General features: G+C 39.1%; 60 protein-coding genes, 1 tRNA gene, 1 other RNA gene and 4 pseudogenes (2 of these 66 cut by a window edge). 45 read left to right on the top strand and 21 right to left on the bottom strand.

The window, feature by feature from the left end:
• Positions 1-835, bottom strand: partial view of a phage portal protein gene (locus AT683_RS06520; protein ID WP_050845914.1) — the 5' portion only. 176 nt of this gene lie to the left of the window's left edge; 835 of the gene's 1,011 nt are visible here — the first part of the coding sequence; its start codon is at positions 833-835; its stop codon lies off the left edge, out of view.
• 9 nt (positions 836-844) lie between these two features.
• On the bottom strand, positions 845-2,626 hold the full coding sequence (locus AT683_RS06525) for a terminase large subunit domain-containing protein (RefSeq protein WP_058222211.1): 1,782 nt from the start codon (positions 2,624-2,626) through the stop codon (positions 845-847).
• Between the two features lie 164 nt (positions 2,627-2,790).
• Here AT683_RS06525 and AT683_RS06530 point away from each other — a divergent pair, with 164 nt between their 5' ends.
• From AT683_RS06530 to AT683_RS06585, 13 genes are all read left to right on the top strand, one after another.
• Entirely contained in the window at positions 2,791-3,606 is an 816-nt protein-coding gene (locus AT683_RS06530; protein ID WP_058222212.1) for a GPO family capsid scaffolding protein, read from the top strand.
• A gap of 21 nt (positions 3,607-3,627) precedes the next feature.
• Positions 3,628-4,677: a phage major capsid protein, P2 family gene (locus tag AT683_RS06535; protein WP_058222213.1), complete on the top strand. Its 1,050-nt coding sequence runs from the start codon at positions 3,628-3,630 to the stop codon at positions 4,675-4,677.
• An 11-nt stretch (positions 4,678-4,688) separates the two neighbouring features.
• Positions 4,689-5,339, top strand: coding sequence for a phage terminase small subunit (gene gpM, locus AT683_RS06540; RefSeq protein ID WP_011272685.1), 651 nt, complete (start codon positions 4,689-4,691; stop codon positions 5,337-5,339).
• Between the two features lie 293 nt (positions 5,340-5,632).
• Positions 5,633-6,139 carry a head completion/stabilization protein gene (locus AT683_RS06545; protein ID WP_005668469.1) on the top strand — a complete coding sequence of 169 codons (507 nt, stop codon included), beginning with the start codon at positions 5,633-5,635 and terminating at the stop codon, positions 6,137-6,139.
• The gene (locus AT683_RS06550) at positions 6,139-6,348 is read left to right on the top strand and encodes a tail protein X (RefSeq protein ID WP_005668467.1); all 210 of its coding nucleotides are present in this window, start codon (positions 6,139-6,141) and stop codon (positions 6,346-6,348) included. Before AT683_RS06545 ends, AT683_RS06550 begins: the two co-directional genes overlap by 1 nt.
• 1 nt (position 6,349) lies before the next feature.
• On the top strand, positions 6,350-6,571 hold the full coding sequence (locus AT683_RS06555) for a phage holin (RefSeq protein ID WP_005668464.1): 222 nt from the start codon (positions 6,350-6,352) through the stop codon (positions 6,569-6,571).
• Positions 6,564-7,082 carry a lysozyme gene (locus AT683_RS06560; protein WP_005668462.1) on the top strand — a complete coding sequence of 173 codons (519 nt, stop codon included), beginning with the start codon at positions 6,564-6,566 and terminating at the stop codon, positions 7,080-7,082. Before AT683_RS06555 ends, AT683_RS06560 begins: the two co-directional genes overlap by 8 nt.
• Entirely contained in the window at positions 7,067-7,417 is a 351-nt protein-coding gene (locus AT683_RS06565) for a chemotaxis protein (RefSeq protein ID WP_011272684.1), read from the top strand. Before AT683_RS06560 ends, AT683_RS06565 begins: the two co-directional genes overlap by 16 nt.
• Positions 7,332-7,595, top strand: coding sequence for an Rz1-like lysis system protein LysC (gene lysC / locus AT683_RS09790; protein WP_075913141.1), 264 nt, complete (start codon positions 7,332-7,334; stop codon positions 7,593-7,595). Before AT683_RS06565 ends, lysC begins: the two co-directional genes overlap by 86 nt.
• Positions 7,592-7,807 (top strand): TraR/DksA family transcriptional regulator, encoded by a 216-nt coding sequence (locus tag AT683_RS06570; protein ID WP_005672208.1) that lies wholly within the window; start codon positions 7,592-7,594, stop codon positions 7,805-7,807. The genes lysC and AT683_RS06570 overlap by 4 nt, the downstream gene beginning before the upstream one ends.
• Positions 7,804-8,067, top strand: a complete 264-nt coding sequence (locus AT683_RS06575) for a hypothetical protein (RefSeq protein WP_038441087.1) — start codon at positions 7,804-7,806, stop codon at positions 8,065-8,067. Before AT683_RS06570 ends, AT683_RS06575 begins: the two co-directional genes overlap by 4 nt.
• A complete protein-coding gene (locus tag AT683_RS06580) occupies positions 8,033-8,503 on the top strand; it encodes a phage tail protein (RefSeq protein ID WP_038441089.1) in 471 nt (156 codons plus the stop codon). Before AT683_RS06575 ends, AT683_RS06580 begins: the two co-directional genes overlap by 35 nt.
• Positions 8,503-8,964 carry a phage virion morphogenesis protein gene (locus tag AT683_RS06585; protein WP_011272680.1) on the top strand — a complete coding sequence of 154 codons (462 nt, stop codon included), beginning with the start codon at positions 8,503-8,505 and terminating at the stop codon, positions 8,962-8,964. Before AT683_RS06580 ends, AT683_RS06585 begins: the two co-directional genes overlap by 1 nt.
• On the opposite strand, the gene AT683_RS06590 is transcribed toward AT683_RS06585, so the two are convergent.
• Complete coding sequence (locus tag AT683_RS06590; protein WP_005653079.1) at positions 8,965-9,312, bottom strand: hypothetical protein; 348 nt, start codon at positions 9,310-9,312, stop codon at positions 8,965-8,967.
• A gap of 133 nt (positions 9,313-9,445) precedes the next feature.
• Here AT683_RS06590 and AT683_RS06595 point away from each other — a divergent pair.
• A pseudogene (locus tag AT683_RS06595) lies at positions 9,446-9,598 on the top strand (phage virion morphogenesis family protein); the annotation flags it as partial.
• 10 nt (positions 9,599-9,608) lie between these two features.
• Here AT683_RS06595 and AT683_RS06600 read toward each other — a convergent pair.
• Positions 9,609-9,947 carry a hypothetical protein gene (locus tag AT683_RS06600; protein WP_011272678.1) on the bottom strand — a complete coding sequence of 113 codons (339 nt, stop codon included), beginning with the start codon at positions 9,945-9,947 and terminating at the stop codon, positions 9,609-9,611.
• Positions 9,948-10,052: 105 nt separating this feature from the next.
• On the opposite strand from AT683_RS06600, the pseudogene AT683_RS09445 reads away from it, so the two are divergent.
• Positions 10,053-10,196, top strand: a pseudogene (locus tag AT683_RS09445) (phage virion morphogenesis family protein); the annotation flags it as partial.
• Here AT683_RS09445 and AT683_RS06605 read toward each other — a convergent pair.
• On the bottom strand, positions 10,174-10,434 hold the full coding sequence (locus AT683_RS06605) for a hypothetical protein (protein ID WP_042593957.1): 261 nt from the start codon (positions 10,432-10,434) through the stop codon (positions 10,174-10,176). The pseudogene AT683_RS09445 and the gene AT683_RS06605 sit on opposite strands and share 23 nt — an antisense overlap.
• Before the next feature lie 68 nt (positions 10,435-10,502).
• Between AT683_RS06605 and AT683_RS06610 the strand changes: the two are divergent.
• From AT683_RS06610 to AT683_RS06685, 17 genes and pseudogenes are all read left to right on the top strand, one after another.
• Positions 10,503-13,310 (top strand): annotated as a pseudogene (locus AT683_RS06610) (phage tail tape measure protein).
• A 76-nt stretch (positions 13,311-13,386) separates the two neighbouring features.
• Positions 13,387-13,554, top strand: a complete 168-nt coding sequence (locus tag AT683_RS09695) for a hypothetical protein (RefSeq protein ID WP_162836930.1) — start codon at positions 13,387-13,389, stop codon at positions 13,552-13,554.
• Entirely contained in the window at positions 13,532-13,984 is a 453-nt protein-coding gene (locus tag AT683_RS06615; protein WP_006995348.1) for a hypothetical protein, read from the top strand. Before AT683_RS09695 ends, AT683_RS06615 begins: the two co-directional genes overlap by 23 nt.
• Before the next feature lie 97 nt (positions 13,985-14,081).
• On the top strand, positions 14,082-14,639 hold the full coding sequence (locus AT683_RS06620) for a hypothetical protein (RefSeq protein WP_011272674.1): 558 nt from the start codon (positions 14,082-14,084) through the stop codon (positions 14,637-14,639).
• An 8-nt stretch (positions 14,640-14,647) separates the two neighbouring features.
• On the top strand, positions 14,648-15,076 hold the full coding sequence (locus AT683_RS06625) for a hypothetical protein (protein WP_005653088.1): 429 nt from the start codon (positions 14,648-14,650) through the stop codon (positions 15,074-15,076).
• A gap of 103 nt (positions 15,077-15,179) precedes the next feature.
• Complete coding sequence (locus AT683_RS06630) at positions 15,180-15,779, top strand: phage baseplate assembly protein V (RefSeq protein WP_011272673.1); 600 nt, start codon at positions 15,180-15,182, stop codon at positions 15,777-15,779.
• 1 nt (position 15,780) lies between these two features.
• Positions 15,781-16,119 (top strand): GPW/gp25 family protein, encoded by a 339-nt coding sequence (locus tag AT683_RS06635; RefSeq protein ID WP_005633786.1) that lies wholly within the window; start codon positions 15,781-15,783, stop codon positions 16,117-16,119.
• Positions 16,116-17,030, top strand: coding sequence for a baseplate assembly protein (locus AT683_RS06640; RefSeq protein WP_011272672.1), 915 nt, complete (start codon positions 16,116-16,118; stop codon positions 17,028-17,030). The genes AT683_RS06635 and AT683_RS06640 overlap by 4 nt, the downstream gene beginning before the upstream one ends.
• Entirely contained in the window at positions 17,020-17,556 is a 537-nt protein-coding gene (locus AT683_RS06645; protein ID WP_011272671.1) for a phage tail protein I, read from the top strand. The genes AT683_RS06640 and AT683_RS06645 overlap by 11 nt, the downstream gene beginning before the upstream one ends.
• An 8-nt stretch (positions 17,557-17,564) precedes the next feature.
• On the top strand, positions 17,565-20,087 hold the full coding sequence (locus AT683_RS06650; protein ID WP_058222214.1) for a phage tail-collar fiber domain-containing protein: 2,523 nt from the start codon (positions 17,565-17,567) through the stop codon (positions 20,085-20,087).
• Positions 20,088-20,098: 11 nt separating this feature from the next.
• Entirely contained in the window at positions 20,099-20,701 is a 603-nt protein-coding gene (locus AT683_RS06655; protein ID WP_058222215.1) for a hypothetical protein, read from the top strand.
• A complete protein-coding gene (locus AT683_RS06660) occupies positions 20,698-21,201 on the top strand; it encodes a hypothetical protein (RefSeq protein WP_011272668.1) in 504 nt (167 codons plus the stop codon). Before AT683_RS06655 ends, AT683_RS06660 begins: the two co-directional genes overlap by 4 nt.
• Positions 21,202-21,257: 56 nt before the next feature.
• On the top strand, positions 21,258-22,079 hold the full coding sequence (locus AT683_RS06665; RefSeq protein ID WP_011272667.1) for a hypothetical protein: 822 nt from the start codon (positions 21,258-21,260) through the stop codon (positions 22,077-22,079).
• A gap of 13 nt (positions 22,080-22,092) precedes the next feature.
• A complete protein-coding gene (locus tag AT683_RS06670; RefSeq protein ID WP_005642880.1) occupies positions 22,093-22,461 on the top strand; it encodes a hypothetical protein in 369 nt (122 codons plus the stop codon).
• A complete protein-coding gene (locus AT683_RS06675) occupies positions 22,445-23,617 on the top strand; it encodes a hypothetical protein (RefSeq protein ID WP_227990537.1) in 1,173 nt (390 codons plus the stop codon). The genes AT683_RS06670 and AT683_RS06675 overlap by 17 nt, the downstream gene beginning before the upstream one ends.
• 9 nt (positions 23,618-23,626) lie before the next feature.
• A complete protein-coding gene (locus tag AT683_RS06680) occupies positions 23,627-24,154 on the top strand; it encodes a hypothetical protein (protein ID WP_011272665.1) in 528 nt (175 codons plus the stop codon).
• A 3-nt stretch (positions 24,155-24,157) separates the two neighbouring features.
• The gene (locus tag AT683_RS06685) at positions 24,158-24,922 is read left to right on the top strand and encodes a hypothetical protein (RefSeq protein WP_011272664.1); all 765 of its coding nucleotides are present in this window, start codon (positions 24,158-24,160) and stop codon (positions 24,920-24,922) included.
• Positions 24,923-25,490: 568 nt separating this feature from the next.
• Here AT683_RS06685 and ssrA read toward each other — a convergent pair.
• Positions 25,491-25,856: a transfer-messenger RNA gene (gene ssrA / locus AT683_RS09450) on the bottom strand.
• A 428-nt stretch (positions 25,857-26,284) separates the two neighbouring features.
• On the opposite strand from ssrA, the gene AT683_RS06690 reads away from it, so the two are divergent.
• The 4 genes from AT683_RS06690 (at position 26,285) to infB (ending at position 31,089) form a co-directional block, all read left to right on the top strand.
• A tRNA-Met gene (locus tag AT683_RS06690) sits at positions 26,285-26,361 on the top strand.
• 222 nt (positions 26,362-26,583) lie between these two features.
• Positions 26,584-27,039: a ribosome maturation factor RimP gene (gene rimP, locus AT683_RS06695; RefSeq protein WP_038441101.1), complete on the top strand. Its 456-nt coding sequence runs from the start codon at positions 26,584-26,586 to the stop codon at positions 27,037-27,039.
• Between the two features lie 16 nt (positions 27,040-27,055).
• Complete coding sequence (nusA, locus tag AT683_RS06700; RefSeq protein ID WP_005631625.1) at positions 27,056-28,543, top strand: transcription termination factor NusA; 1,488 nt, start codon at positions 27,056-27,058, stop codon at positions 28,541-28,543.
• Positions 28,544-28,554: 11 nt separating this feature from the next.
• The gene (gene infB, locus AT683_RS06705) at positions 28,555-31,089 is read left to right on the top strand and encodes a translation initiation factor IF-2 (protein WP_011272663.1); all 2,535 of its coding nucleotides are present in this window, start codon (positions 28,555-28,557) and stop codon (positions 31,087-31,089) included.
• A 78-nt stretch (positions 31,090-31,167) separates the two neighbouring features.
• Here the strand turns inward: infB and AT683_RS06710 are convergent, their stop codons facing one another.
• The 4 genes and pseudogenes from AT683_RS06710 to AT683_RS06725 all read right to left on the bottom strand — a co-directional run bounded on the left by AT683_RS06710 (position 31,168) and on the right by AT683_RS06725 (position 38,353).
• Positions 31,168-34,335, bottom strand: a complete 3,168-nt coding sequence (locus tag AT683_RS06710; protein WP_011272662.1) for a type I restriction endonuclease subunit R — start codon at positions 34,333-34,335, stop codon at positions 31,168-31,170.
• A 1-nt stretch (position 34,336) separates the two neighbouring features.
• Positions 34,337-35,383, bottom strand: coding sequence for an SIR2 family protein (locus AT683_RS06715; protein WP_058222216.1), 1,047 nt, complete (start codon positions 35,381-35,383; stop codon positions 34,337-34,339).
• Entirely contained in the window at positions 35,376-36,641 is a 1,266-nt protein-coding gene (locus tag AT683_RS06720) for a restriction endonuclease subunit S (protein WP_011272660.1), read from the bottom strand. The genes AT683_RS06715 and AT683_RS06720 overlap by 8 nt, the downstream gene beginning before the upstream one ends.
• Positions 36,634-38,353, bottom strand: a pseudogene (locus tag AT683_RS06725) (class I SAM-dependent DNA methyltransferase). Before AT683_RS06725 ends, AT683_RS06720 begins: the two are co-directional and overlap by 8 nt.
• Before the next feature lie 115 nt (positions 38,354-38,468).
• Here AT683_RS06725 and rbfA point away from each other — a divergent pair.
• The 3 genes from rbfA to tyrA all read left to right on the top strand — a co-directional run bounded on the left by rbfA (position 38,469) and on the right by tyrA (position 40,989).
• Complete coding sequence (rbfA, locus tag AT683_RS06730) at positions 38,469-38,855, top strand: 30S ribosome-binding factor RbfA (protein WP_005628626.1); 387 nt, start codon at positions 38,469-38,471, stop codon at positions 38,853-38,855.
• Positions 38,855-39,775, top strand: a complete 921-nt coding sequence (gene truB, locus AT683_RS06735) for a tRNA pseudouridine(55) synthase TruB (RefSeq protein ID WP_058222217.1) — start codon at positions 38,855-38,857, stop codon at positions 39,773-39,775. The genes rbfA and truB overlap by 1 nt, the downstream gene beginning before the upstream one ends.
• An 89-nt stretch (positions 39,776-39,864) precedes the next feature.
• On the top strand, positions 39,865-40,989 hold the full coding sequence (gene tyrA, locus AT683_RS06740) for a bifunctional chorismate mutase/prephenate dehydrogenase (RefSeq protein ID WP_011272657.1): 1,125 nt from the start codon (positions 39,865-39,867) through the stop codon (positions 40,987-40,989).
• Between the two features lie 32 nt (positions 40,990-41,021).
• Here tyrA and queF read toward each other — a convergent pair whose 3' ends face one another.
• The 5 genes from queF to AT683_RS06765 all read right to left on the bottom strand — a co-directional run bounded on the left by queF (position 41,022) and on the right by AT683_RS06765 (position 44,824).
• Entirely contained in the window at positions 41,022-41,861 is an 840-nt protein-coding gene (queF, locus tag AT683_RS06745) for an NADPH-dependent 7-cyano-7-deazaguanine reductase QueF (RefSeq protein ID WP_011272656.1), read from the bottom strand.
• A gap of 126 nt (positions 41,862-41,987) precedes the next feature.
• Positions 41,988-42,773, bottom strand: a complete 786-nt coding sequence (locus tag AT683_RS06750) for a Zn-ribbon-containing protein (protein WP_038441106.1) — start codon at positions 42,771-42,773, stop codon at positions 41,988-41,990.
• A complete protein-coding gene (locus tag AT683_RS06755) occupies positions 42,764-43,144 on the bottom strand; it encodes a SufE family protein (protein WP_050845983.1) in 381 nt (126 codons plus the stop codon). Before AT683_RS06755 ends, AT683_RS06750 begins: the two co-directional genes overlap by 10 nt.
• Complete coding sequence (locus AT683_RS06760; RefSeq protein ID WP_050845982.1) at positions 43,141-44,340, bottom strand: cysteine desulfurase; 1,200 nt, start codon at positions 44,338-44,340, stop codon at positions 43,141-43,143. Before AT683_RS06760 ends, AT683_RS06755 begins: the two co-directional genes overlap by 4 nt.
• A 1-nt stretch (position 44,341) precedes the next feature.
• Positions 44,342-44,824 (bottom strand): thermonuclease family protein, encoded by a 483-nt coding sequence (locus AT683_RS06765; protein WP_005694472.1) that lies wholly within the window; start codon positions 44,822-44,824, stop codon positions 44,342-44,344.
• Positions 44,825-44,938: 114 nt separating this feature from the next.
• On the opposite strand from AT683_RS06765, the gene AT683_RS06770 reads away from it, so the two are divergent.
• From AT683_RS06770 to AT683_RS06785, 4 genes are all read left to right on the top strand, one after another.
• Positions 44,939-45,361, top strand: coding sequence for a CidA/LrgA family protein (locus AT683_RS06770; protein ID WP_005650310.1), 423 nt, complete (start codon positions 44,939-44,941; stop codon positions 45,359-45,361).
• Positions 45,362-45,379: 18 nt separating this feature from the next.
• Complete coding sequence (locus AT683_RS06775; RefSeq protein WP_005657449.1) at positions 45,380-46,075, top strand: CidB/LrgB family autolysis modulator; 696 nt, start codon at positions 45,380-45,382, stop codon at positions 46,073-46,075.
• 92 nt (positions 46,076-46,167) lie between these two features.
• The gene (locus AT683_RS06780) at positions 46,168-47,553 is read left to right on the top strand and encodes an anti-phage deoxyguanosine triphosphatase (protein ID WP_050845981.1); all 1,386 of its coding nucleotides are present in this window, start codon (positions 46,168-46,170) and stop codon (positions 47,551-47,553) included.
• Positions 47,554-47,646: 93 nt separating this feature from the next.
• Positions 47,647-49,590, top strand: a complete 1,944-nt coding sequence (locus AT683_RS06785; RefSeq protein ID WP_044364264.1) for an ABC transporter ATP-binding protein — start codon at positions 47,647-47,649, stop codon at positions 49,588-49,590.
• 80 nt (positions 49,591-49,670) lie between these two features.
• On the opposite strand, the gene AT683_RS06790 is transcribed toward AT683_RS06785, so the two are convergent.
• The 4 genes from AT683_RS06790 to potA all read right to left on the bottom strand — a co-directional run bounded on the left by AT683_RS06790 (position 49,671) and on the right by potA (position 53,616).
• Positions 49,671-50,753: an extracellular solute-binding protein gene (locus AT683_RS06790; RefSeq protein WP_044364263.1), complete on the bottom strand. Its 1,083-nt coding sequence runs from the start codon at positions 50,751-50,753 to the stop codon at positions 49,671-49,673.
• 130 nt (positions 50,754-50,883) lie between these two features.
• Positions 50,884-51,654: a spermidine/putrescine ABC transporter permease PotC gene (potC, locus tag AT683_RS06795; protein WP_038441113.1), complete on the bottom strand. Its 771-nt coding sequence runs from the start codon at positions 51,652-51,654 to the stop codon at positions 50,884-50,886.
• Complete coding sequence (gene potB / locus AT683_RS06800; protein ID WP_005650698.1) at positions 51,654-52,514, bottom strand: spermidine/putrescine ABC transporter permease PotB; 861 nt, start codon at positions 52,512-52,514, stop codon at positions 51,654-51,656. Before potB ends, potC begins: the two co-directional genes overlap by 1 nt.
• Entirely contained in the window at positions 52,498-53,616 is a 1,119-nt protein-coding gene (gene potA, locus AT683_RS06805) for a spermidine/putrescine ABC transporter ATP-binding protein PotA (RefSeq protein WP_005650696.1), read from the bottom strand. The genes potB and potA overlap by 17 nt, the downstream gene beginning before the upstream one ends.
• A gap of 296 nt (positions 53,617-53,912) precedes the next feature.
• Between potA and pepT the strand changes: the two genes are divergently transcribed.
• Positions 53,913-55,151, top strand: a complete 1,239-nt coding sequence (pepT, locus tag AT683_RS06810; protein WP_038441117.1) for a peptidase T — start codon at positions 53,913-53,915, stop codon at positions 55,149-55,151.
• Positions 55,152-55,722: 571 nt separating this feature from the next.
• On the opposite strand, the gene AT683_RS06815 is transcribed toward pepT, so the two are convergent.
• Positions 55,723-56,205 (bottom strand): Dps family protein, encoded by a 483-nt coding sequence (locus tag AT683_RS06815; RefSeq protein WP_005650692.1) that lies wholly within the window; start codon positions 56,203-56,205, stop codon positions 55,723-55,725.
• 273 nt (positions 56,206-56,478) lie between these two features.
• On the opposite strand from AT683_RS06815, the gene cdd reads away from it, so the two are divergent.
• The gene (cdd, locus tag AT683_RS06820) at positions 56,479-57,357 is read left to right on the top strand and encodes a cytidine deaminase (protein ID WP_005650690.1); all 879 of its coding nucleotides are present in this window, start codon (positions 56,479-56,481) and stop codon (positions 57,355-57,357) included.
• Between the two features lie 42 nt (positions 57,358-57,399).
• Here the strand turns inward: cdd and cmoB are convergent, their stop codons facing one another.
• Positions 57,400-57,671, bottom strand: partial view of a tRNA 5-methoxyuridine(34)/uridine 5-oxyacetic acid(34) synthase CmoB gene (gene cmoB / locus AT683_RS06825; RefSeq protein WP_011272649.1) — the final stretch only. Its footprint extends 694 nt past the window's final position; 272 of the gene's 966 nt are visible here — the last part of the coding sequence; the start codon falls outside the window, past its right edge; the stop codon is at positions 57,400-57,402.

The raw sequence follows: 57,671 nt of genomic DNA on the forward strand, positions 1-57,671 counted from the left end.
GCACACGGTGCGCAGCTAACACATCATCACGGCTTGCGTTCTTAATGTTTAGGAAATCATCTTTGGCGATAGCATCAGACAATGGAATAACTTGCATCCCATCTTTCTTTCCGTTTGGAATATACACAAACAAATTCTTAAAGTTGCCAGTGCCTTTTGTTTGTCGGATTTGTGTTTTGATTGCTTCAATGTCGTCTTTGTTTTGTGTTGGATCAGTCATGTAAATAATCGAACCTGCATGCGTGCCATTCAGATAATATTTACAGCGGAACAATGTGGCACTTTCATTTAAAAAAGCAGATTGAAGTGCGGCCAAATATTCTGGCACACCATAAATCTCTTGATTCACATCGGGATTAATCAAGTTAAAGACAGAACCTTTTTTAAATTCATATTCATCAAAACCATTCACAATCTGATAAAACACACCTGTTTCAACACCGACACGCATATATTTAGCAAGAGAGGATTTTAACGAAACAACCTTACCAAAGGAATTTACAGTTTTCTCAACATAAGCATTACCAAAGACCAAGTAATCTTGCACCAGTTTTTCTAATTGGGTTCGAGGTAAAAGTGCGGTTGTTTTGCACGTTGAAAGTAAAATGTTTTTCTTCACCGTAATCGCACTGTTATGATGGGCTGAGGCATTTAACGCTTTAGCCAAGTAACTTAAATTAATTGGCGGATTGTAATATTTTTCATACATCACCACGCTTTCGAAATAATTCAGTACTTCTGCACGGTCAATCACTGGAATAGGCTCTCCAAAGCTGAACGCCTGTGCTTGATTTCCAGTAGAAAGTGCGGTGGATTTTTTTGTTTTTTTGCTCATTGGGTTATCCTATTCAAAGGTAAATATTGTTGATTTGTTGCTTGATACATCGCCGCCTAAACCATAAGGCACATTTAAAATGCAGTTCATAATTGCCCATGATAAATCGCCGTGGCTTGCATCTTCCGAACGGTCCGAAACATAAGTAATTTTCCCTGTGCCAGTAATGCGTTTTTTCACGGTCATAAAACTACTCACGATGTCATTGTCACCACTATCAAATTTAAGGCGACGTTTCTGAATTAAGTTTTGTGTTTTTAACACCATTTCATTTTTAAGATCGGCGTTATACTCTAGGCCCTGCGCCATTGGATAAAACTTTCTCACTTCCTGATAAACGCCCGACCCCATACCCGTTTTATCAATCACGATGCGAGTCACATTGTAATCATCACAAAACTGCTTAATGCGGCTTGCTTGTGTTTCGTAATCCATACCGTGAAAAGTTTGTTTATGTAAAACGCGATAATCGCCCCCTTCTACTTTCGGCGGTGCAACAATCACTAATGCTGCACGGTCGCCAGTAAAAGCAGGGTCATAACCTAACCACACTTCACGATTGCCGAATGGACGTTGATAAAATGGCTTATAATCGTGCCATTCTTCCAAACTATCCACTTGGCAAAGTTGTAAGTCCGAAAACTTGAAAGCAGAACTGTTATCATCGGCAAATTGACACAAAAACAATTGTTCAAATTCTTCTTTGCTGTTTTCTGCGATTAGGTCGTCAATATTGAATAGATTGCACCCACCTTCCATTGCATCATAAATACTCACAATCTGCTTCCATTGACGGTCGGCACAAAGTTTTCCGCTCTTTAAGTTTTCGTGAGAAATATCGATTTCGATTTTTTCTGATTTCGCACGATTGCGATTAAACGCCTTGCCTGAAAAGAACGCATAAGCAGGGTGTGCAATTGTGGTCGGCGTGGAAAAATAAGTTTGGCGATACATTTTTTGTGCTGCCATACCTGATGCCACTTTTCGCATCACATCAAATTTAGGCACCCAAAACACTTCATCGAAATACAAATTGCCGTGGTAGGATTGAGCCGTAGCGGAGTTCGTGCCAAGGAAAATCAATTCTGCCCCATTTGGCAATTTGATGGTTTCGCCTTTTAAATCTACATCTGCCGTCTGCTTGGCGTAATTCACAATATACGAGCGAAACTGTAAGGCTTGTTTTTTACTGGCAGAAAGAAAAATTTGATTGTGCCCCGTCGTCAAAGCATCAACAAAGGCTTCGTGGGCAAAATAGTAAGTCGCCCCGATTTGTCGGCTTTTTAAAATATTTCTAATTCGGTGCTCTTTTGCCTTGTGCCAAATGCGTTGATAATTAAACATCCCATCAAGAAAGCCATTAATCAGCAATTCTTCTTGCTCTTGGCCAATAGCATTGGGTTCGGCTTTCTTGCGTTCGCCCTTGTTGCGGTTCGCCAGTTTAGGATTTAAATCCACTTCATTGCCATCGCCAAAAGAATACTTTTTCACTCTCGCCATTCTTTCCATTTGGCGACCAAGCAAATCAATTTCTTTGTAATCTGAACCGCTCTTTTCTTCTTTCGCAATCAGCAAATTCAATCTTGTCTCAAGGGCTAATTCAACCCGACCAACAGGCGCAATATCGTCCCACTTTTCTCTGTCTTTCCAACTGGCAATCGTTGATGCAGGAATATCAAGCTGGCGAGATATTTCAGCGATTTTATAACCACTAAAATACATCTGCTGTGCTTTACGTTTGATTTCCGCCGTCACTTCGAGTGAAGGTTGATTAATAACTTGTTCGTCCATTCCTAATCCTTTCTATTTACAACCGCATAATAGAAAGGGGGCGAATGTTAGTCTTTCCGCTTGCTCTGTGAATCGGCATACAACAAAAGCAACTCATAGACCGCAAAAATTAAACCTTTCAGAATAATGGCAATCTTTGAATCAAACCAAACAAAGGATAAGCAATGGCAAAAACTTCAAAATGGTTTGTAGTCGCAACGGAAGGGGCAACTACAGACGGTCGCACAATCAATCGCACTTGGATTGAACAAATGGCGGCAAATTATGACCCTAAAAAATACGGTGCACGCGTTAATCTTGAACACATTAAATGGCGTTATATGTGGAACGATGATCCGCACTCAAAATGCTATGGTGATGTGATTGGTTTAAAAACGGAAGAAAATGCTGAAGGTAAATTGCAATTACTGGCTCAAATCGACCCAACGGACGATTTAATCAAACTCAATAAAGACCGTCAGAAAATCTACACCTCTATTGAGTGCGATCCAAATTTTGCTGACACAGGTGAAGCCTATTTAGTCGGTTTGGCTGTAACGGACAATCCTGCAAGTCTTGGCACAGAAATGTTGGTATTTTCTGCCGGTGCAAGCGCAAATCCTCTCAACAACCGCAAAGAAAAAGCCGATAACATTTTCACTGCAGCCGTTGAAACTGAATTGGAATTTGTGGAAGAAACACAAAGCATCTTTGAAAAAATCAAAGGCTTGTTTGCGAAAAAAGAAAAATCAGACGATGAACGCTTTTCTGATCAAACACAAGCCATTGAGCTTTTAGCCGAGCAAACCAAAGAAACCTTGGAAAAATTAACCGCACTTTCTGACGATTTAGCCAAACAAAAAGCCGAAATCGAAGAAATGAAAGCAAGTAATGCAGAAATCCAAGCAACGTTCGCAGAACTCCAAAAGCCTGTTGAACCCGAAAATCCTCGCCCTTTAGTTTACGGTGAACAACCTGAAACTGATGGCCGCTTCTTTTAATTTATCGTAGGAAAAAACCAAATGAATAAATTTACCAAACAAAAATTTAATGCTTACCTTGCTGGTGTTGCACAAGATAACGGCGAAGATGTGGCATTCGTTGCGAATGGCGGTCAGTTTACCGTTGAGCCAACTATTCAACAAAAATTAGAAAATGCCGTGCTTGAAAGTTCTGATTTCTTGAAACGCATCAATGTCGTGATGGTGCAAGAAATGAAAGGTTCTGCATTGCGTTTAGGTGTGCTTTCACCAGTGGCAAGTCGCACCGACACCAACACAAAAGCACGTGAAACCACAGACATTCACAGCTTGCAAGAAAACACCTATTCTTGCGAACAAACCAACTTTGACACACATTTAAATTATCCAACCTTAGACAGTTGGGCGAAATTCCCTGATTTTGCCGCACGTGTGGGCAAACTCAAAGCAGAACGCATTGCATTAGACCGTATCATGATCGGTTGGAATGGCACAAGTGCAGCAACAACCACAAACCGTACCTCAAATCCATTATTGCAAGATGTGAATAAGGGTTGGTTAGTCCAAATCGAAGATAAAGCCAAAGCCCGTGTGTTAAAAGAAATTGAAGAAAGCAGTGGCAAAATCGAAATCGGCGCAGGTAAAACCTATAAAAATCTTGATGCCCTTGTCTTTGCATTAAAAGAAGATTTCATTCCAGCGCAATACCGTGACGATACAAAACTGGTTGCAATTATGGGTAGCGACTTATTAGCCGATAAATACTTCCCATTAATCAACCAAGAAAAACCAAGCGAAATTTTGGCAGGCGATACCGTCATTAGCCAAAAACGTGTGGGTGGGTTACAAGCCGTATCTGTCCCATTCTTCCCGAAAGGCACAGTGTTAGTCACATCGCTTGATAACTTGTCAATCTACGTGCAGGAAGGCAAAGTACGTCGTCACTTAAAAGATGTACCAGAACGCAATCGTGTGGAAGATTATTTATCGTCAAACGAAGCCTATGTTGTGGAAAACTACGAGGCAGTCGCCATGGCGAAAAATATCACCATTCTTGAAGCACCTACGCCTATTTCGCCAGTGGCTGCATAACGGAATCAATTATGCGCCCAACTAAACGCCACTTTCTGGAAGTTTCTGCCGCTATCGCTAATGCGGCAGAAACCGAAGATCTAAGCGACTTTACGGAATATGAAAAAATGTGCCGTATTCTTGCTCGCCATCGAAAGGATTTGAAAAACATCCAATCGACGGAACGCAAAGGCGCATTTAAAAAGCAAATTTTGCCTGACTATCTACCATGGATTGAAGGGGCGTTATCGGTCGGAAGTGGTAAACAAGATAATGTCTTGATGACATGGTGCGTGTGGGCGATTGACTGTGGCGAATATCATCTCGCCTTACAAATTGCCGATTATGCCGTATTTCATGATTTACGCTTGCCCGAGCCATTCACTCGAACACTTGGCACCTTGTTAGCAGAAGAATTTGCCGACCAAGCCAAAGCCGCACAAGCTGCCAATAAACCGTTCGAAGTGGCTTACTTAGAGCAAGTCCAACGCATCACCGCCGATTGCGATATGCCAGATGAAAGCCGAGCGCGATTATTGCGTGAATTGGGTTTGTTATTGGTTGAAAAACACCCTGAGCAAGCACTGGCATATTTAGAACGTGCTTTGGGTTTAGATCAAAAAATTGGCGTGAAAGGCGACATCAAGAAACTAAAAAAACAATTATCAGCGACTGAATGTTGATGTTGTTTTAATGCCCCGTCTAAATCGCCTGACCGACTTGGCATTTTTAGGAAAATTTTTCTTGTTTGAGCGTAGCGAGTTAAAAATTTTCCGTTAAGAAAATGACAACAAAGGGCAGAAAAGCGATTTAATCGGGGTGTGTTCTTTGGTTCTTTCTTGCACAAACAAGAAAGAATATAAACCGAGCAAACCACGCAGCCGTCGGGCGGATTAAAAGTGCGGTCAAATTCTGACGGATTTATTGGCCGTGCTTAATTTAATCCTCACCCGACTTTTTTTATAAGGGTAAATCAATGAGCGACGGCGCAATATCAGTCAAACTGGCCCCTGATTATGAAATGGGCGAAGTGCAGCAACAGTTAAATGATTACGATACGTCAGATGACATTATCAGTAATGATGGTTTCTTCCCCGATATGTCACTTTCCCAATTTCGTAATCAATACCGTGCAGACGGCACCATTACTACACAACGTTTACAAGATGCCTTAATTGAGGGCATGGCAAGTGTCAATGCCGAACTCTCCACGTTTAAAACGCAAAGCAAACGTGACAGTTTAGAACAAATCATCGCCCCATCAATCAATGGCGAAAGCGTACTGATTTATCGCTATAAACGTGCGGTAAGTTGCTTGGCACTGGCAAACCTTTATGAACGCTATGCAAGCTATGACAGCACTAACGATGGCGAAAAGAAAATGGCGCAACTCAAAGACAGCATTGATGAATTACGTCGTGATGCTCGCTTTGCGATTAGCGACATATTGGGCAGAAAACGCGTCGATGCGGAGTTAATCTAATGCAAGTTTACGCACAACAAAATGACAATTTAGATGCCATTCTTTATCGACATTTTGGACGAAGTGAAGGCTTGCTCGAAATAACATGCGAACTCAATCCGCATTTAATGGATAAGCCCATTATTCCCATTGGTACCCCTGTCATATTGCCAGATGCCGATACAGAAAAAATCAGTGTAGCAAATGACACAATTCAACTTTGGAGCTGATATGCACGACGCACCATCAAAAGCATCTTACACATCAGGAATATTCGCCTTCTTAATTGGACGCATTGCCGATATGTTCTCAAATGTAAATTGGGCTGATGTCGCATCGATTACAGGTATTGTGATTGGTGTCGCCACCTTTCTTGTAAATTGGTATTACAAGAAAAAAGATTTTGAATTAAAAGAAAAAGAACTCAAACAACGGATCCATCATCATGATTAAACGTTCCGCCAAATACATCTGCGCCATATCCGCCGTTGTTGGACTTGTGATTGCCTCTCATGGAAATGAAATTCGAACATCCGAAAAAGGCTTGTTACTGATTGGCAATGCAGAAGGTTGTATGAAAAAGCCCTATCAATGCCCTGCCGATGTTTTAACAGTCGGCATAGGCATAACCGATGCCGTTGAAAAAATTGACCGCAATAAAATTTACACCTTGCAAGAAATTGCCGAATTATACGTAAAAGGCATTAAACAATCAGAAAAATGCGTTAATCAATATGCCAACGGGAAAACCATGCCACAAGGTGCATTTGATGCCCTCGTCTCCATCACCTTTAACGTAGGATGCGGCAAATTAAAAAATAGCTCACTTTTTAAAATGGCACGCCAAGGCTACAGCAAAGCCATGTGCGGTCAATTCGAACGTTGGATTTATGCAGCAGGAAAACCGCTAAAAGGATTAATTGAACGCCGTCAAAAGGAGAAAAACCTATGTTTAATTTCTTAACCGCCAAAGAACGAGGCATTTTCCTTATCGGGCCAATACTGCTTGTACTCCTCATTGTTTTTCTGGGATTTAAGGCTAATTATTGGCGAAAAGAAATGCTCAAAGAAGAACAGCTAAAACTGAAATGGCAAAACGCTTACATTGAGTTAAATCATAGCGTTCAAAATTTTGCCGAACAGCAAGCACAGCTAATCCAAGCCGTAAACAACCTCAAAGCAAACCAAAATCAACAAACACAGGATTTAAAAAATGTACTTAAATCAAACCAAGATTGGGCTAACCGCCCTTTGCCTGATGATGTTAAACGCGTGCTCAACTCAGCAGGAAGTCATTAAATCACCGATTCTTTGTCCACAAACCACAGAGTGCAGTGCGTATTCGCCACAAATTCGCACCAATGGCGAATTAGCCGAAGCCTATTTACAGACACAACACCACCTTGATTTGTGCATTATCGAGAACTCAAGTTTAAAAAAATGCATAGATGAATTTAATAAAAAGGAACAGCCATGACAGATCAATTCGACCGAGCACAACAGCTTGAAGAAATGCAACGCGAAATCGCCCTCAAAAAACACCGCACTTTTAAAGCAGTAAGTCGCCTTTATTGTGAAGATTGTGATGCCCCCATCCCAGAAAAGCGCAGACAAATGATTCAAGGCGTAACACGTTGCGTGACTTGCCAACAAAGATTTGAAATACAACAACGGAATTTCAGAAAATGAGAAGAACCACACTTTTCCTTGCTATCGCTGCCGCATTGCCTTGTTTAGCAAATACCTACACCGTGCCATTTAGAGATGGTCCATTTGGTAAATATTCAAATTATCCTGACGGAAGAATAACAGAAGTATGCATTCATCAAGTAGGCTATTTGATGACGGACACTGGACATTTGATTGTTGCCGTAGATAAAGACAACCGACCATTAATTTGCAGAGATACGCAAAATGAAAAAGCCCAACCAACTGCGCAAAATCCTTGAACAAAGCCATCCCGATTTTGTAAAAAATCCCGACCATCTACAACTTTATGTGGACGGTGGGCAAATCGTCGCAACGGGAGCCGCATCATTTAGTTTTGAATATCGTTACACACTCAATGTTGTAGTGACTGATTATGCAGGCGATATTGCCACCTTGATTGTGCCAATGATGGCTTACCTCCGCACAAATCAACCTGAAATATTAGAAAATCCACAAATTCGAGAGAACGCATTTAAATTCCAGATAGATTACAACAATAACAACACCGCAGATATTAGTTTTGAAATCCAACTCACTGAGCGTGTCGTGTCGAAAAAAGACGGGAATAACGTGCAGATCCATTACGCAAAAGAACCCGTATGGGATGAACCAAACCGAGTAAAAGTCTATTTGGAAAACAGGGATTCGCCAATTTTTGAGGGGGATACAGTCTAATGGCAACAGTCGAAGAAGTTCAGGCAAAATTGACCGCACTTATTGCCAATCTTTCTCCACAGGCTCGCAGACAGCTTGGGCGAAAAATCGGGCAAGCCTTACGAAAAAGCCAATCGAACCGAATTGCACGCCAACAAAATCCCGATGGTTCAGCCTTTGAACCGAGAAAACCACGTAAAGAATTTGGCAAAAAGAAAGGGCGAATCAAACGCAAAGCCATGTTCGCCAAACTCCGCACCGCCCGTCATTTAAAAGTGCGGTCAAATGGTAACGAAGTTTCAGTGGGGTTTAATGGCTCAAGTGCTGCCATTGCTGCAGTGCATCAATATGGTTTAACGGCACGACCATCAAAAGAAAAGGATTTTAAAGTGAGATACGCCCAACGGGAACTATTGGGCATTTCAGAACAGGATTTATCAATGCTGAATGAATTGGTGATAGAACAAATTAGCAAAAGCTAATTACTTTAAATAAGAAGGTGGAACCACCGTATCATGATGTGAAAGTTTACCAGCAAACAATACCAATAAAACCACATAAAGAGGCAAACAAATGATTGGCACGACAAACATTACAAACCATACCCACCCCCAAAATGTTTCTGGTTTAAAAAGTTCATACATTGAAACAGTAAAACTAGATAAAGCAGAAAAAACGACTGCAAAAAAATGACCAACTGGTGCGATAACATCAAACCAGATAAATGAAAAAGGATTAAATTGATAATGTAAACAGGTGGAAATAATAACAAGGCTCCACATAGCAATGTTTAGCATGATCAACGTGCGAGATGTTCTTTTGTTTTTCATATCCGCTCCTTATTCTCTTTCTTCATTATTAGCAATCATACGTTTATTTGTCAATAAAAATAAGGCGAAAAAATGAATAATTTACAACTTACCGTCTTATTAAATGCCCTTGATAAAATGTCTGCTCCAGTTCGCAGTGCATCAATACGGTTTAACGGCACGACCATCTAACAATAAAGATTTCAAAGTGCAATATGCCCAGCGTGAATTACTGGGCTTTGCGGAAGAAGATATTGAAATGATTGAAAGATTTGTGCTTAGAGCTATAGCGGGTAAAGAATTTTAATTGGGTTAATTTACAATTTATGCTCTTTAGCAATACGTTTACGTTCAATTTCTGCTTTGATTTGTTCGGTATCGCCACCAAAAAACCAAGCAACAGTAAAGAAAATAACGAGTGCAGCCAAAATCCAAAATAACCAACTATTTAAATAAATAAGAGGTGCAAGCAAAACAAGCATTACTGCTAACGTGATATACCAGAAATTAATCGCTAAAGATAATGCGCCAACAAAAATATAACTAAATGCGGCTAATACTGCAGTACCAAATGCAATAAGTAAACCAACAATAATTGGCAAACCAATGAGCAAAACAAAAATTTCCATCGTTCTCTCCCTGTTAAGTTTGTTCATTATTTGTTCCTTATTCCTAAAATGTCAAGAAAAAGTGGGTAAAAATGAAAAATTTAGAGCTTACAGTCTTATTAAATGCCATTGATAAAATATCTGCTCCAGTTCGCAGTGCATCAATACGGTTTAACGGCACGACCATCTAACAATAAAGATTTCAAAGTGCAATATGCCCAGCGTGAATTACTGGGCTTTAGTAATAGTGATTTAGAAATGATTGAAGATTTAATTATTGAGAAATTAAGCCTTTAGATTTGAGGTGTTTGCGAATGATGTGTATCCAATAGGCATAAACAACCAATGCAGCCATACCGAGAAAAAAATTAACTTCGACAAGCCACAATACTGAGCCAATCATCAACATATAAATGAAAATAGCTGGAGCAGCAATGACCAGAGAAACAAACCAAGGCACTGCAATTACACCAAAACCAATTGCAAGCCCAAGTAAGCCAACAGACAGAATAAATAATGAAAGTATTGCAATCATATTTCCCCCTTTTCTTCCTCGATTATTGAGCTAAATAATTAATCTTGTCAATAGGAAAGTGAATAAAAATGAATAATTTACAACTTACAGTCTTATTAAATGCCATTGATAAAATATCTGCTCCAGTTCGCAGTGCATCTAAAAGCGTTCATGAGCTATCGGCAAAACTAAAAGAAAGCAAATCGATTCATCGACAACTAAATCAGCAAAATAAGCAGCATCAAGCTGCAATGAAACAATATGCTTCTGCTATCAACCCATTGAAATCAAAATTAGATTCGCTGAATCAAGAATTAGAGCAAGCAAAACAAAAAGCCGCATCTTATGCTCAATATATGAAGAACGCTCAACATCCTACTGCAGGATTTCAAAAGGAAGTAGAGAAAGCAAAAAGTGCGGTAAAAAAACTCAAGCAAGAACAAATTGATGCAGCAAATAAATTACAGCAAGCACGCCAAGAATTAGCAAAATCAGGCATTTCTGCAGAAAAACTCGCGCAAAAGCAAAGGGAACTACAGAAAAACACCAAAAGTGCGACGGATCAAATTAAAAATCAAGAAGCCGCATTGAAAAAACTCAACGCAAAACAAGCCGCTTATAATCAATACCGTGGGCAAGTTGAGAAACTTAAAGATATCAGTGGTAAAGCACAAATCATTGGTGCACAGGCAACAGCTGCAGGTACAACAATGACTGCACCAATTGTCAATTCCATTCGAGATTTTATGTCGTTTGAAGATGTTATGGCGGGGGTTGCTCGCCAAGTTCCAGGGCTAAAAGACAAATTTGGGCAATTTACCCCTAAATACGATGAATGGAAAAACAAGATTAAATAGCTTTCAACTGAATTACCTCTTACCACAAATCAAATTGGTGACATGGTTACTGCTGCAGCGAGAATGGATATTCAGGAAAATGAATTAGAAGATTTTATTCGCTTAAATACCCAAATGGCAACAGCATTTGATGCAGAAAACCCCGATGAATTAGTAGAGTTATTTGGTAAAGTACAGAAAAACTTTAAATTAACCACCAAAGATGCCAAAGAGCTAGCCGATACTATTAACTATTTAGATGATAATGCCATTTCAAAGGGGACAGATATTATTAATTTCCTAAATAACACATCAGGAATTGGTAATTTAGTCAAAATTAGTGAAAAGAATCTTGCTGCACTTGGTTCAACTTTATTAACGGCAGGAAACGAAGCCAGTACATCAGCCAAAGCAATCGAAAGTACGTTCAACCGTCTAAGTAAAGCCACTAGAATGAAACCCGTTAATAACGGACTAAAAGCGTTAGGTTTAGATCCAAAAGCGATTCAAAAAGCAATGGTAAAAGATGCCCAAGGCACATTAATGATGATTGTTGAAAAAATAAAAAAATTGCCTAAACATTTACAGGCTGGCGTAATTAGCGATATTGCAGGCGGAAATTATAATACCCAATTAGCAGGGCTTGTTGCCAATACCGAAGAATGGCGCAGACAAATTGAACTGGCAAATAGCGAAGAAGCTAAAAATAGTATGGCTAGGGAATTTCAAACCAGAATGACTACTTTATCAGCAAAATGGCAATTATTTAAAAATCGTTTATTCAACGTAAATAGTTCTGTAGGAGCCAGTTTAAAAGATTCGATGACTAGCTTAATGGACGGGGTTGGCAATTTGCTTGATAAAATCGAGACATGGATTGATGAACATCCTAAATTAACCTCTACTATAGCAAAAACAGCAGTTGCAATCGGGGGAAGTTTAAGTCTATTAGGTGCATTAAGCCTTGCTTTAAGTTTTATACTTTACCCAGCCGCACGGCTATTTTTAGGCTTATCCAAATTAAACGTAATTATTCCTAAATTTTCAGGACATTTATCATCTGCAGGGCGGCTAATATTAAGAGGATTACTTTCTCCGCTAAAATTAATTGCACTGGCTATCAGTCCACTAGGGATAGCTTTATTGTCCGTTGCTGCATTAATTTATAAATTCTGGCAACCTATTAAAGCCTTTTTTGGCGGTTTTTGGGAGGGTTTAAAATCAGGTCTCGCCCCCGTCCTTGAAAAATTCCAACCGCTAGGCACCGCATTTGGTGTTGTCGTCGGTTGGATTGAAAAAGCGGTGAAATGGTTTACTGATTTATTGTCTCCAGTACAAAGTACCAAAGAAGATTTAGATGCTGCAGTCAGTGCAGGGGAAAGATTCGGAAATGGAATGGCGAAAGCGATTGAGTTTATTCTGACCCCATTAACAAGATTAATGGATGGTATCAAGTGGATTTCTGAAAATATGCCAAGTTGGGAGGGAATTAAAAATAGTGTATCTAGTGCATGGGAAAGAACAAAAAACACTTCGAGCAACGCTTGGCAATCAACAAAAGAAACGGCAGGAAGTGCTTGGCAATCAATAAAAGAAACGGCAGGAAGTGCTTGGGAATCATTTAAGGATTTCACTGGCTTTGGTTCAAATGGCAAAAAATTACCGAGTCAAAATTGGTCAGGCGGCTACACTGGAAACGGTGGCAAATATGAACCCATGGGCATTGTCCACGGTGGCGAATACGTGATGACCAAAGAAGCCACATCACGCCTTGGTGTAAATACGCTCAACGCCCTTAATTACGGCAAACGAGCACTTATTGCGGGCGGATTGGGGATCAGCGTTGCAACTGCCGCCCCTGTGCAAGTTGATACTCGTGCACCAATTTTTGCTCGTCCAATGATGACGCAAACCAGCCAACCAATGAGCGTAAATATCACCATCAATGCCGCACAAGGCATGGACGAACGAGCCATTGCACAACAAGTGGCAAAACAAATACAACGCATTGAAAACCAACGCCAAGCCAGAGCAAGAAGTTCAATGTGGGACAGAGCATAATAAAAGGGCGAAAGCCCTTTTTTGTTGTTTATTGTAAACAGAAGTGCTAGGATCGGCGAAAAATAGGAGGGTATCAATGAACGAAAATGCACCTTTTATTCGTGAAATTATTGACCGCACATCGCAAATAAAAGGCGAACGTGTGAAGGGTGACAATGCCAAAGAAATCAAGGCAAATGTTCAAACTATTTTAAAAGCACAACTTAGAGCCACACAATTAAATGCTAGAACGCAAACATATTAAATTTGTCGAAATCCATCATCTTTTTACGCAAATCAGTCTTGCATTGGGATTTACAGAACAAGATATTGATAAACATTCGACTAATCTCGCTGAATTAATCGCATTATGGCAGCAACAAGAATTTGTTGAAGTTTATGTTGAAAATAAAGACCGTCTATTCGGACGTGCAAAAGACAGCAGTTTAGCCTATGGTGCATCGCCTTATTATATTGGTTTATATCACGCTAGATTAAGTTATGAAGAAAATGATCCTCTTGTGGTGCTAACATTTAATTATGAAGATAACCCAGAACAAACCACAGTGTCGGTTCGTTTTATGGTTGATCATGATACCTTATTCGGGACAAAAGAAGAAAAATTCATTCAACAACGAATGAAAGATATTCGTAAACGTATTGATGATTTTATTCAATTAGGTAATAAAAAATAAAAGGGCGAAAGCCCTTTTTTGTTGCACATTGTAGAAAATAGTTTTATATTTCTTCAAAAAGTTGTAAACTTCGCAAACTTTTATTCTTTGGTGACTTATGACAAATCTATCATTAAATCCTATTTTTGAAAGTTTTGCGCCAATTTTTAAGCAATTAAAAACCGTGGCAATGTCTGCGTTATTTATTGCGCCATTGGCGATAAATCATCCTGTTCGTCACACTACACACACAGTCAATATTTTCAGTGTTCAAACAGATGAAAATAAATCGATCAATCAACAAGACATAGAAAAGATTATTGATATGGTGAAAGCTGTTTCTGCTATCACTGATTTTGTTATTGCGTCAATTACGGCAGAATCATTAAGCTATATTGATTTAAGTGACGTTCTGAGACTAGAAAGCAAAATTAATAAATATGATGATCTAGCTAACAATATTATGGTCAATAATAAAACTCCAGAATTATCAACAACGCTACAATCATTCAGCAATAAAATGCACACGCTTTGCAATATGATGAAATCAGAAAAATACAAGCAACAATCAGATGAAGTAGTGTTATCACGCCTTTATCGCAAATCTGAAGATGCAGGGTACACCTACAAATCATCACATTCTTTTGATGATTTTAAAAAAGCAGTGATGATGTAGGATAACAAATGAAGATTGAGTTATCGAAACAATTTCAAGAAGGGCGTTTAAACACGCCCTTTTTTAAAGACATTCAAGCCATGTCAGATGAAGAATTGCAGCTCATCTTTGATTTTATGCAATCCATTAAACAAGGGAAACTATTAAGAGGTAAAAATAAACCATCTTGGCTTGATGATAATCTCAATGACATTCCAAATACAGAGGTTTATCAACAAAACGAAATATGGCATTATCACTGCGGCCCTTACAATAAAGGATCTAGATATTGTCCTATGAGTGGGCTAAAAATAAATTTGAATGGAGAAACATCAGGACCTGTAATTCATTATCAAAAAATATCAGATGAACATATCGTGATTATCGCTTTTTCTCCACAACACGAACCGTTCCCACGCGAATGGGACACTCCAAACCCAATCATTGACAGAGCATAATCAAAGGGCGAAAGCCCTTTTTTGTTACCTACTATTCCACACACTCCCACACTCGCCACACCGCACAATATTGCCAACAATAAGGCATTTTCTTTAACTGTGAATGCCTATGTCTGCTGAATTACAACGAAAACTAGACAACATTATCCGCTTTGGGGTAATCGCTGAAGTGAATCACGCCACTGCACGAGCTCGCGTAAAGAGCGGTGACATTCTGACGGATTTTTTACCCTTCGTTACATTTCGAGCGGGTACAACCAAAACTTGGTCGCCGCCGACGGTAGGCGAACAATGTGTGATGTTATCCGTTAGCGGTGAATTTACTACTGCCTGCATATTAGTTGGGCTTTACACACAAAATAGCCCAAGCCAATCGCCCGACGAACACGTCATTGAATTTGCTGACGGTGCCAAAATCACTTACAACCAATCAAGTGGTGCATTGGTTGTGACAGGTATCAAAACCGCCAGTATTACTGCCGCTAATCAAATTGATATTGACTGCCCCGCTATCAATATCAAAGGTAATGTGAATATTGACGGCTCTTTATCAACCACAGGCACAAGCACCACAAAAGGCAATATCAGCACGCAAGGCAGCGTGACCGCAAGCGGTGATATTAAAGGTGGCTCAATTAGTTTACAAAACCACGTCCACCTTGAACAAGGCGATGGCCAACGAACCTCTAACGCAAAGGCATAGTATGAATCGATACACTGGCGAAACATTAAAAAACGAAAGCGACCACATTAAACAATCCATCGCCGATATTTTGCTAACGCCAGTTGGTTCACGAATTCAGCGGCGTGAATATGGCAGTTTAATCCCAATGCTAATAGACCGCCCAATTAGCCACACATTGTTATTACAACTGGCGGCTTGTGCCGTCACTGCGATTAATCGTTGGGAACCTCGAGTACAGATCACACAATTTAAACCTGAATTGGTTGAAGGTGGCATTGTGGCAAGTTATGTCGCACGCAGTCGTAAAGATAACCAAGAAATGCACAACGAAAAACTATTTTTAGGACATAAACAATGAGCGAATTAGTCGATTTATCAAAACTAGATGCACCAAAAGTGCTAGAAGATTTAGATTTTGAAAGTTTGCTCGCAGACAGAAAAGCGGAATTTATCGCACTTTTCCCACAAGATGAAAGGGCATTTTGGCAAGCACGATTAAGTTTAGAAAGTGAGCCCATCACGAAATTATTACAAGAAGTGGTTTACTTACAGTTGATGGAAAGAAACCGCATCAACAATGCGGCAAAAGCCACAATGTTAGCCTATGCCAGCGGTTCAGATTTAGATGTGATTGCCGCCAATTACAATGTGAAAAGACAAGTCATTCAAGAGGCGAATAATAATGTTACGCCTAAAATCCCCGAAATTTTAGAAGATGACACCTCATTAAGATTGCGCACGCAATTAGCCTTTGAGGGGCTTTCTGTGGCGGGTCCTCGCTCTGCTTATATCTTCCACGCACTCTCTGCACACCCTGATGTTGCAGATGTGTCTGTGGTATCACCACAGCCAGCCAATGTCACCGTCACGATTTTAAGCCGTAATGGACAAGGTGAAACAAACGAAAACCTTTTAAATGTAGTTAGAGCCAAACTTAATGATGATGACATTCGCCCTATTGGCGACCGCGTTATTGTCCAAAGTGCGGTGATCCAATCCTACGAAATCCGCGCCAAATTACATCTTTATCGTGGCCCTGAATACGAGCCAATCAAAGCTGCAGCTCTAAAAAAATTGACCACTTACACCGAAGAAAAACACCGTTTAGGGCGAGATATTAGCCTATCGGGTATTTATGCCGCATTACACTTGGAAGGTGTACAACGAGTAGAGCTTATCTCACCTACCGCCGACCTTGTGCTACCAAGCTCAAAATCAGCCTACTGCACGGCAATTAATTTGGAGATAGTGACAAGTGATGATTACTAATCATTTACTGCCGATAGGCGCAACTCCATTAGAAAAACGTGCGGCAGAAATTCTAAAAAGTGCGGTAGAAAATCCCATTGTTATTGCAGATTTAATCAACCCTGAACGTTGTCCCACCGAATTACTGCCTTATTTAGCTTGGGCGTTTTCAGTGGATAAATGGGATGAAAACTGGACAGAAGAAGTTAAACGCATTGCGATTAAACAGTCTTATTTTGTACACAAACACAAAGGCACGATTGGCGCAGTAAAGCGTGTGGTTGAGCCAATAGGCTATCTTATTGAACTGAAAGAATGGTTTCAAACAAATCCGCAAGGCACACCAGGAACATTTAGCCTAACCGTAGAAGTGTCTGAAAGTGGCTTGAATGAACAAACCTATAACGAACTAGTGCGACTGATTAATGATGTTAAACCCGTCTCAAGACATCTCAATCAGCTCGCTATCGCCCTCTCCCCAACAGGGTCACTTTGTGCCTTTGTTGGTCAGCAATGGGGCGAAATCATCACGGTATATCCACAATAGGAATATTTATGGCATCACAATATTTTGCAATCTTAACCGACTACGGAACACGTGCTATCGCTCACGCATTAAGCCAAGGGCAACCGTTACAGCTCACCCAATTTGCAGTGGGTGATGGCAATGGGAAAGCGGTCACACCAACGGCGAACGCAACAGCTCTCGTACATCAAACGCACATTGCACCTGTCAGTGCCGTCTCTCTCGACCCTCGCAATAATAAACAAGTCATCGTTGAATTAACCATCCCTGAAAATATCGGCGGTTTTTACATAAGAGAAATGGGCGTATTTGACGCACAAAACAAACTCATTGCCTACGCAAACTGTCCTGAAAGTTTTAAACCGACAGAAAGTAGCGGAAGTGGTAAAGTCCAAGTATTGCGGATGATCTTAAAAGTAGAATCTTCTAGTGCGGTGACATTATCTATTGATAACAGTGTGATTTTTGTCACCCGACAACAAATGACACCAAAAACCATTACTGCCACAACGCAAAATGGATTTAATGAAAGCGGACACAGCCACCAAATAGCCAAGGCAAGCACCACACAACAAGGTATAGTCCAACTCACCAACGACACAGGGCTTGAAAGTGAATCTCTTGCACTCACCGCAAAAGCAGGGAAAAAACTCGCTCAACAAACAACACAATTACAGTTAAATGTCTCGCAAAATTACATCCAAAACAGCAAAAAATCCTCTGCAGTAAATAGCGAAAGCGAAGATAACGTAGCGACAAGTAAAGCAGCCAAAACCGCCTATGACAAAGCAGTAGAAGCCAAAACTACCGCAGATGGAAAGGTTGGTTTAAATGGTAACGAAAGCATTAATGGCGAGAAATCCTTTGAAAATCGTATTGTGGCAAAAAGAAATATCCGTATTTCAGACAGCCAGCATTATGCTTCACGCGGAGACTATTTAAATATCGGGGCAAACAATGGCGATTGCTGGTTCGAATATAAATCAAGCAACCGAGAGATTGGCACGCTTCGTATGCACGCTAACGGCGATTTAACCTACAAACGCCAAAAAATCTACCACGCTGGGGCAAAACCCCAATTTAATACGGATATTGAAGGCAAGCCTAATACACTTGCAGGCTATGGTATTGGGAATTTTAAAGTAGAACAAGGGCAGGGCGATGCCAATGGCTATAAAACCGATGGCAATTATTACTTAGCAAGCGGTCAAAATCTACCCGAAAATGGGGAATGGCATATTGAAGTAGTTAGCGGTGGGGCAACAAATGCGGTGCGTCAAATTGCACGTAAAGCGAATGATAACAAAATCAAAACACGCTTTTTTAATGGTTCAAGTTGGTCAGAATGGAAAGATGCAGGCGGCGACGGCGTGCCTATTGGTGCAGTTGTATCATTCCCTCGTGCGGTAACCAATCCCGTTGGTTTTTTACGTGCTGATGGTTCAACATTCAGCCAACAAACCTTTCCCGATTTATACCGCACTTTGGGCAACAGCAACAAACTCCCTGATTTAACCCGTAGCGATGTGGGGATGACGGCTTATTTTGCCGTGGATAATATCCCTGCAGGCTGGATTGCCTTTGACGAGATTGCCACACAAGTTACCGAGCAACGTTACCCTGAGTTATATCGTCACTTGGTCGGTAAATATGGTTCTATTTCAAATGTGCCACTTGCGGAAGACCGATTTATTAGAAATACAGGGAATGGGTTAAATATCGGTCAGACACAAAGTGACGAGATTAAAAAGCACGTTCACAGAGTGAGAACACACTGGGCTGATTCATCTGATAGTAGTATTTTTTATGACAAAACGAAAACTGTTATAGATTCACGATTACGCACTGCAACTACAACCGATGATAATCTCAGTGATAATGGATTTATGCATCCGCTTTTAGATACCCCGATGGCAACAGGTGGAGATGAAACTCGCCCTAAATCGCTTATTCTCAAACTTTGTATAAAAGCAAAAAACACATTTGATGACGTGCAATTTTGGGTTAAAGCATTCGGTGTTGTTGAAAATGTTGGGGCTTTAGATGCGGGTACACTTGCACAAAATATGCAAGCGTTATCTGCGAGGGTTGACCAAGAAATAGAAGAAAATAAACAATATACTTTACGAGAAATAAACACTGCAAAATCTGATATAAATCAGCAATTTTTGCAGGCGAAAGAGAGTTTATCTCAAATTAGTACATTAAAAACAGTGTGGCAAGGTAATGTAAGTTCTGGGCGTATTGATATTTCAGAAAAGTGTTTTGGTAAAACACTTATTTTGTATCTTCAGTCATCATCAGGCCACAGTCTTGATGATAATAACAATATTGAACTTGTCAGTTTTGAAGTGGGTGCAGAAATTGAAGGTAAAAGAGGCGGCGTATCTTATTGGCAGACTATTCGTAAAGTAACTGCATACAACTCGAGAAATTATGCGGTAAGTCATGTAGAAGTCGATACATTCTCTGTGTCTGTTGATGGAAACGGTACAACAATAAATATTGTAGACCTTTCTGGTTATTTTGTAAAACGTATCGATATCCGATAAAGGAGCGTTAAATGAAAGTCTATTTTTTAAAAGAAAATTTGAATAGTTATCAAATTTTCCCTATTCCGCAAAACTTAAATGATTTTGTGGAAATGGAAGTAGAAAACGAATCAGAGCTTGAGACTAAACAACTTATTAATTTTAAAAGTCAATACATTCTAGTTGATAGACAACCAACAGAATTACACAAATGGAACGGAAACAGCTGGATTGTCGATGAAAAAAAGAAAACTGAAATTAAGCGTGAACTCATTAAAAATCTAGTTGATAGCATTGATGATACAGCGGCGAACATCAGTTCTAGATGGATAAGGTTTGCCGAAGAGTATAAGGAGCGAGAAGCTGCCGCTATTGCCTTTAAAGAAGCAAATTTTGCTGGAGAAGTAAGCGTTTATATCAGCAGTTTTGCAACGGTTGCAGGTCTTGATAATCAGTCTGCGTCACTTTTGATTCTTCAGCAAGCAGAAAGATTACGTGCATTGCAACAACAATTAGCAGTGCAAAGAATGCGTAAGTATGAGTTAAAGCATGAGGCGTTGAGTGATGAAGAACTGAAAAACATTCATGACGATATTGTTTCAAAAATGCGACAACTAGCGGAGGCACAACAATGATAGGCACTAAAATCTATCTCGCATTATACAAAGGTAAAAAAACGGGTAAAAACCCGAACGCACTTTTGGCACGTTTGAGTGACTGGCTCACTCGTAAATTGACAAAAGGCGTGTATTCGCATTGTGAAATTGCAGTAATGAAAGAAGTATTTGTCAGTGGGCATCACTATGAAACAGAAGTGATGTACGAGTGTTATTCGTCTTCAATTCGAGACGGTGGCGTACGTTGCAAGCAAATTGATGTTTATGATAGAGAAAAATGGGATTTAATTCCGCTCGACGGTGTAACCGAAGCACAAATCAAAGCCTATTTTGACCGCACTTTGGGCTGTAAATACGACTGGTGGGGTGCTGTCGGGATTGTGCTCGGCATCAAACAAAAACGATCAAAATATTTTTGCAGTGAATGGTGTTTTAATTGCATTAAAAATAGCAATGAAGGCTGGCGGTTTAGTCCGAATCAGCTTGCTGTTGCTTTTACCACCGTAAGTAATAATTAAATAAATTTTCAACAAGAGGCTGCGAAATAAGCGGTCTTTTTTTTTTAGGAGAATATATGTCAATTCTAGGTTCTATGACGGATGCGGTGAATAAAACTAAAACACCGCAAGCCCCAACAATTTCCACTCAATCTCCGACAAAAGATACATCACAGACAATGGCAGGTAATGTCTCTAATTTATTAAATAGCAATTCACTTTTAATGAATAGCGCGGCTGCTAAAGGAGAACGTATGGCAGCTAATCGCGGCTTGCAAAATTCAACCATTGGTGTGGAATCTGCTCAACGTGCAATGCTTGATGCGGCAATACCAATTGCAAGCCAAGATACGCAAAATGCGTTTGCGGAAAAACAAACTCGCTTACAAGCTGATTTAAATTTCCAAAACCAAAGTAAGCTCAATCAGCAACAAAATCAATTCACCGCATCGCAGGCAGAATTAGAACGCGGTCATCAGCGTGGAATGGCGCAATTACAATCTGATTTAGCTTATAGCAATCAAAGTCGATTAAATCAGGCACAAAATCAATTCACTGCGTCTCAAGCCGCACTTGAACGGCAACAACAAAAAGATATGGCGAATTTGAATCATCAAAATGAGATGAAGAACTTAAATGCACAAGTGGCGGCGAACACTATTGGTAAATCCATTGATTTCACCATGCAAATCACCAATAACTTTGATGCGCAAATAGCCACGATCTTGAATAACTCGAATATGAAAGCTGAGGATAAAACAAAGGCTATTGAGCAGCTAAAAGCAAGTCGAGATTCAGAGATTCAATTTATGAGTAAGTTTATGCAGGGAATTCCGACCACGCAACAAAACTGGTCGTCATTTCCTAGCTTAGGTGTTCCGTCAATTCAAATTAGTTAAGAGGAGAAAGGTTATGGCGTTTTGGGATGGTGCATGGGATGCAATTAGTGGCGCTGGTAAATGGCTGGGGGAAACAGCTGGAAGTGCAATGGATTGGATGGACAACCATAAAGCAGCAAGTAATATTATCGGTAATGTTATTGCTGGTGCTGGTGGTTACTTTGCGCAAAAACAAGCTGGTAAAGATTTGATCAATCAGCAACGTGAGTTATTAAATCTGCAAGATCAGATGAAATCAAAATATTCAGCCGTACCAGATGCGGATTGGTCGTATAAAAGTTTGACAGTGGATGATTCTCCTGGATTGGCAAATGGCGGTATTTTGACTGAAATGAAGAAACGTTCTGAAACTAAAGGGGCTAACAATGGCAGAGTTGCATGATAGTTTTGGTGAGTCAATGGAAAAAGCTGGCTATGAGCGAGCTAGTGATTCTGATTCATCCTTTTCCGGTGGAGGTGGTTGGCGAGAAGATAACAGTAGTGATAGTTATCGTAGTACGTCAGATAGATGGAATGACCACAAATCTAGATACGGAAAAGACAAAGTCTATACTGATGCATTTAATGAGCGAAGAAATAACTCTAGTTGGAGCGGTGGTCATAGCGCAATTAGCCGAACAATTAGTGAAAAATATCATTCACTTTCTAATGGGCAAATGAGCGCCGCCGTTCCTGAAAAAGATCAGAAAACACTCACTGGCGGTTTGTTTGGAAAAAGTTACTCCAATGCGCCTTATTCTGAACGCACTCCTTCTATATTTGATAGAAACATACGTGGTTCAATGACATTAAATAACGGCGATGTATGGTCAAGCGATCCCCAATATTCATCCGTTCGAGAACGGGCGGACATCAATAGTTACGACCGTATTAAACGGGGCGAAGAATTGAACTTAATTGGTCGTGCTGTAGGAGGCGTTTTTAGTGGGGTGGGCGGGGCAGCAACAACGCCAGTTGGCAAAATTGCTGAAAGTGCGGCAAATTTTGGGCTTTCCCACGTTGGGGATTTATCTCGACAATTCAAAAGCAACCAAGAGCAAGCGTATTATGATAGCCTCACTCCAGAGGGGAAAGCGTATTACGATACAAGAGTAGATTTCATCAATAAGTCCTATAAGAATGCTCGGGAAAAATATGAAACGAACGATAAATGGATTGATAGAGGTATTACAGCTGCACAAGTCGGTTTATCTGCTTTAGGGCCTCCTGGTGCAATGCTAGGGTCTGGGATTGGTTTATTAGGTAAAGCGATCAACAAAAAAGACACGATGACAAAATCATTACGTGATTTAACAGAGACGCTTAACTCTAACGCATTAAATAACCACATCGCACAACAAAATGAATTAGCTGAAAAAGAACGTCAAGCCTATAAGGAATTTATGGCTGGGCGTGATTTACGCAGTGACAATACACAACCAAAAGGCATACTGAACACTATGCATAATCGTATGCAAAATATAGATCCTGATAAACAGGTCAAAACGAGTGACGTTCCTAACCTAAGAAATTATTGGGCAAATATCATCGTATCATAGGAGAAATTCATGGGCATTTTAGATTCAATGACACAACAATCACAACCGCAGACAACAGAACAAAGTGCGGTCGAAAATCCACAGGGTTCACAACAACAGGGAAGTATGGCGCAGATGTATCAAATGTTGATGCAAAATTCCATTAATGCTATCGCAAATGTTGCGCAACAACGTATTCAAGAAAAAGGTCCCGAAGAAGGTATTGCCGATTTAGTCGCAAAAGCAATGATTTCAAATCTTCAGGCCGCGCAACAAAATGGAAAAACTATTCCGCCGCAAGTGATGATGCAAGTCGCTAAAGATTTAGCTATGCAATTATTACAGCAAGTTGGTGTGCCAGAAGAGCAAATTGATGATGTATTGATTGATATTTTAATGAATGCGCTTGAGCAATTTGGCGAAGCAACGCACGGTGCGTTACCTCAGGAAGAAGAACAGCAATACGTTGATATGATCAACAAAGTATCTGAAATGGAAAGCCAACGTCGTGCGCAAGTGCAAAACGGTCAATCAAAACCAATGCAACAAGGGGCATAATTTATGGGATGGGGTGGAATTTTAGGTGCGATGACACAAGGATTGGGAACTGGTATTGTCAAAAATGTTGAGCAAGGGTGGAAAGATGAAGAAACTCAAAAGTTGTTAGATTGGAAAACGGCAGAAGCCGACAAACAACGTGCTTTTGATAGTGAATTGCTTGATAAAAAATACAAGCACGAGTTTGAGCTTGAAGATCATAGAACCCGTAATGAAATTTCAGCGGCGGCTGCAAAAGCTCGAATTTCAGCACGTTATTCTCATGGTGGTGAATCAGAAGCGCAAAAAAATCTTCTTGGCGCAACTCAAACGCTTGGTATTTATGATAGCCAATTACATTCCTTGCAAGAAAAATTGTCCGCAACAGAAGATAAAGAGCAACAAAATGCGATTGCAGCAAGAATCAATGCTGTTTCTGCTGAACGCGAGAATTATCTTAAACGCCCTGATACAATCGCTGCATTTAAGGGGGCTGGCCAGATGGGACAAGCGCTTTATATGACTGGTGGTGGTAATATGGATTTGTACAATCCGAAACCAGTGGAGCGCGAAACGGTAGCTGAGGATGTTAAATCTTCTGTCGCTCCTCCTGTGCGCAATATGATTGATGTAAATAATCTCACTCCACAACAGGCGGCAGATATTGCAAGACAGAAAAGTGAAGATGCCGCTCGTTTGCAGTTTTCCAAAGCGTCAGCGGATGCTAAAGACTGGGCGCAAAAACGTACACAGTATCAATCATCAACTTTCATTCCGCGAACATTCTAAAAAGTGCGGTCAGATTTTCGCATTTCAATAAAAGCAAAAGGCGAGGTTTTAGCCCCGCCTTCTTTTGCTTGTTTAACAGTAAAGTTAATGTTTACTTGAATTAATTCTAACGCATCTAATCGTCCGTTACAGTTACAAAAGCGAAGTCTTTTTCCACAATTGCTTTTGCTCGCTCAAACTCTTCTATTCCCTGTTCATCAGAACAATTTTCAACAAAGTCTATAAAATCCTGATTATCAATTTTCACAATGTTGTTTGATTCGTCATATACAACTTCGCTTGAAAAATAAAGTTACCCCTGTTCTTTCCATTGTTTAGCTAATTCTTCTGATTGAAATACTTTTCTTGGATTCCCATCAAGGGAACAAAAATATAGGGTTTTCATAGATTCTCCTATGATTTTGCCTCACGCATTATTCTTACCAAGAAATTTAATACTTAGGGAATAGAACAGCCCGCGGCTCATTCACGGATCATTTTAAGTTATTATTTAGTTATATCGCCGTTAGTGAATTTCCTCTAAGGTATTGTTTTTATTGGTGTTGTTATGGCGATGTTATTTAAAATTTGGTGGAGCTGGGGGGAGTTGAACCCCCGTCCGAAATTACTCTACCTTCAGTACTACACGTTTAGTCTCGTCTTTAATTTCACTTAAGCATGCGGACAGACACGCTAAACTTAAGCTAGTTTGATTCAATTTAGTGCTTCGATCCTCAAACGGTGGCTTCCACACGATCTCGTTTTGGTTTGACTCCGCGTTATCCCCGTCTTACGAGCGGAAGCTGGAGCGCGAAGGCTAAATGCAGGTTATTAAGCTGCTAAAGCGTATTGTTCGTCGTTTGCGACTATTTTTTTGCGGTTTATTTACGAGGCCTACCGCACCTCGACGTGCACCTTGGGCTTCGCTAATCCCGTCGAATCCAGAATCAGCCCCAAAATTGCGTGTTAGTCTAGCAAAAAAAGAAAGCTAGGGAAAGTCGAGATTGATTGAATTTTTGTATGAAAGCTAGAATAACCTTAAATATTGTCTATTTATTATTGGCTTATTACCTTATTAACAATTCATCTCTAAATTGATTGGAGACGATCATTGATTTTTTATGGACGGGAGGCTTGATAATGGCGTTAATTAATTGGCATTATTTCACGCTTTATTTTTGATGATAGGAGCTATAGATTTGTAAATTATGGCAAAATTAAAGATATTTACGAATTCCTAAAAATATAACACAGCATATATGCTATAATTAGCTCCTAAACTTTTTGGAAAATGTTATCTTATTCTAGTATTTATCATCAATGATTTTATAAAATTTCTTGCATATTAAATTTTTATCACTATAATGTAGCACATATTTCGGACGCGGGGTGGAGCAGCTTGGTAGCTCGTCGGGCTCATAACCCGAAGGTCGTTGGTTCAAATCCAGCCCCCGCAACCAATAATAAGTTCAGTAAAAGAACCCCAGTTTTGGGGTTTTTTTCTATAAGAAATTTAGTAACTGGGCTTAGGTTCTTATGAACCTAACCCTTTTTTTATGCCTGAGATTTAATAAACTATCTTCTTACTATTACTAAAATAGAGGAGATAAGTATTGTTTAGAATAAGGTTTCATAAGGTTATGATATAGTGCGATGAATTGCACCTTATATAGGAGTAGAAATTGGCTACATTAGAACAAAATTTACAAGAAATGCTACAAGATGCAGTAGAAGATTTAGGCTGTGAATTGTGGGGGATTGAGTGTCAGCGCACGGGGCGTTTTATGACTGTGCGTTTATTTATAGATAAAGATAGTGGTGTGACGGTTGATGATTGTGCTGATGTAAGTCGTCAAGTGAGCGCAATTTTAGACGTGGAAGATCCAATTGCGGATAAATACAATCTAGAAGTGTCGTCACCAGGTTTAGATCGTCCGCTATTTACCTTGCCGCAATTTGAACGCTATATTGGGCAAGATATCGCTGTGCATTTGCGAATTCCAGTGATGGAACGCCGTAAATGGCAAGGTCAGTTAGAACGTATTGAAAAGGATATGATTACTTTAATCGTTGATGATCAAGAACAAATTTTAGTCTTCGGAAACATTCAAAAAGCGAATGTTGTTGCAAAATTTTAAAAGGAGAAAAAGAGAAATGAGTAAAGAAATTTTACTGGCGGCGGAAGCTGTATCCAATGAAAAATTATTACCACGTGAGAAAATTTTTGAAGCATTAGAGAGTGCGATTGCGATCTCTACTAAGAAGAAGTTTGAATATGAAACGGATATTCGCGTTTCAATTAATCCCAAAACAGGAGAATTTGATACTTTTCGCCGTTGGTTAGTCGTAGATGAAGTAAAAGTACCAACGAAGGAAATTACTTTGGAAGCGGCGCAATTTGATGATCCAAATTTGCAACTTGGAGAGTATGTGGAAGATCAAATTGAATCTATTGCATTTGACCGTATTGCAATGCAAACGGCACGTCAAGTTATTAGCACTAAAATTCGTGAAGCTGAACGTGCAAAAGTGGTTGAACAATTTCGTGAAGAAGAAGGAAAAATTGTAACAGGCACCGTAAAAAAAGTAAGTCGAGACAGTATTATTTTAGACCTTGGCAATAAAGCGGAAGCGATGATTGCACGTGAAGATATGTTACCACGTGAAAACTTCCGTCCGGGAGATCGTGTTCGTGGGGTGCTTTATAAAGTAAATCCTGAAGGCAAAACTGCACAATTATTTGTGACACGTTCTAAACCAGAAATGTTGATCGAATTATTCCGTATTGAAGTGCCTGAAATTGGCGAAGAAATGATTGAAATTCGTGGTGCAGCTCGTGATGCGGGTTCTCGTGCTAAAATCGCGGTAAAATCAAATGATAAACGTATCGATCCTGTTGGTGCTTGTGTAGGAATGCGTGGTGCGCGTGTTCAGGCAATTACGAATGAACTTGGCGGTGAGCGTGTAGATATCGTGCTTTGGGATGATAATCCAGCACAATTTGTGATCAATGCAATGGCACCTGCGGATGTTTCTTCTATTATCGTTGATGAAGATAATCATTCTATGGATATTGCTGTTGAAGCTGATAATCTTGCTCAAGCCATTGGTCGTAATGGTCAAAACGTGCGTTTAGCAACACAATTAACGGGTTGGACACTAAACGTAATGACGACTGATGAGTTAAATGCTAAGCATCAAGCAGAAGATAATAAAGTGTTAAATTTATTTATTAACGCATTAGAACTTGATGAAGAATTTGCACAAATCCTTGTAGAAGAAGGATTCACAAGTTTAGAAGAAATTGCTTATGTGCCAATGAATGAATTGACAGCAATTGATGGTTTGGAAGATGAAGATCTTGTTGAAGAGCTTCAAACTCGTGCTAAAAATGCGATTACAGCCGCAGCAGTAGCTGAAGAAGAAGCACTGAAAAAAGCGAATGTTGAAGATCGTTTATTGAATTTAGAGGGAATGAATCGTCACGTTGCAATCAAACTAGCAGAAAAACAAATTACCACCCTTGAAGAACTCGCAGAACAAGGCGTTGATGATTTAACTGATATTGAAGAATTAACCGCAGAACAGGCCGCAGATTTAATTATGGCTGCACGTAATATTTGTTGGTTTGGCGAAGAATAAGGAGAGCAGTAATGACTGAAGATGTTAAGGCTGATGCGCCAAAAAAATTAAGCATTCAACGCAGAACAAAAACAACAGTGAGCAGCACCACAACTGGCGGTAAAAGCAAAGAAGTACAAGTAGAAGTACGTAAAAAACGCACAGTAAAAACTGATATTGCTCAACAAGAAGAAGCAAAATTAAAAGCACAGCAAGAAGCGGAAGCGAAAAAAATTGCTGAACAAAAAGCAGCAGAAGAAAAAGCTCGTTTAGAAGCTGAAAAAGCGGCAACTAAGAAAGAAGCTGATGAAAAATCAAAAGCTGAAAAAGCGAAAGCAGAAACCGCTAAGCCAGCAAAAAGTGCGGTAGATTCTAAAGCTAAATTTGTTGATCCTGAAAAAGAGAAACGTAAAGCAGAAGAAGCTGAACTTCGTCGTAAAGCTGAAGAAGTGGCTCGTCAAAAAGCAGAAGAACAAGCTCGTCGTGCAGCAGAAGAAGCTAAACGTTATGCTGAAGCAGATGATTCAGACAATGAATCTTCTTCAGAAGACTATTCTGATTACAATTTAAGTTCAAGATATGCACTTGAAGCAGAAGATGAAGAAGATCGTCGTAATGAAAATCGTGGTCGAGGTAAAAATAAAGTAGCAAAAGCAAAAAAAGGCGGTCGTGACGATGAAAATAGCAAAAACTCGAAAAACGAGCGCGAATCTAATCGTAAAAATCAAAAAGATGCTAAGTTTGGTAAAGGTAAAAATGGAAAAAAAGGCACCGCACTTCAACAAGCCTTTACTAAACCAGTTCAAGTAGTAAAAGCAGATGTTGTGATTGGCGAAACCATTACCGTTGCAGAACTTGCGAACAAAATGTCGGTGAAAGCGACAGAAATCATTAAAGTGATGATGAAAATGGGTGAAATGGTCACCATCAACCAAGTTATCGATCAAGAAACCGCTCAATTAGTAGCGGAAGAACTTGGTCATAAAGTAATTCTTCGCAATGAAAATGAGCTTGAAGAAGCGGTATTAGGTGATCGCGATGTAAACGCGGAAAAAGTAACGCGTGCGCCAGTTGTAACTATTATGGGACACGTTGATCACGGTAAAACTTCTTTACTTGACTATATTCGTAAAGCGAAAGTTGCTGCAGGCGAAGCGGGTGGTATTACTCAACATATCGGTGCGTATCACGTAGAAATGGATGATGGCAAAATGATCACCTTCTTGGATACTCCAGGACACGCAGCGTTTACTTCTATGCGTGCACGTGGCGCAAAAGCAACAGATATCGTTGTTCTTGTTGTTGCGGCCGATGATGGTGTGATGCCTCAAACTATCGAAGCGATTCAACACGCAAAAGCAGCGGGTGCACCTTTAGTGGTTGCAGTAAATAAAATTGATAAACCAGAAGCAAATCCAGATCGTGTTGAGCAAGAATTATTACAACATGATGTCATTTCTGAGAAATTCGGTGGTGATGTGCAATTCGTTCCAGTATCGGCGAAGAAAGGTACTGGGGTTGATGATTTATTAGATGCAATCTTACTTCAATCTGAAGTGCTTGAATTGACTGCTGTAAAAGACGGCATGGCAAGTGGTGTAGTCATTGAATCTTACTTGGATAAAGGTCGTGGCCCTGTGGCAACTATCTTGGTTCAATCAGGTACACTACGTAAAGGTGACATCGTACTTTGTGGTTTTGAATATGGCCGTGCGCGTGCAATGCGTGATGAAAACGGGAAAGAAGTGGATGAAGCAGGTCCTTCAATTCCAGTTGAATTATTAGGTCTTTCAGGTGTGCCTGCAGCGGGTGATGAAGCAACCGTTGTACGTGATGAGAAAAAAGCACGTGAAGTGGCATTATATCGTCAAGGTAAATTCCGTGAAGTGAAATTAGCTCGTCAGCAAAAAGCTAAACTTGAAAATATGTTTAGCAATATGTCTGAAGGCGATGTGGCTGAATTGAACGTTATTGTGAAAGCGGATGTACAAGGCTCTGTAGAGGCGATTGTTCAAGCGTTAAATGAACTTTCTACCAATGAAGTAAAAGTTAAAGTTGTTGGTTCAGGTGTAGGTGGTATTACTGAAACTGATGCAACTTTAGCTACCGCATCTAATGCCATCATTGTTGGCTTTAATGTTCGAGCGGATGCAACAGCTCGTCGTGTCATTGAAGCTGAAAACATTGATTTACGTTACTACTCAATCATCTATGAATTGTTGAATGAAATTAAAGCAGCAATGAGCGGTATGTTAGAGCCTGAATTTAAACAAGAAATTATTGGTTTAGCTGAAGTTCGTGATGTATTCCGTCATCCGAAATTTGGTGCAATCGCAGGCTGTATGGTAACTGAGGGTGTAGTGAAACGTAACAACCCAATCCGTGTATTACGTGACAACGTCGTTATCTTTGAAGGGGAATTAGAATCTCTTCGCCGTTTCAAAGATGATGTATCTGAAGTTCGTAACGGTATGGAATGTGGTATCGGCGTGAAAAACTACAACGATGTAAAAGTTGGCGACCAAATCGAGGTGTTTGAAGTGGTTGAGGTTAAGCGTTCAATCTAACCTTTAACAAAATAAAGGGCGGTTAAAAATCATAGTGTTTTTAATCGCCCTTTTGTTATTAAATAAACCGCATCAAAATTATAAACCAGTTAAATCCTCAGCAATTTCTTCAGCTTGTTTAATCACATAAGTTACCGCTTCTTCCTGTTTATCAGGCGGGTATTTATATTTTTGTAAGGCACGTCGAACGAGTAATCTAATTCTTGCCCGCACCGCTTCTTTGTACTGCCAGTCGATTGTGACCGATTTTCTAAGTGTTTCCGTGATTTCTTTCGCCAGTTTAGAAAGCACTTCATCACCCATCAAATCTTTTGCACTTTGATTTTGAGATAGAGCTTCATAGAAGGCTAGTTCTTCCTTGGTTAATCCTAGTTTTTTCCCTAATGCTAAACGTTCTTGGAAATCTTGGCTCATTTTAAAGAGTTCGTCCAAAATCTCTACCACAGTCAAATTGTGATTGTGGTATTGATTCAATGCTTCCTTCAAACGCCGTTCAAAATCTTTTTGCAAGGTTAAGTTTGTGCCTGATTTAACTTTAATTTCACTTGCCAAATAACGCTCCATCGCGCTAACCCATAAATTTTTAGTTGGGCTATTTTTTACAGTTTGTAAAAATTCCTCGGAAAGCAAACTGATTTGTGGTTGTGGTTTTTCTAGCAGATCGAATAAATCAATCACGCCTTCAGAATACACAGTTTGATTGACCAATTTTTTCAATAAAATCTGTCTTTCATTTGTGCCTGTGCCTTTTTGTTCACGTTTAGTTAAAATTGCCCGTACGGCATCATAAAAGGCGATTTCTTGGTTATACGGCTCAACTTCAGCCAATGTGCCGCACAGCATATAGCCTTTTTTTACCAAGCCTGCCGTTTTCAAAAAGGCTTTTTTGCGTGGCTCGGTTTCTTTTTTATTAAACCAATGCTGCTCGTGCGCTTTGCCATCAAACGATAATTGATCAAGGCTTAAAATATGGTTGGCGGCAAAACGAATCGCCATCAAAAGATCATTCGGATTATCTTTTTCTAAGGCAGCCTGAACATCAAAGGTTTTCCCCTCAACTGGCGTTGCAAACAGGCTGCGGATAACTTCTAAATGCTCTTTCATTTTAAAGAATACATCAATCACGCTATCAGCCAGTTTGCCCTTGCCTTGTGAGTTTGTATATTGCCGAGTGGCTTTTTCGAGCTCGTCAGCAATGCCTACATAATCCACAATCAAGCCGCCATTTTCTCGGCTTTTATTGCGGAATACACGGTTTACTCGTGCGATGGCTTGCATTAGGTTATGCCCTTTCATTGGCTTATCAAGATACATAGTGTTACAGCACGGTGCATCAAAGCCTGTCAGCCACATATCACGCACAATCACCACTTTCAGCGGATCGTTCGGGTCTTTAAAACGACGTTCTAACGTTTGCTTTTCCTGTTTACTGTAAACGTGTTTCTGCATTTCAGACGCATCGGAAGCAGAACCTGTCATCACAATTTTAATCGCCCCTTCGTTAATATTGTCCGAATGCCATTCAGGGTGCAGAGCGATGATCTGATTATACAAATCCACGCAAATCTGACGGCTGGAAACCACCATCATCGCTTTGCTGTCCACCACTTCATTGCGTTTTGCAAAATGTTGCACAAAATCGATCGCTAAATCATGCAATCGAGCTTCTGAGCCGAGCAATTTTTCTCGCAAGCGTAATTTCGGGTTTTCTTCGCCTTCCAGCAGTTCATCAATTTCTGCAAATAATTCATCGTGATTAGCATTCTCCGCTAGCTTGATTTGGCGTGCTTCATACACAATCGGCACGGTTGCGCCATCTTCCACCGCATCTTGCAAGTCATAAATGGACACATAACGACCGAACACATCTTGCGTGTCCTTATCTTCAAGGCTAATTGGCGTACCTGTAAAACCAATAAACGAGGCATTAGGTAAAGCATCACGCAAATGGCGAGCATAACCTGTCTGAAACTTGCCGTTATGCAGCTTTTGCGTAAAGCCATATTGGCTGCGGTGAGCCTCATCGCTGATCACAATAATATTGTTGCGCTCATTTAAAATAGGGAAGCGGCTTTCTTCCTCATTTAGGGCGAATTTCTGAATCGTAGTAAAAAACACGCCGCCGACTTCATTTTGTGCGAGCAGTTGGCGCAGTTGATCACGGTCTTCTACTTGCTGCGGTGTTTGTTTGATTAAATCTTTGCCTGAAGAAAAAGTTTGGAAAAGCTGACCATCTAAATCGTTGCGGTCGGTAACCACTACAATGGTAGGATTTTTCAATTCAGGCTGTGCAAGCAGTTTGCCTGCATAAAACAGCATCGAAATCGACTTACCCGAACCCTGCGTGTGCCACATCACACCGATGCGTTTATCGCCTTGCTCGCTTGTGGCAAAAATCGTGGATTCTACTGCTTCATTTACGCCGTAATATTGATGGTATGCCGCGATTTTTTTAATGGTTTTGCCAACGGAATCCCGTTCAAACAAGACGAAATAGCGGATATAGTCCAATAAATCCTCAGGCTGCATTAAGCCATTGAGCAGGCTTTGCAACTCATCGTCAAAATATAACCGCACGCTTTTATTTTTTTCATCGACCACTTTCCACGGCGTAAAGCGTTGAAAATCTGCCGAAAGCGAACCCAAACGGGCGGCAATGCCGTCTGAAATAATCAGGGCTTGGTTGTAAACAAACAGCTCGGCAATTTCATCTTTATAGGTTTCAAACTGATTAAACGCCTGCAATAAATCCGCCGATTCACGCAGCGGATTTTTGAGCTCAAATACCACCAAAGGCAGCCCATTTACAAAGCCGATAATATCGGGAATCCGTTTACCTCCTTTACGGCTGCGGATTTCCAGCTGATTGACGGCGACAAAGCGGTTGTTTTCCCCATGCTCAAAATCCACCAAACGCGCCATCTCGATTTTCTGCTCACCATCATCTTGATATTCTACCCGTACACCATCACGCAACAATTTATAAAACGTCTGATTACGCACAACCAAGTCGCCAATATCGCTTTTTGTCGCGGATTTCACCACAGAATCAACCGCACTTTCAGGCAGCTGCGGATTAAGTTTACGCACCGCCTCACGCAGTTGCTCAATAAAAACTACACCGCTCAAATTGCCACGGGAAAATTCGCCCTCATGAACAGGCAAATCTTTACCATAGCGATATTCCCAACCGAGGGATTGCAGGCGTTGAAGGGTGAGTTGTTCGATGTCGTTTTCGTTGAGCATTTTATTGTTCTCCATCATTTAATAATTCCAGCAAGGCTTCAATGCTTTCATCATGATCGCCATCATACCAAATTGGAAAAATATTGGATTTTGCTAATTCTTCTTTTTTGTTAATTCTGTTCACGTCCTTTTTAGGATCTGAAAATAAAAAAGCATAATGTCTAGGTAGATTTTCACTGCCTTTTTCTTGAACAATCTCGGCTAGCGCCTTAATTAAGCGATCAATAGTTAAACTACAACCGATAAATAATAGAGAACTTGAAAATAAGCTTTCTACACAATTTTTCAATTTACTAGTTTGGTCATTGTAGTGTTTATCGTAGTCATTTTTTGTTAGTATTCGATTTTGTGGTTTATCAAAAGTACCATGTATCTTTAATAAGAAATTTTGTTTATCAAGAAGTTTATTATAAAGGTCTTCTAGGTATAATCCATTTAGTTCATCAGAAAATGGGTAATCGCATTTTTGATAAACAGTACTAAGTATATTGTCATAATTTGTTGTAATAATAGGAGTATTATTAAAAAATTTTGGTAAAAGGCAAATTACACCATTTATTTCATTAAATAGATATTTTCTACCAAATATATTATCTAACTGCTCTTGTAAGTGTGAAGGACTACAGTCATCTAGATACTGAGCAGCTTCTTCAAATTCACCTTGCGATAAGAGATCTTCAAAATAGAAACGATCAGTTCTAGTTTCTTGTTGAACACTACGAAGAAATTCGCTCCAAGAAGTTAAACCTGTAGACATGGACATCCCAGCTCCAATAAAGGGGATAATCTTTTTCTCTTTGAAGAGTTCTTTTAATCGAATAAATCGATTTCGATTATCTGAAGTAATATCCAATATTCTATTGGCTTCATTTAAGTTTCTTTGTTTTCTTTCTGTTTTCCAAAATTCAAAAACGTCTTTATATGCTTCAGGATCAAGAGTATATAAAATTTCATGTCGGAAAAAACTGTTTCCGCTGATAATAATTTCGCCTTCAGAGTTTAGTTCCTCAATGAAAAGTCGTTCTAAATAATCGGTAGTTCTATCCATTGAGTTCACCATTTAACAATCTAGGTAATAATAAATCTCTTGTGTTTTGAAGATTGAAATTTTCCAGCCTGTTAAAAATAATTTTTTCTAAAATATTTTCTAATGTTTTATTTGCTAATAATTCGTCATTTGGCACTATGCATTTTGCAGCAGATAAATGCTCACGTTTAATATGCCCCATTGTCACTGCTTTGTCATAAGCAATACGCTGAAATTCGGTTAAATGATGTTTGGTATAAAAATAATAGAACCATTTAGGATATTCTTTGGATGAGACTTTGAATAAATGTTGGTTTAAAGCAGCTTTACCTCCACACCAAATATCTACTAATAAACTACCAGACCAAGAAAAAATGACATCACCATTATCAATAATGCATTCAGGCTTAATATTTGCTTTTGCTTTTTCATCGCCATCTGCATAACCTTGTCTCAATTGGGCAATTTTTACAACAGGTAAAAATGGTTCGTCATCTTCAGGGCGGAATTTTTGCAATGCTAAACCATTCTGATAATTTGCAATTTCATCTAAGGCTTTAACCTCCCACCCCTTCGGCACTTCAACCCCATCAACCTCCACCATCTCACACGGAAACGCTTTGGCGGTTTCGGCTAGTTCGGCGTAGCGTTCAGGCTGTGTTTGTGAAAGTGCGGTCAGTTCTTCGGGTGTTTTTCCGCTGATTGCCTGGATGGCGGCAAGTTCTGCTTGTTCAAGGCTCAGGCCGTCTGAAAGGGCTTGAACTTTGGCACGCACTGGGTCGAAATCGACAAACCAGCTTTTAAACAGGGCTTGGGCGATTTGTTCCAAGGTTTGGTTGATTTGGGTGTTGAGTTGGATTTTTTGGTCAAGACTTCCTAAGATGTTGGCAATTTCTTTTTCTTTCTCAATTCCCAAATCTGAAATTAAAATGCTTGATAAATGGTTTCGATTTAATGTAGGAACACCTGTTCCTACATTAAAACTTGTGAAATCAATACTTTTTAATAAGTAATAAATAAATCTGGGATAATGTCCTTTGAAATCTTTTACATATAATGTTGTATTTAAAGGGAAAAAATCTTTTTCAATATATTGTCCACCACCAATACTTCCGCTTCTTCCAATTACAACTCCAGGTGCTTTAACTTTAATTTCATTGTGATAACCAGCAATCCCTGTTGAAGCAACAACGGGAACACTTCCTGAAATTCTTTTGTTACTTGGTAAATCAAATCCACGCTGTAAAGTTATAAATTCATTTAATGGAATTTTACTCATACCCCAATCCCCCTAAATTCTTCTTAATTTCTGCTTCCAATTCCGCACTTTTCGCAAATTGCTCCTTCAAAAGAGCGGTCAGATTTTGCATTTTTTCTGCAAATGGCACGCCGTCATCTTCTTGTTCTGCGGTGCCGACATAGCGCCCTGGTGTGAGGACGAAGTCGTTGTCTTTAATCTCTTCTAACGTAGCGGATTTACAGAAAGCGGCTTGGTCTTCATAGCCGTCTGATTTTTGCCAAGTGTGGAGGGTGTCGGCAATTTTGGCGATGTCGTCAGCGGTGAAATCACGCAATACGCGGTCTTTCATATAGCCGATTTGGCGGGCATCGATAAACAACACTTCGCCTTTGCGTTTTTTGTTGCGGTTTAAAAACCAAATACAGGCAGGGATTTGGGTGTTGGTGAAGAGCTGACCGGGCAGGGCAACCATACATTCCACCAAGTCGGCATTGATGATGGCTTTGCGGATTTCGCCTTCGTTGTTGGTTTGGCTGCTCATGGAGCCGTTGGCAAGCAATAATGCCATTTTGCCGTTGGGTGAGAGGTGGTAAATCATGTGTTGCAGCCAAGCGAAGTTGGCGTTGCCTTTGGGTGGTGTGCCGTATGCCCAACGTGGATCATCGGCAAGGGATTCGCTCCACCAATCGCTGATATTGAATGGCGGGTTTGCCATAATGAAATCCATCTTTTTGTCGATGTGTTGCGGCTGGGTGAAACTGTCGGCGTTGTGTTTGCCGAAGTCGTAATCAATGCCGCGAATCGCCATATTCATGGCGGCGAGCTTCCATGTGGTGGGGTTGAATTCTTGCCCGTAGATGGACACGTTGTTGATGTTGCCTTGATGGGCGGTAATAAAGCGTTCGGTTTGCACGAAAAAGCCGCCACTGCCCATAGCTGGGTCATACACGCGGCCGGAGTATGGCTCGAGCATTTCGACAATCAGGGAAACGATGGATTTCGGCGTGAAATATTGCCCGCCGCGTTTGCCTTCGGCTTGGGCAAAGCGACCGAGGAAGTATTCGTAAACATGGCCGAGTATGTCTTTTGCACCTAAATGTACGGGCTCGCCGTTGTAAGTCGGGCGGGTAAAGTTAGTATCGGAGAAGAGGATAATCAGCCCGCGCAGGGTGTCTTCGTTTACGGCATAGCCGCTGATGCGTTGGAGGACGCCTTTGAGTTTTTCGTTGTCTTTTTCAATGGCATCAAAGGCATCATCAATCAGTTTTGCCACGCCTGAGAATTTACCACCCCAAGGTAATTCTGCACCAGTGTTGAGAATAGAGACTTCTTGTAAGGCTTGCCAACGTGCAGAAGCGGGCACCCAAAATACGTTATCCGCGGTGTAATAATCACGGTTTTCTAGTTCTGCGGTTAAAGCTTCTTGATATTCTTCTTCAGTATCAAAAAAAGTGCGGTCAAGATAGAGGGGATTTTCAGCATCAGAAAGTTCTGCCTGAATTTTTTCCTGTTGATGAGTGAAATTATCAGAAATGTATTTTAAGAAGATGAGACCAAGAACGATATGTTTATAGTTGGCGGCATCAAGTTGTTGGCGGAGTTTATCCGCAGATGACCAAAGTTTTTCGTCTAAATCGTTTAAAAATGCTTGTTGTAATGTGTGATTTTCATCGACAATCTTGGTGTCTCGTCTCGCTTGCATAAATTATGCCCTCTGTAAAGTGATTTTTATCGGAAGTTTGAATATTCAAACAAATTATCAGGTGTCATTCTATCGAAAAACAGTATCGGGTTGAAAGGGATTTTTGCGTGCTAAATTCAATGATTTCCAGTAGAATGAGGTGCTTTTATAAATAAGGAATAACTATGGCAAGAGAATTTAAACGTAGCGATCGCGTCGCTCAAGAAATACAAAAAGAAATAGCAGTCATTTTACAACGCGAAGTGAAAGATCCCCGTATTGGGATGGTGACGGTTTCTGATGTGGAAGTGTCGAGCGATTTATCTTACGCAAAAATCTTTGTGACTTTTTTATTCGATCACGATGAAACGGCAATTGAGCAAGGCATGAAAGGCTTAGAAAAAGCATCGCCTTATATTCGTTCATTACTAGGCAAAGCGATGCGTTTACGTATCGTGCCAGAGATTCGCTTTATTTATGATCAATCCTTAGTGGAAGGGATGCGTATGTCAAATCTTGTGACAAATGTTGTGCGTGAAGATGAGAAAAAACACGTTGAGGAAAGCAACTAATGTCTAGACCTCGTAAACGCTGGCGTGATGTTGATGGTGTGTTTTTGTTGGATAAACCACAAGGCATGTCATCAAATGACATTATGCAAAAGGTGAAGCGTTTATTTCAAGCGAATAAAGCAGGGCATACAGGTGCGCTCGATCCGTTGGCTACGGGAATGTTGCCAATTTGCTTGGGTGAAGCAACTAAGTTTTCACAATTTTTGCTTGATGCCGATAAGCGTTATCTTGTTACGGCAAAATTAGGCGAACGTACCGATACTTCCGATGCGGAAGGGCAAGTCGTGGAAACTCGTGAAGTTCATGTTGAAACTCAGCAAATTTTGACCGCACTTGAACAATTTCGTGGCGATATTTTGCAAGTGCCGACCATGTTTTCCGCACTAAAACATAACGGTAAACCGCTTTATGAATATGCGCGTCAAGGTATTACGGTTGAGCGTGAGGCACGTCCAATTACGATTTTTGAACTTAATTTTATTGAATATCACGCACCTTTTTTAACCTTAGAAGTACATTGTTCAAAAGGCACTTATATTCGCACCTTAGTCGATGATTTGGGTGAAGTGCTAGGTTGTGGCGCACATGTGACAATGTTACGCCGTACAGCCGTAGCGGATTACCCCGTAGCAGAAATGATACCAATCAATGAGTTACAACTGCTCGCTGAAAGTTTTCCATTAAGTGAATTAGATCGTCTATTACTGCCAACCGATACCGCAGTAAGTAAATTGCCCGCTTTGCATTTGGATGTAGAGCAGAGTAAAGCCATTGGTTTTGGTCAGCGAGTGAAATTTGCTAATGAACAGCAATTAGGTGGCCAAGTGCGGTTATTTTCAGCGGAGAATTTATTCTTAGGCGTGGCATTAATCGACGGGAATATTATTCGCCCACAACGGTTAATTACACAATCTGCATAACTTCATTGCCTTTCTTATAAAATTCTAGTAATCTCATCTGTAATTAATTTTTTACAATATATGTAAACTAAATTTTGCAGGTGGGTTTTATGGAAGTCCTTAAAGATTTACGTTCTGAAATTGATTCGCTTGATCGCGAACTTATCCAACTTTTTGCTAAACGTCTTGAGTTGGTTTCTCAAGTCGGTAAAGTGAAACATCAACATGGATTACCTATTTATGCGCCAGAGCGTGAAATAGCAATGCTCCAAGCACGTCGTTTAGAGGCTGAAAAAGCAGGCATTTCAGCCGATTTAATTGAAGATGTTCTACGCCGTTTTATGCGTGAATCCTATGCCAATGAAAACCAATTTGGTTTTAAAACTATCAATTCTGATATTCACAAAATTGTTATCGTGGGCGGTTATGGTAAATTAGGTGGCTTATTTGCCCGTTATTTACGTGCATCTGGCTATCCAATTTCTATTTTAGATCGCGAAGATTGGGCGGTGGCTGAAAGTATTTTAGCGAATGCTGATGTCGTGATCGTTTCCGTCCCCATCAATATTACTTTGGAAACGATTGAGCGACTAAAACCTTATTTAACAGAAAATATGTTGCTTGCAGATTTAACTTCTGTTAAGCGTGAACCGCTAGCGAAAATGCTTGAAGTTCATTCTGGTGCAGTTTTAGGTTTACATCCAATGTTTGGTGCAGACATTGCAAGTATGGCAAAACAAGTGGTTGTACGTTGTGATGGACGTTTTCCTGAACGTTATGAATGGTTACTTGAGCAAATTCAAATTTGGGGCGCAAAAATTTATCAAACCAATGCCACAGAACACGATCACAATATGACTTATATACAAGCCTTGCGCCATTTTTCGACTTTTGCGAATGGTTTACACCTTTCCAAACAGCCCATTAATCTCGCTAATTTATTGGCGCTTTCTTCTCCTATTTATCGCTTAGAACTTGCGATGATCGGTCGCTTATTTGCGCAAGATGCAGAGCTTTACGCAGATATTATTATGGATAAGCCAGAAAATTTAGCGGTAATTGAAACGCTAAAACAAACTTACGACGAAGCCTTAACTTTCTTTGAAAAGAATGATCGTCAAGGTTTTATTGATGCTTTCCACAAGGTGCGTGACTGGTTTGGCGATTATTCTGAACAATTCTTAAAAGAAAGCCGTCAGCTATTACAGCAGGCAAATGATTTGAAACAAGGGTAGAGAAAAGTGCGGTGAAATTTCACCGCAGTTTTTTACTGTCTCGCCAATCTTAAATTTTCAGGTAAATTCTCAAAATTAGAGCGGAATGGATTAATGTCTAATCCGCCACGACGAGTATAGCGTGCGTAAACGGTGAGTTTTTCTGGTTTTGCGTAGTGCATTAAATCGCAAAAAATACGTTCGACACATTGTTCGTGGAATTCATTATGCTGACGGAACGATATAACGTAACGCAATAATTTTTCGTGATTGATTTTTTTACCAACATAGTGAATATGCAAGGTGCCCCAGTCTGGCTGATTGGTAATGAGGCAGTTAGATTTCAATAAATGGCTGACTAATTTTTCTTCGACAATTTCATCCGATACGCAATCTTTCAGCCAATTAGCGTTAAATTCGTAGCTAGTAATTTCAATATCTTGTTCATCAATGCAATCGCCTTGTAAATGCTCAATTTTTTGAGCATCATAAACTGCCACTGGATTTAACCGCACTTTTACATCGCCTTGCGCACATTCGATTAAATCGCGTTGCATAGTTTGTTGAACGGCGTTGAAGTCGGTAAATTTGCTTTGGTTAAAGCTATTTAAATAAAGTTTAAAACTTTTTGATTCAATCAAATTTTGGCTTTGATAATCCAGATAAATATCTGCGATAGCCACTTGCGGTAAGCCTTTTTCGTTGAGCCACGAGATTTCATAAGCCGTCCAAATATCTGCACCGATAGTAAATGGTTGGTTTTGAGTAATGCCCAATCCATCACGATTTAAGGCGCGTGGCACAGGCTGTAATAAAGTGCGGTCATATTGAGAGGCGTATTCCGTTTTTTGACCGAGTTTTAAGGATTTTAAGCTGTTGTCTTGGTAATTCATTTATTTTTCCCTTATATGTTAAAAAATAATTTTGCCTTCCCTTGCTTGCGGGGGAAGGTGGCGCGAAGCGTCGGAAGGGGGTTAAGACTTTATCATTCCAACAGAGAGTTGAGGCATGGACTTAAATTACAAAAAATTCCACGATAGATTCGAAACTAATCGACAGGTATCGCATTTAAAATGAAAGGTATCAAAAATCGCATTTTTTAACGCCCAATTTGCACCACAAGAAGGGCAGCAACGGGATTTTTCAGATTCTAAAGATTGCCCACCTACACGATATAAATAATAGTAAGTCGGTATGCCAGTTTCTTTTTCTATTTCTTGAGCTAAATATCGTCCGTGTTTTGAAAGCGTACTTTGATGATCGGAAATTTCTGCCAAAGATTGTTGTTCTAATACCGCACCATTCATTTGTAGTTGATCGCAGGCTTGCCAATTTTCTTGCCATTTAATCAGATCTTGGCTTAAGTGCGGTTGATTTTTCAACTGTTTATACAAAGGGATGGGCGCGAAATTTTCTCCACTATGAATCGGCGAGCAACTTTGTAAATGGGTTGTGTAAAGCACTTGCCAAGTTGGCGATGTATTTTCAGCCGTTTGATCTGAATTGAAATCATCGCCCACAAGTTGAAAACCATCAAAAATTACACCGCACTTTTCGGCTTCTTGTAATGTGCGATTCACTTCTGCGTTATTATTTTGCGGGAAAAGACTATCTTGCTCTGGGCAAATGACACGCATAGCAAAGCCTTGTGCACCATCTTCTTCCGCTAAATATAAAGGAATTTCACGTCCGATAATTTGCCCGTTATACCGCCATTGATCGATCACTGCATTGAGTAAACGACTTTGTGATTCAATATTATTTTCGAGTGCAGTCAGGCGAAAATAGGTTTCGATTAAATACATAAATTTTTTAATTGCTGTCCGATTTGGTTTAAGCCGTTTAAACGCGTTTCACTTAAATGTTGTGAAATGCCGAGTTCGCTAAAAAATACAGTAATATCAAATGTATTCAATTCATCCGCTGTTTTGCCATTGATTTTATTGAATAAAATCCAAAGTAAGCCATTCATAATTCTGGCTTCGCTAAATCCGCTGAATTGAAAAGTGCGGTCATTTTTAGGCATAATTTGAAACCACATTTGTGCTTCGCAGCCAGTAATAGGCTGCATTTGAGCAAGTTCATCATCGCTTGGGCGAGGTAAATTTTTGCCTGCTTGAATAATCAGGCGATAGCGATCTTCCCAATTTTTAGCTTGTTTTAATTGTTCTATCATTGTAATAAATCCAATGCTTTATCTAAGGCGGTAAAAAATGTCTCTACATCTTTTTGCGTATTATAAGGGGCAAAAGAAAGACGCAATGTGGTGCGTTCGCCTAAGCGTGCTAAATAAGGCTGGGCACAATGTTCGCCCACACGAAGCGCAATATTTTGTTCGCTCAAAAGTGTAGAAAGATCGGAACAGTCAATGCCATCAAATACAAAGCAAACAACGGTGCTAGGTTGAGGGGAATCGAATAATCGGCAATTCTCGTAAGATTTTAACCGCACTTTGACGGATTCAGCCAAGGATATAGCGTGCTGTTCTGCTGCGGTAAAATCCCATTTTTGTAGCCAATTTAGTATGGCATTAAATCCAATAACCCCAGCAATATTGGGTGTGCCAGCTTCTAAACGATAAGGCAATTCGGCAAAAGTAATACGATTATTTGACACACGATCAACCATTTTTCCACCAAAAAAGAGCGGTTGAAGTTGAGAAAGTGCGGTTAATTTTCCTGTTAAAACGCCAAGTCCATTTGGGCCATAAATTTTATGGGCAGAAAATGCGAGAAAGTCTGCATCTAAATCTTGTAAATCAATTTTAATATGACTAATCGCTTGTGCAGCATCTACTAAAACCAACGCATGACTATGTTTTCTAATAAGTTGAATTAGTCGTTTAATCGGCTGTTCTGTGCCAGTGACATTTGAAACAAAATTCAGTGCAACGAGTTTTGTTTTTTCAGAAAGGGCTAAAATCAGTGCATTTTCATCAATTAGCCAATTATCTAAAATCGGTAAAACTCGAATTTTTGCACCGCACTTTTTCGCCGTTTCATGCCAAGTGACAAAATTAGCATGATGATCTGCTTGGCTAATCAGAATTTCATCTTCGGCGTTTAATTGCGGCATCAATCCATTTGCCACTAAGTTAATCGCGTGAGTTGTACCCGAAGTCCAAATAACAGTGCGTTTATCTTCCGCATTAACCCATTCTTTAACCTGTGTGCGAGCCTGTTCATATTGCGTAGTTTGGGCTGCATCATATTGGCTGCGATGCACCGAACCTGCCGAAGCATAAAATTCAGCGGTGCGATCAATTAACTCTTGAGGTTTCAACGCAGTGGCGGCGTTATCTAAATAAACAACCGCATCTTCACGTTGGAAATAGGGAAATTCTTGACGGAACGTTTGATAATCAAAAGCCATATTAATTTTTCTCTTGTCTGCGCCATTGACTTGGTTCAATCGGATTATTGTCTGCCCAAAGACCAATTCCTTTGGCTTGTGCATTTTCTTGCGCTTGAAGATAAATCGGATCATGGGAATATTGCTTATAAGCCCATGCCATACCCTGTTTAACCATTTCTAAATTAATATTTTGTTTTTGATAATAAACCACCGCTAAGGTGCGTTGATAGCGATCTTTTCCTTTTCGCGCAAGGCGAACATTTTTTTGATAAACCAGATCAGACAAGGTTTTTTTCGATTTTTGCCCAAAGGCTTGAGATTTTTCTGGCGCATCAATTTCGGCTAAACGAACTTTAATGGATTTATTGCCTTTAGTGAGGCAAGTGAGCGTATCGCCATCACTAATTTTAACCACACGACAAGTATTTTTTTCGCGAGAACAAGCAGAAAGTACGGTAAAAATAAGTAATAAACTCGTCAATAGTATTTTTCGATTTATCATTTTGCAAAGTTTTTGATCTAAGTCTGGTTATTTTACCGAAAAAATGGCTCAAGTTAGCAAAAAAAAGCGTAAAATAATTTTGAAATATTATGAAAATAGTTGAAAAGGTTGTATATGATTCAAAAATTATTTTTATTAGTTCGTTCGTTGGTCATTTTATCTATTATGTTATATCTCGGAAATCTTATTGCTTATTACATTCCATCAGGTGTTCCAGGAAGTATTTGGGGATTGTTATTGCTCTTTTTAGGTTTAACAACACGAGTGATTCATTTAAATTGGATTTATTTAGGCGCAAGTTTGCTAATTCGTTTTATGGCGGTGCTTTTTGTACCAGTGAGCGTGGGAATTATCAAATATTCTGATTTATTGATAGAGCAAATTAATATTTTGCTTGTTCCTAATATTGTGAGTACTTGTGTCACTTTACTTGTTATAGGATTTTTAGGTCATTATTTGTATCAGATGCAATCTTTTACACATAAACGCAAAAAAGTAATAAAACGTAGAGAAAATCAGGTAAAACAAGCGAATTAGTATGTTAGGAAAGTTTATATGCAGCAGTACATTATTTATCTTTATACATTTTTAACAATTTTTGGGTTTTGGCTCGCACTACAAATTAGCAAACGTTGGAAGTCAATGATTTTTAATACTTTTGTTTTAACAGTATTAATTTTGGCGGCGATTTTAGTGATAGGAAAGATTCCTTATGATGATTATATGGCAGGAAATGCACCTATTAATAATTTACTTGGTTTGAGTATCGTTGCTCTCGCATTGCCTCTTTATGAACAACTTCGCCAAATTGCCAAACAATGGAAAATTATTCTTTCAACGGTGGTTATAGCCTCTTTTTTGGCGATGTTAAGTGGCGGGCTTTTAGCATTTCTTTTAGGCGCAACGCCCGAAATGGTCGCTACGGTTTTACCTAAATCCATCACAATGCCTATTGCGATGGAAGTTTCCCGTCATTTAGGCGGCATTCCTGCCGTAACTGCAGTTGGTGTTGTGGTTGCAGGTTTGCAAGGATCGATATTTGGTTATCTTGTATTAAAAAAATTGGGTGTTAAACATCAAGAAGCTATTGGGCTTTCTGTTGGTTCGGTTTCTCACGCGCTCGGTACAGTAAGTTGTATGGAAACGAATCCAACAGCGGGAAGTTACAGTTCTATTTCTCTTGTGCTTTGTGGGATTATTAGTTCTATTCTCGCACCATTTGTATTTAAGCTGATTTATTTCTTTGTTTAAATATCAATAAAAATTCAACCGCACTTTATTCATTTTAGATTGTGTTTGTTATAGATAAAGTGCGGTTGTTTTTTGCGCTAAATGATTAGATAATGCAGAAAAACGAAATAAAACAAAGCGATATGAAACCACTTATCATTGATTCTTCTTGGACAGAACGTTTTCTTCCTGATCCTCCACGCGAAAAAGATAATCGTCCACCATTTCGTCGTGATCGTGGGCGAATTTTACATTCTGCTGCTTTTCGTTGCTTACAGGCGAAAACTCAAATTCACGCAATTGGCGAAAATGATTTTTATCGCACTCGCTTAACCCATTCTTTAGAAGTCGCTCAGATTGGCAGTAGTCTCGTTGCACAACTTAAATTTTTAGAAACCTTTGAAAGCCTTTCGCAAACATTAAATATTGATAAAAACGAGTTGCAAAAACAATTAAAACCTTTATTGCCGAGTAACGATCTTATTGAGAGTTTGTGTTTTGCTCATGATATTGGGCATCCGCCTTTTGGGCATGGTGGCGAAACGGCATTAAATTATATGATGGCAGAGCAGGGCGGTTTTGAAGGCAATGCGCAAACCTTTAGAATTTTAACGAAACTTGAGCCTTATACTGAAAATGCAGGGATGAATCTAACGCGTAGAACACTATTGGGTGTCGTGAAATATCCTGCGTTGTTAGATGTGGCTTCGCCTCAATATGCAGAACTTAATTTTTCTCGCAATATTGATCCTCGTTTTGTGCGTATTCACGATTGGATTCCAGGAAAAGGCATTTTCCGTGATGATTTAAAAATGTTTAATTGGTTGCTGGAAAATCTTTCTGAAAATGACCGCACTTTATTCTGTCAATTTAAAAAAGTGCGGGAAAATCCTGCGGAATTTTTACAGACGAGCTTTAAATCTTTGGATTGCAGCATTATGGAATTGGCAGATGATATTGCCTATGGCGTACATGATTTAGAAGATGCCATTGTGACTGGCGTGGTAAATCCTCATCAATGGCAAGCGGCACATTCCGCATTGAAACAAATTCCTTCAGCTTGGTTGCAAGAAAATATTGATTCAATTAGCCAACGACTTTTCTCTGATAAACATTTTGAACGAAAACAAGCCATTGGTGCATTGGTGAACTTTTTTATTACTAATGTGCGGTGGAAATTAACGGCAAATTTTGATGAACCTTTGTTACGTTATAACGCAGAGTTGTCACCTGAAGTGATTATTGCACTTGGTGTATTTAAAAAATTTGTTTGGGATTATGTTATTCGCAATGTGGATACTCAACGAATCGAATATAAAGGGCAGAGAATGCTAACAGAAATGTTCCAAATTTTTGAATCTGATCCAGAGCGTTTATTACCGAGAAATACTGCAAATCGTTGGCGTAATGCCCCTGAAGAAAGGAAGAAGCGGATTATTTGCGATTATATTGCAGGTATGTCGGATGCACACGCATTGCGGGTATATCAACAAGTTTGATTTAAGAGAGAATCCCATCGAATTGATGGGATTTTTTATGCAAACCGTATAGAATAGTGCGGTTAATTTTCACTGAATTTTTATGGGGCAGTTGTGGCATTAATTAGTTTAACCAATGGATATCTTTCCTTTAGCGATGTGCCTTTGTTAGATCACGCAGAACTACATATTGAACCGAATGAACGTGTTTGTTTAGTTGGGCGTAACGGCGCAGGTAAATCAACTTTATTGAAAATCATCGCAGGCGATGTGCTTATGGATGATGGCAAAATCCAATACGAAAAAGATCTTGTGGTTTCTCGTTTAGAACAAGACCCACCGCGTAATGCACAAGGCAATATTTTTGATTATGTCGCAGAAGGTGTAGGGCATTTAACGGATTTATTGAAAGAATATCATCATATTTCTGTTCAATTGGAAGAAAATTACAGTGATCAAATTTTAAGTCAATTAGAGCAAGTTCAGGCTAAATTAGAACACGCTGATGGCTGGCGATTTGAAAATAAAATCAATGAAGTATTGTTAAAACTAGGTTTAAATCCAAACACAAAATTATCCGCACTTTCGGGCGGTTGGTTACGCAAAGCGGCACTAGCACGTGCATTGGTGTGCGATCCTGATGTGTTATTACTCGATGAACCAACTAACCACTTGGATGTGGAAGCTATTGAATGGCTGGAAAATTTCTTACTGGATTTCCAAGGTAGTATTGTATTTATTTCCCATGACCGTTCTTTTATTCGCAAAATGGCAACACGCATTGTGGATTTAGATCGCGGTCAATTGCAGTCTTATCTAGGCAATTACGATTTATATTTAACCACGAAAGAAGAAAATCTACGCGTTGAAGCCTTGCAAAATGAATTATTTGATAAACGTCTAGCACAGGAAGAAGTATGGATTCGCCAAGGTATCAAGGCTCGCCGCACAAGAAATGAAGGGCGAGTGCGAGCATTAAAAGCGATGCGTGAGGAACGCCGCCAACGCCGTGATGTAATGGGAATAGCCAAATTACAGTTAGATACCTCAAGTCGTTCTGGCAAAATTGTCTTTGAAATGGAAGATGTGAGCTATGAAATCGCAGGAAAAACCTTGTTAAAAGATTTTTCAACAACGATTTTACGTGGAGACAAAATTGCACTTGTTGGGGTAAATGGCTGTGGGAAAACCACGTTCATTAAATTATTGCTGGGTGAAATTCAGCCAACATCAGGCAAAATTCGTTGTGGTACTAAATTAGAGATTGCTTATTTTGACCAATACCGTGCTGATTTAGATCCCGAAAAAACCGTAATGGATAATGTGGCGGATGGTAAACAAGATATTGAAGTCAATGGTGTAAAACGCCATGTACTAGGGTATTTGCAAGATTTCTTGTTCCCACCCAAACGTGCAATGACCCCAGTTAAAGCCTTATCGGGGGGAGAACGAAATCGTTTATTGCTCGCAAAATTATTACTCAAACCAAATAATTTATTGATTCTTGACGAACCAACCAATGACCTTGATGTAGAAACATTGGAGCTTTTAGAAGAAATTTTGACTGATTATCAAGGCACATTGTTAATTGTGAGCCACGACCGTCAATTTATCGATAATACTGCCACAGAATGTTATTTATTCGAAGGTGAAGGGCGTTTGAATAAGTATGTGGGAGGATTCTTTGATGCGAAACAGCAACAAGCCAATTTCTGGGCAAGTAAAGCAGTGGAAGAACAGGCTAAAGCGAAGAAATCTGAACCACTAAAAGAAGAAAGTGCGGTGAAAAGTGACCGCACTTCTAAGCCGAAATCCGTGAAACTTTCTTATAAAGAACAACGAGAGCTAGAACAACTTCCACAACTATTGGAAGAGTTGGAAACTAAAATCACCGTACTTCAAGCTGAAATAGCCGATCCAGCATTTTTCCAACAGGCTCACGATATTACCGACGCTAAATTAAAAGAATTGGCGGATACTGAAGCCGAATTAGAAACAGCATTTTTACGCTGGGAAGAATTGGAAGAAAAGAAAAATTTGACTGACGGTAAAGCTTAAAAAATAACGCCCGAAAGGGCGTTTTTATTTAGAGGAAATATTGCACAGAATCAGATTTTAATTCTTTGCTAATAGATCAATTATTTTGCTGCTTTTAATTCTTGATAATATTGTTCATAGAATTGAATTGCATCGCCAACGTCATCTTGCCAGTGACTATTTTTTAATATATCAGCTGACGGATAAATCGCTGGATCTTCAGTGATTTCTTTTGGTAATGCTTTTTTCGCTTCAATATTTGAGGTTGGGTAACCGATAGCTAAGGTTAATTTTTCAGCTGTTTTTTTCCCTAACATGTAGTTAATCAGCTTGTGTGCGCCTTCAGGATTTTTAGCTGTTGCAGGAATTGCAAGAGTATCAACCCAAAGTACAGGACCCTCTTTTGGGAATACCATATTTAAAGGTGCTTTTTCTTTTTTAGCAATACGTACCGAACCATTCCATAATTGACCCACTTCCACTTCGCCTGAGATGAACGAGTTAGCTGGGTTATCGGAATTGAAAGAAAGTACATTTGGACGTAATTTCAATAATTCTTCATAGGCTTGTTTGATAATGGCTGGATCTTGAGTATTTGGATCTTGACCAATTTTCAATAAAGCGATGTTGAATACTTCACGCGCATCGTCTAATAATTGAACTTTGTTTGCAAATTCAGGTTTCCATAAGTCTGCCCAAGAAGTGAATTCTTCGCCTTTGTAAGTGTTGGTATTGAATGCGATACCCGGCGCACCTAAAAGTTGCGGAAGAGAGTATTTGTTACCTTTATCATAAGGTTTATTGAGCCAATCAGGATCTAATTCTTTAAGAACAGGTAATTTGCTGTGATCAAGTTCTTTTAACATTCCTTCGCGTGCCATTTTAGAAACGAAGTAGTTAGAAGGTGCGATAACATCATAGCCACCAGACTCGCCTTGAGTTTTGAGTTTAGCGTACATTGTTTCGTTTGATTCTAGGCTTGAAACGATAACTTTGATGCCAGTTTCTTTAGTAAACTCATCTAAAAGACCATCTGGTACATATTCAGTCCAAGTGTAGAGATACACAGTGTCATTAGCAGCAGCCGTAGCTTTTGCAGTTTCTTGCTTAGCATCTTTATCGTTGCAAGCGGTTAAAGTTGCAGCTACGAAGCTGGCAGTAATTAAACCTGCAAATTTTTTCATTTTTGTTTGTTCTCCTGTTAAAGAGTCGTAAAAAAACCACCTGCCGAATGACAGGCATAAAAAAACGCCTTGATTGTGCGTCAAGGCGTATTCTATTTTAAATTCAAAGGTTTGTGAAACCTTTTGTTAATTAATGGTTATTTTTTCGTGTAATTAGCTGGCTTAAAACGACAAGAGCTAATGAAAGCACGATCATAATCGTTGCTAAAGCATTAACTTCAGGTGTTACACCAGTTTTCACTAGAGAGAATATTCTCAATGGTAAGATTTCATAACTTACACCGCTGACAAATGATGAAACCACAACATCATCTAATGAAATAGTGAAACTTAATAACCAACCAGATACAACTGCAGGTAATGCTAAAGGAAGGATAATTTTACGTAAAATAGTCACTTCGCTTGCACCTAAGTCTTTCGCCGCTTCTAACATTCTGAAATCAAAGCCATTTAAGCGAGAGAAGATAGTTACGGTCACATACGGTAAACAGAAAGTTACGTGGGCAAGTAGTAAAGACCAGAAGCCCAATGAAATACCCACAACCATAAATAATGCAAGTAAAGATACTGCCATTACAATATCTGGAGACATCATAACGATAAATAGCATACCGCTTACTGCTTGTTTACCGCGGAATCGATAGCGATAAAGTGCGATTGCAGTTAATCCACCTACAATAGTAGCTAGGGTAGCCGCAAAAAATGCAATAGTTACCGAATGAATCGCAGCTTGTATTAAGGTGTCGTTATTAAATAAACGCTCGTACCAGTTCCAGCTAAAACCTTTCCAACTCAAACCATAACGATCTTTGTTAAAGGAATTAGTGACTAAAATAATAATTGGGATATACAAATAAGCGTATACCACAAACATAAATGCATTACGTAGTAAACGACTCATTATTCTAACTCCACTTTCTTATTCAATAGTTTATTCGCGCGGTAGTACACGAAAATCAACAATGCCATTAGAACAGTTAAACCAATACTGACTGCAGAACCAAATGGCCAGTTACGAGAAATTAAGAATTCGCTCTTAATTACGTTACCAACAAGCAAGACTTTTGCTCCACCGAGTAGGTCTGCTACATAAAACATTCCCATTGCTGGCAATAATACCAATAAACAACCTGCGATAATACCAGGCATAGTCAATGGTAAAATCACTCGGAAGAAACGTTGGAACGTATTTGCTCCTAAATCTCGTGCTGCTTCTAATAAACGATTATCTAGTTTTTCAATGGCAGAGTAGAGTGGCAAAATCATAAATGGCAATAGTAAATAAACTAAGCCAATGATTACCGCAATTTCGGTATTCAAAATACGAATTGGCGCACTCAAAATTCCCATATCAATTAACATCGTGTTAAGTATGCCTTTCACGCCAAGAAACACTTTCATTCCATAAATACGAATTAACGAGTTTGTCCAAAATGGTAAAACCACAAGGAACAATAAGAGCGGTCGATATTTAGGATGAATTTTACTCATCATAAAAGCAAATGGATAACCTATTAGTAAGCAAATAATGGTGGCGATGCCCGACATAGACAATGAATTCCACACAACTTGTGCATAAAGCGGATTAAACAAGTTTGTATAGTTTTCAATAGTAATTGGGAATGCATAAAAGTTGCTACCATCTCGAGTCAGAAAACTTACGGCAAGTACCAATAAGTTTGGAATCAGCACAAAGAAGATTAGCCAACTGAAGATAATCGCAACAGTAATTTTCTGGAATTTATTATTGATTATCTTCATCGTTGAGTACAACCTCCCAGCCTTCGTGCCATGTGATACCTACGCGTTGTCCTATGCTATGATCCATATGTGGATCATCTTCATTAAAGAATTCACTTACAAGGACACGCATTCCGTTATGATCAAACTCTACCGTTGATTCTAATGTCATTCCTTTATAAGTGCGGTCAATAATATGACCGATAATTGCTTTAGAATGTTCATTTTCATCTAATTCTTCAATCACAATATCTTCAGGGCGAAGGAGTACTTGAAGTTTTTGATCTTTTTCCACAGGCATATCCGTATAAATATCACAAATACGACCTTCAACATTTGCCAGTACAACTTGTTCTGATTTTCGTTCAATCACAGTGGCTTCAAATACGTTAATTTCGCCAATGAAACGAGCAACGAATAAGTTAGCTGGATCTTCATAGATTTCACGTGGAGAACCATCCTGTGCGATTTTACCTTTACGCAATAATACAATACGATCAGACATTGTAATCGCTTCTTCTTGATCGTGGGTGACAAAAATAAAGGTAATGCCAAGCTGACGTTGTAACATTTTGAGTTCTTGTTGCATTTGTTTACGCAATTTGTAATCCAATGCAGATAAAGACTCATCAAGTAACAACACTTTTGGTTTATTTACTACGGCACGAGCGATAGCAATACGTTGTTGTTGTCCGCCAGAAAGTTGAGTTGGCTTACGATCAGCCATTTCTTCTAGTTGTACCATACGCAAGGCTTCTAAAACACGCGGTTTAATTTCCTCGTTTGGTACTTTTTGCATACGCAAACCGAAAGCCACGTTCTCAAAAATTGTCATATGTGGAAATAGCGCATAGCTTTGGAATACCGTATTAATATGACGTTTTTCCGCTGGCACATTGGTGATATCTTCACCATCTAAAATAATGCTACCTGAATCCAATTCTTCTAAGCCTGCAAGTAAGCGTAAAACTGTGGTCTTACCACAGCCTGAAGGGCCAAGAATAGTGACAAACTCACCGTTATTAATTGCAAGATTGAAATCGTTAATAATGGTGTTAGAACCATAGGATTTTTTGATTGAACGAAGCTCAATAATAGGCTTGTTTTGAGGCTGATTTTCCACTAGCTTTGGTTTTCTCCCTAATTTCACCAATGATTTGGTACTGAGTAGAAATAAAACCTGCAAGACTGCAGGGGCGACATATAAAAATAGACGCCTATGATATAGTGAATTGTTAATAATGAAAAGGACTTAATACCTTAGAAAGTAAAAAAACTGCCGTTCATAAAAATAACGAGAAATTTAACCGCACTTTCGATGAATTTTACTTCGTTAATTTTATAAATATTGTTATATATCAAGATGTTTTCTATTTTTCTCGTTAAACTAAAAAAGATATTTTTAAAAGGAGCGAGAATATGATTTCTCAAATAGATAAAGCAGAACTTTTAGAACGATTTTTACATTATGTGTCTTTTCACACCCAATCAAAACCTAATGCGAAGCATTCCCCCAGCTCTGTTGGGCAAATGAAGTTAGCCATGCAGTTACAAAAAGAATTAATCCAACTTGGTTTGGAGAATGTTGAAGTAAGTAAATATGCAGTGGTAACAGCATTTTTACCCGCTAATGATCCTAACTTAACGAAAACCATTGGTTTAGTTGAGCATCTTGATACATCTCCGCAATGTAGTGGTAAAAATGTACGTCCAGAAGTGATAGAAGAATATCGTGGCGGAGATATTGCATTAGGTATTGGCGAGGAATTTATTAGCCCTGTTTATTATTCTTTTATGCAAAAATTAGTCGGACAAACGCTTATTGTTACTGATGGAACCACTTTGCTTGGGGCGGATAATAAGGCAGGAATTGCAGAAATTATGACCGCACTTTCCATTCTTCAAAAAGAGAATATTCCCCATTGCAATATTCGTGTTGCTTTTACGCCTGATGAAGAAATTGGTTTGGGAATCCATTATTTCCCAATGGAAAAGTTTTCCTGTGATTGGGCATATACCATTGATGGGGGAGAGGTAGGGGAATTAGAATACGAAAACTTTAATGCTGCAACGGCAAAAGTGCGGTTTTTCGGGCGAAATATTCACACAGGTTATGCAAAAGGAAAAATGCTGAATGCGCTGACTTTAGCTTGTGAATTTCAGCAAGTTTTTCCTGTTGATGAAGTACCAGAAAAAACCGATGGGAAAGCGGGCTTTTATCATTTAGAAGATTTTTCTGGCGATATTGAGCAAGTAGAGCTTACCTATTTGATTCGTGATTTTGACGAACAGAATTTCGCACAAAGAAAAGCTTTTATTAAAAATCAGGTGGAAAAATTTAATGCTAAAAAAGGTTTGAAAAAGCCTATAGAGTTAGAAATTCAAGATAGCTACCAAAATATGTATGATGTGGTAAAAAACGTTCCTCAATCAATTGAACTTGCTGATCGCGCAATGAAAGCGGTGGGAATTAAACCAAATCATAAGCCGATTCGAGGCGGTACAGATGGGGCATTTTTAGCCTCTAAAGGTTTAGCATGCCCAAATATTTTTACTGGCGGCTATAATTTCCATAGTAAACACGAGTTGGTTTCTTTACAAGGCATGGAAAATACTGTCCAAGTAATTATCGAAATGCTGAAATGTAAAGATTTGTAAAGAAATGTAAAGATTTTTCTTGCTATTCTTTAGATTACTCAATATAATGGTGGCGTTTTATCGAGATTCCTTTGATGAAGCTAAACTTTAGAGATTTTATTCATAAATTCCTTTTTAATGCCCCTAATTATTTAGGGGCTTTTTTTATCTAATTGGACAAGAAATAATAAAATAGCTAACAAATTTAATATTTCTTCATTTTAAATTATTTTTTATCCTATTAATTTAACTCTAAATTCTCAAGAATATATTTTATCAACTAAAAAAATAGTTAATAATCAAAATTTTTAACGCTCTACAATATTTATTTCTATAGATTTATTTACTGATTTAAAAAACGTTAAATTTAGTGGCTAAATTAACTAAATTAGTTTAAAGAGATCACTGTGAATAATAGGTATAAGAGTTTCCTTTATTCAGACTGAATTTGACATTCTTATTCTAAATAGGAAACTCTTACTTTTGAGGTAATTTGCTGGATCAAATTTAATCTTAGACAAATTAAATTAATCTAACTTTATTGAGTTAGATTAATTGCAGGTTAGTTTTCGTTAGCGTTGAAATTTATTCATTAATTATGGCAAGTTTGGCACGCTGCTTGGAACATCCATACTAATTTTTCTTGTTCTTTAATATAGTCACTCATTTGTGATGCAGTACCTTCATCATTAGCGTTATTTGCAAAAGCAAGAATTTCACGTTGTTGATCTAGTAATGTTTTTAGACCTTGTAATGTGCCTGATAAACATTCTTGTGCCTCACTTACTGCAATATCTTCTTTAATTCGAGATATTTTTAAGTATTGGCTGTAAGCATTATTTGGTGTGTAACCTAAAGTTAAAATACGTTCAGCCACCTCATCTACTCTAGCAACTAAATTAGTATAAATTTCTTCAAATTTTGCGTGTAATGCAAAGAAGTTTACGCCTTTAATGTTCCAGTGGTAGCCCCGCACATTAGTATAGAAAACTTGGTAGGTTGCAAGTAATTCGTTAAGTTTATCGGCTAATTCTGCTGATTGAACTTTATCTAGTCCGATTGATGTTTTTGACATAATAATTTCCTTTTTCTAGTTGAATAATTGAGCTAATGCCCTCCCTTTGATATGGGTATTATACCTTTCTATAATTTGAAGTGAAATTGTTCTATTCAATATAATTGATAGCCTTAGTCTTATTTGTTAAGAAATTGTAATAAATAGAAGCTATCAAATAAGTGATCAAGATCACAATTTTAATGAATATTTAATCAAACTATCGCAGCTAACAATAAATTTTGATTTAATAAGTACAGTTATAATTTTTAATATTTTTTCTAAGGATATGTTATGCAAGAACTTATTAAGCGCACCTTGCCACAAGATGATGCACTTAATCAAGCTATTGTGAATGAACTTCGTTCACAAAATTGGGCTGGTTTTTTAAATTATTCCCAAGTGCAGCAGCTTTGTCATAATTTTGAACTTACCCCACTAAAATTGGCTATGCACTTGTTGCCACTTGCTGCAAGTTATAGTCATACTGCTATTTCTCATTTTAATGTGGGGGCAATTGCTATTGGCGAACAAGGGGATTTTTATTTCGGCGCGAATCAAGAATTTGCTAATTCAGCCATTCAGCAAACGATTCACGCGGAACAAAGTGCAATTTCTCACGCTTGGTTGCGTAATGAACGCCGTATTTCAGATATGGTGGTCAATTACACGCCGTGCGGACATTGTCGTCAATTTATGAATGAATTGCACGGTGCTGAAAAAATTTCAATTCATTTGCCGCATAGCCAAAATAATCCATTACATTCTTATTTACCGGATGCGTTTGGGCCAAAAGATCTCGATATTGCAGCACATCTTTTGGCGGAAGAAAATCATGATTTAGTTGCTGATCATCAAGATGATTTGGTTAATCAAGCTATTTTAGCGGCAAATCAATCTCATTGTCCTTATTCAAATAGTCCGCACGGCATTGCGATTTTATTTAAAAATGGTGATGTGGTGACAGGACGTTATGCAGAAAACGCCGCATTTAATCCGAGTTTGCCAGCGTTGCAAACCGCACTTAATTTTGCGTATTTAAATGATAAAAAATTGAGTGATATTGAGCGAATTGTGATGGCTGAAAAAGCATTAAAATTGAGCCATAAAACGATGGCTGAAACCTTATTATCCACATTAACTTCAGTAGAATTAGAGTATTATTCTTTGTAAATATGAAACGCGAGTAAAATAAAAAGGAAATAATTTCCTTTTTTATTTATTTGCTAAAATTACCGCTCTTTTCGGTGCTTGATAGCCTTCAATGGTTTTACTGTGATCATTTGAATCTAAAAAATCAATCAGGCTTTCATTTTCCAACCAATCAGTTTTACGCTGTTCTTCTAATGTAGTTGTCGCTACATCCACACAACGTACGTTGGTAAAGCCAACTTTTTCTAGCCAGTTAATTAGTGCGGCGACAGAGGGGATAAAATAAACATTTTTCATTTTCGCATAGCGATCTGCTGGTATGAGCACAGTATTTA

This window comes from Haemophilus influenzae (assembly GCF_001457655.1).
Classification (GTDB): Bacteria; Pseudomonadota; Gammaproteobacteria; order Enterobacterales; family Pasteurellaceae; genus Haemophilus; species Haemophilus influenzae.

Excerpts from the sequence above, each read along its gene's own strand:
- AT683_RS06750 (WP_038441106.1), bottom strand. The coding sequence starts at position 42,773 with ATGTATTTAATCGAAACCTATTTTCGCCTGACTGCACTCGAAAATAAT.
- AT683_RS06675 (WP_227990537.1), top strand. The coding sequence starts at position 22,445 with ATGGCAGAGTTGCATGATAGTTTTGGTGAGTCAATGGAAAAAGCTGGC.
- AT683_RS06615 (WP_006995348.1), top strand. The coding sequence starts at position 13,532 with ATGCTAGAACGCAAACATATTAAATTTGTCGAAATCCATCATCTTTTT.
- AT683_RS06660 (WP_011272668.1), top strand. The coding sequence starts at position 20,698 with ATGATAGGCACTAAAATCTATCTCGCATTATACAAAGGTAAAAAAACG.
- AT683_RS06790 (WP_044364263.1), bottom strand. The coding sequence starts at position 50,753 with ATGAAAAAATTTGCAGGTTTAATTACTGCCAGCTTCGTAGCTGCAACT.
- AT683_RS06575 (WP_038441087.1), top strand. The coding sequence starts at position 7,804 with ATGAGAAGAACCACACTTTTCCTTGCTATCGCTGCCGCATTGCCTTGT.
- lysC (WP_075913141.1), top strand. The coding sequence starts at position 7,332 with ATGTACTTAAATCAAACCAAGATTGGGCTAACCGCCCTTTGCCTGATG.
- AT683_RS06530 (WP_058222212.1), top strand. The coding sequence starts at position 2,791 with ATGGCAAAAACTTCAAAATGGTTTGTAGTCGCAACGGAAGGGGCAACT.
- AT683_RS06580 (WP_038441089.1), top strand. The coding sequence starts at position 8,033 with ATGAAAAAGCCCAACCAACTGCGCAAAATCCTTGAACAAAGCCATCCC.
- nusA (WP_005631625.1), top strand. The coding sequence starts at position 27,056 with ATGAGTAAAGAAATTTTACTGGCGGCGGAAGCTGTATCCAATGAAAAA.
- AT683_RS06545 (WP_005668469.1), top strand. The coding sequence starts at position 5,633 with ATGAGCGACGGCGCAATATCAGTCAAACTGGCCCCTGATTATGAAATG.
- AT683_RS06765 (WP_005694472.1), bottom strand. The coding sequence starts at position 44,824 with ATGATAAATCGAAAAATACTATTGACGAGTTTATTACTTATTTTTACC.
- AT683_RS09695 (WP_162836930.1), top strand. The coding sequence starts at position 13,387 with ATGAACGAAAATGCACCTTTTATTCGTGAAATTATTGACCGCACATCG.
- AT683_RS06640 (WP_011272672.1), top strand. The coding sequence starts at position 16,116 with ATGAGCGAATTAGTCGATTTATCAAAACTAGATGCACCAAAAGTGCTA.
- AT683_RS06565 (WP_011272684.1), top strand. The coding sequence starts at position 7,067 with ATGTTTAATTTCTTAACCGCCAAAGAACGAGGCATTTTCCTTATCGGG.
- AT683_RS06535 (WP_058222213.1), top strand. The coding sequence starts at position 3,628 with ATGAATAAATTTACCAAACAAAAATTTAATGCTTACCTTGCTGGTGTT.
- pepT (WP_038441117.1), top strand. The coding sequence starts at position 53,913 with ATGATTTCTCAAATAGATAAAGCAGAACTTTTAGAACGATTTTTACAT.
- potB (WP_005650698.1), bottom strand. The coding sequence starts at position 52,514 with ATGAAGATAATCAATAATAAATTCCAGAAAATTACTGTTGCGATTATC.
- AT683_RS06780 (WP_050845981.1), top strand. The coding sequence starts at position 46,168 with ATGCAGAAAAACGAAATAAAACAAAGCGATATGAAACCACTTATCATT.
- AT683_RS06590 (WP_005653079.1), bottom strand. The coding sequence starts at position 9,312 with ATGAAAAACAAAAGAACATCTCGCACGTTGATCATGCTAAACATTGCT.
- AT683_RS06560 (WP_005668462.1), top strand. The coding sequence starts at position 6,564 with ATGATTAAACGTTCCGCCAAATACATCTGCGCCATATCCGCCGTTGTT.
- AT683_RS06770 (WP_005650310.1), top strand. The coding sequence starts at position 44,939 with ATGATTCAAAAATTATTTTTATTAGTTCGTTCGTTGGTCATTTTATCT.
- AT683_RS06550 (WP_005668467.1), top strand. The coding sequence starts at position 6,139 with ATGCAAGTTTACGCACAACAAAATGACAATTTAGATGCCATTCTTTAT.
- AT683_RS06555 (WP_005668464.1), top strand. The coding sequence starts at position 6,350 with ATGCACGACGCACCATCAAAAGCATCTTACACATCAGGAATATTCGCC.
- AT683_RS06600 (WP_011272678.1), bottom strand. The coding sequence starts at position 9,947 with ATGAACAAACTTAACAGGGAGAGAACGATGGAAATTTTTGTTTTGCTC.
- AT683_RS06710 (WP_011272662.1), bottom strand. The coding sequence starts at position 34,335 with ATGCTCAACGAAAACGACATCGAACAACTCACCCTTCAACGCCTGCAA.
- AT683_RS06645 (WP_011272671.1), top strand. The coding sequence starts at position 17,020 with ATGATTACTAATCATTTACTGCCGATAGGCGCAACTCCATTAGAAAAA.
- AT683_RS06720 (WP_011272660.1), bottom strand. The coding sequence starts at position 36,641 with ATGAGTAAAATTCCATTAAATGAATTTATAACTTTACAGCGTGGATTT.
- AT683_RS06775 (WP_005657449.1), top strand. The coding sequence starts at position 45,380 with ATGCAGCAGTACATTATTTATCTTTATACATTTTTAACAATTTTTGGG.
- tyrA (WP_011272657.1), top strand. The coding sequence starts at position 39,865 with ATGGAAGTCCTTAAAGATTTACGTTCTGAAATTGATTCGCTTGATCGC.
- AT683_RS06760 (WP_050845982.1), bottom strand. The coding sequence starts at position 44,340 with ATGGCTTTTGATTATCAAACGTTCCGTCAAGAATTTCCCTATTTCCAA.
- AT683_RS06680 (WP_011272665.1), top strand. The coding sequence starts at position 23,627 with ATGGGCATTTTAGATTCAATGACACAACAATCACAACCGCAGACAACA.
- AT683_RS06605 (WP_042593957.1), bottom strand. The coding sequence starts at position 10,434 with ATGATTGCAATACTTTCATTATTTATTCTGTCTGTTGGCTTACTTGGG.
- potC (WP_038441113.1), bottom strand. The coding sequence starts at position 51,654 with ATGAGTCGTTTACTACGTAATGCATTTATGTTTGTGGTATACGCTTAT.
- queF (WP_011272656.1), bottom strand. The coding sequence starts at position 41,861 with ATGAATTACCAAGACAACAGCTTAAAATCCTTAAAACTCGGTCAAAAA.
- AT683_RS06670 (WP_005642880.1), top strand. The coding sequence starts at position 22,093 with ATGGCGTTTTGGGATGGTGCATGGGATGCAATTAGTGGCGCTGGTAAA.
- AT683_RS06715 (WP_058222216.1), bottom strand. The coding sequence starts at position 35,383 with ATGGATAGAACTACCGATTATTTAGAACGACTTTTCATTGAGGAACTA.
- infB (WP_011272663.1), top strand. The coding sequence starts at position 28,555 with ATGACTGAAGATGTTAAGGCTGATGCGCCAAAAAAATTAAGCATTCAA.
- AT683_RS06665 (WP_011272667.1), top strand. The coding sequence starts at position 21,258 with ATGTCAATTCTAGGTTCTATGACGGATGCGGTGAATAAAACTAAAACA.
- AT683_RS06815 (WP_005650692.1), bottom strand. The coding sequence starts at position 56,205 with ATGTCAAAAACATCAATCGGACTAGATAAAGTTCAATCAGCAGAATTA.
- AT683_RS06620 (WP_011272674.1), top strand. The coding sequence starts at position 14,082 with ATGACAAATCTATCATTAAATCCTATTTTTGAAAGTTTTGCGCCAATT.
- AT683_RS06570 (WP_005672208.1), top strand. The coding sequence starts at position 7,592 with ATGACAGATCAATTCGACCGAGCACAACAGCTTGAAGAAATGCAACGC.
- AT683_RS06685 (WP_011272664.1), top strand. The coding sequence starts at position 24,158 with ATGGGATGGGGTGGAATTTTAGGTGCGATGACACAAGGATTGGGAACT.
- cdd (WP_005650690.1), top strand. The coding sequence starts at position 56,479 with ATGCAAGAACTTATTAAGCGCACCTTGCCACAAGATGATGCACTTAAT.
- AT683_RS06755 (WP_050845983.1), bottom strand. The coding sequence starts at position 43,144 with ATGATAGAACAATTAAAACAAGCTAAAAATTGGGAAGATCGCTATCGC.
- AT683_RS06625 (WP_005653088.1), top strand. The coding sequence starts at position 14,648 with ATGAAGATTGAGTTATCGAAACAATTTCAAGAAGGGCGTTTAAACACG.
- AT683_RS06655 (WP_058222215.1), top strand. The coding sequence starts at position 20,099 with ATGAAAGTCTATTTTTTAAAAGAAAATTTGAATAGTTATCAAATTTTC.
- rbfA (WP_005628626.1), top strand. The coding sequence starts at position 38,469 with ATGGCAAGAGAATTTAAACGTAGCGATCGCGTCGCTCAAGAAATACAA.
- gpM (WP_011272685.1), top strand. The coding sequence starts at position 4,689 with ATGCGCCCAACTAAACGCCACTTTCTGGAAGTTTCTGCCGCTATCGCT.
- AT683_RS06525 (WP_058222211.1), bottom strand. The coding sequence starts at position 2,626 with ATGGACGAACAAGTTATTAATCAACCTTCACTCGAAGTGACGGCGGAA.
- AT683_RS06585 (WP_011272680.1), top strand. The coding sequence starts at position 8,503 with ATGGCAACAGTCGAAGAAGTTCAGGCAAAATTGACCGCACTTATTGCC.
- truB (WP_058222217.1), top strand. The coding sequence starts at position 38,855 with ATGTCTAGACCTCGTAAACGCTGGCGTGATGTTGATGGTGTGTTTTTG.
- AT683_RS06630 (WP_011272673.1), top strand. The coding sequence starts at position 15,180 with ATGCCTATGTCTGCTGAATTACAACGAAAACTAGACAACATTATCCGC.
- AT683_RS06635 (WP_005633786.1), top strand. The coding sequence starts at position 15,781 with ATGAATCGATACACTGGCGAAACATTAAAAAACGAAAGCGACCACATT.
- AT683_RS06650 (WP_058222214.1), top strand. The coding sequence starts at position 17,565 with ATGGCATCACAATATTTTGCAATCTTAACCGACTACGGAACACGTGCT.